The 57,671-nt window shown below is 70.6% G+C and carries 46 protein-coding genes and 1 pseudogene (1 of these 47 running past the window's edge); 27 read left to right on the top strand and 20 right to left on the bottom strand.

Annotated elements, in window-relative coordinates:
• A protein-coding gene (locus AB0N07_RS20920) for a hypothetical protein (protein ID WP_365837083.1) crosses the window boundary here: on the top strand, positions 1 to 61 show its end. Its footprint begins 1,235 nt before the window's first position; 61 of the gene's 1,296 nt are visible here — the last part of the coding sequence; the start codon falls outside the window, past its left edge; its stop codon occupies positions 59 to 61.
• An 81-nt stretch (positions 62 to 142) separates the two neighbouring features.
• Here AB0N07_RS20920 and AB0N07_RS20915 read toward each other — a convergent pair whose 3' ends face one another.
• Positions 143 to 1,648, bottom strand: a complete 1,506-nt coding sequence (locus AB0N07_RS20915) for an oligopeptide:H+ symporter (protein WP_365837081.1) — start codon at positions 1,646 to 1,648, stop codon at positions 143 to 145.
• A 301-nt stretch (positions 1,649 to 1,949) separates the two neighbouring features.
• Between AB0N07_RS20915 and AB0N07_RS20910 the strand changes: the two genes are divergently transcribed.
• Together AB0N07_RS20910 and AB0N07_RS20905 are read left to right on the top strand one after the other, a co-directional pair.
• Positions 1,950 to 2,627, top strand: coding sequence for a response regulator transcription factor (locus AB0N07_RS20910; protein ID WP_030941720.1), 678 nt, complete (start codon positions 1,950 to 1,952; stop codon positions 2,625 to 2,627).
• A gap of 118 nt (positions 2,628 to 2,745) precedes the next feature.
• Positions 2,746 to 4,020, top strand: a complete 1,275-nt coding sequence (locus tag AB0N07_RS20905) for an ATP-binding protein (RefSeq protein WP_365837078.1) — start codon at positions 2,746 to 2,748, stop codon at positions 4,018 to 4,020.
• Positions 4,021 to 4,410: 390 nt separating this feature from the next.
• Here the strand turns inward: AB0N07_RS20905 and AB0N07_RS20900 are convergent, their stop codons facing one another.
• A complete protein-coding gene (locus AB0N07_RS20900) occupies positions 4,411 to 4,923 on the bottom strand; it encodes a GtrA family protein (protein ID WP_365837076.1) in 513 nt (170 codons plus the stop codon).
• 196 nt (positions 4,924 to 5,119) lie between these two features.
• On the opposite strand from AB0N07_RS20900, the gene AB0N07_RS20895 reads away from it, so the two are divergent.
• The 4 genes from AB0N07_RS20895 (at position 5,120) to AB0N07_RS20880 (ending at position 9,607) form a co-directional block, all read left to right on the top strand.
• Entirely contained in the window at positions 5,120 to 6,259 is a 1,140-nt protein-coding gene (locus tag AB0N07_RS20895; protein WP_365837074.1) for a 5-(carboxyamino)imidazole ribonucleotide synthase, read from the top strand.
• On the top strand, positions 6,256 to 6,795 hold the full coding sequence (gene purE / locus AB0N07_RS20890; protein WP_365837073.1) for a 5-(carboxyamino)imidazole ribonucleotide mutase: 540 nt from the start codon (positions 6,256 to 6,258) through the stop codon (positions 6,793 to 6,795). Before AB0N07_RS20895 ends, purE begins: the two co-directional genes overlap by 4 nt.
• A 5-nt stretch (positions 6,796 to 6,800) precedes the next feature.
• Entirely contained in the window at positions 6,801 to 7,985 is a 1,185-nt protein-coding gene (locus AB0N07_RS20885) for a dipeptidase (protein WP_365837072.1), read from the top strand.
• Between the two features lie 491 nt (positions 7,986 to 8,476).
• Positions 8,477 to 9,607: a dipeptidase gene (locus AB0N07_RS20880; protein WP_365837071.1), complete on the top strand. Its 1,131-nt coding sequence runs from the start codon at positions 8,477 to 8,479 to the stop codon at positions 9,605 to 9,607.
• On the opposite strand, the gene AB0N07_RS20875 is transcribed toward AB0N07_RS20880, so the two are convergent.
• Together AB0N07_RS20875 and AB0N07_RS20870 are read right to left on the bottom strand one after the other, a co-directional pair.
• Positions 9,594 to 9,983 carry a VOC family protein gene (locus AB0N07_RS20875; RefSeq protein ID WP_365837069.1) on the bottom strand — a complete coding sequence of 130 codons (390 nt, stop codon included), beginning with the start codon at positions 9,981 to 9,983 and terminating at the stop codon, positions 9,594 to 9,596. The genes AB0N07_RS20880 and AB0N07_RS20875 overlap by 14 nt on opposite strands.
• Before the next feature lie 14 nt (positions 9,984 to 9,997).
• Positions 9,998 to 10,357 carry a VOC family protein gene (locus AB0N07_RS20870; RefSeq protein ID WP_365837067.1) on the bottom strand — a complete coding sequence of 120 codons (360 nt, stop codon included), beginning with the start codon at positions 10,355 to 10,357 and terminating at the stop codon, positions 9,998 to 10,000.
• Positions 10,358 to 10,439: 82 nt separating this feature from the next.
• On the opposite strand from AB0N07_RS20870, the gene AB0N07_RS20865 reads away from it, so the two are divergent.
• The gene (locus AB0N07_RS20865; protein WP_365837065.1) at positions 10,440 to 10,940 is read left to right on the top strand and encodes a CGNR zinc finger domain-containing protein; all 501 of its coding nucleotides are present in this window, start codon (positions 10,440 to 10,442) and stop codon (positions 10,938 to 10,940) included.
• Between the two features lie 110 nt (positions 10,941 to 11,050).
• Here the strand turns inward: AB0N07_RS20865 and AB0N07_RS20860 are convergent, their stop codons facing one another.
• The gene (locus AB0N07_RS20860; RefSeq protein ID WP_365837063.1) at positions 11,051 to 12,394 is read right to left on the bottom strand and encodes a UDP-glucose/GDP-mannose dehydrogenase family protein; all 1,344 of its coding nucleotides are present in this window, start codon (positions 12,392 to 12,394) and stop codon (positions 11,051 to 11,053) included.
• A 188-nt stretch (positions 12,395 to 12,582) separates the two neighbouring features.
• Between AB0N07_RS20860 and AB0N07_RS20855 the strand changes: the two genes are divergently transcribed.
• Complete coding sequence (locus tag AB0N07_RS20855) at positions 12,583 to 13,740, top strand: acyl-CoA dehydrogenase (protein ID WP_344402106.1); 1,158 nt, start codon at positions 12,583 to 12,585, stop codon at positions 13,738 to 13,740.
• Positions 13,741 to 13,785: 45 nt separating this feature from the next.
• Here the strand turns inward: AB0N07_RS20855 and AB0N07_RS20850 are convergent, their stop codons facing one another.
• Positions 13,786 to 14,352 (bottom strand): acyl-CoA thioesterase, encoded by a 567-nt coding sequence (locus AB0N07_RS20850; protein ID WP_365837061.1) that lies wholly within the window; start codon positions 14,350 to 14,352, stop codon positions 13,786 to 13,788.
• 119 nt (positions 14,353 to 14,471) lie between these two features.
• Between AB0N07_RS20850 and AB0N07_RS20845 the strand changes: the two genes are divergently transcribed.
• A complete protein-coding gene (locus AB0N07_RS20845) occupies positions 14,472 to 15,770 on the top strand; it encodes an LCP family protein (protein WP_365837059.1) in 1,299 nt (432 codons plus the stop codon).
• Complete coding sequence (locus AB0N07_RS20840; RefSeq protein WP_365837056.1) at positions 15,763 to 16,392, top strand: HAD-IA family hydrolase; 630 nt, start codon at positions 15,763 to 15,765, stop codon at positions 16,390 to 16,392. Before AB0N07_RS20845 ends, AB0N07_RS20840 begins: the two co-directional genes overlap by 8 nt.
• 216 nt (positions 16,393 to 16,608) lie before the next feature.
• Here the strand turns inward: AB0N07_RS20840 and AB0N07_RS20835 are convergent, their stop codons facing one another.
• Both AB0N07_RS20835 and AB0N07_RS20830 read right to left on the bottom strand, forming a co-directional pair.
• Entirely contained in the window at positions 16,609 to 16,971 is a 363-nt protein-coding gene (locus tag AB0N07_RS20835; RefSeq protein WP_365837054.1) for a four-helix bundle copper-binding protein, read from the bottom strand.
• A 169-nt stretch (positions 16,972 to 17,140) separates the two neighbouring features.
• Positions 17,141 to 18,502 (bottom strand): LCP family protein, encoded by a 1,362-nt coding sequence (locus tag AB0N07_RS20830; RefSeq protein WP_365837052.1) that lies wholly within the window; start codon positions 18,500 to 18,502, stop codon positions 17,141 to 17,143.
• 247 nt (positions 18,503 to 18,749) lie between these two features.
• Here AB0N07_RS20830 and AB0N07_RS20825 point away from each other — a divergent pair, with 247 nt between their 5' ends.
• A complete protein-coding gene (locus AB0N07_RS20825) occupies positions 18,750 to 19,778 on the top strand; it encodes a glycosyltransferase family 2 protein (RefSeq protein ID WP_365837050.1) in 1,029 nt (342 codons plus the stop codon).
• A gap of 30 nt (positions 19,779 to 19,808) precedes the next feature.
• Here the strand turns inward: AB0N07_RS20825 and AB0N07_RS20820 are convergent, their stop codons facing one another.
• The 5 genes from AB0N07_RS20820 to AB0N07_RS20800 all read right to left on the bottom strand — a co-directional run bounded on the left by AB0N07_RS20820 (position 19,809) and on the right by AB0N07_RS20800 (position 27,487).
• Positions 19,809 to 21,392 (bottom strand): LCP family protein, encoded by a 1,584-nt coding sequence (locus AB0N07_RS20820; protein ID WP_365837048.1) that lies wholly within the window; start codon positions 21,390 to 21,392, stop codon positions 19,809 to 19,811.
• A 209-nt stretch (positions 21,393 to 21,601) separates the two neighbouring features.
• Positions 21,602 to 23,230 carry an LCP family protein gene (locus AB0N07_RS20815; RefSeq protein WP_365837046.1) on the bottom strand — a complete coding sequence of 543 codons (1,629 nt, stop codon included), beginning with the start codon at positions 23,228 to 23,230 and terminating at the stop codon, positions 21,602 to 21,604.
• 81 nt (positions 23,231 to 23,311) lie between these two features.
• Positions 23,312 to 25,036, bottom strand: coding sequence for an LCP family protein (locus AB0N07_RS20810; protein ID WP_365837044.1), 1,725 nt, complete (start codon positions 25,034 to 25,036; stop codon positions 23,312 to 23,314).
• Positions 25,037 to 25,277: 241 nt separating this feature from the next.
• Positions 25,278 to 26,513, bottom strand: coding sequence for an LCP family protein (locus AB0N07_RS20805; protein ID WP_365837041.1), 1,236 nt, complete (start codon positions 26,511 to 26,513; stop codon positions 25,278 to 25,280).
• A 218-nt stretch (positions 26,514 to 26,731) separates the two neighbouring features.
• A complete protein-coding gene (locus tag AB0N07_RS20800; RefSeq protein ID WP_365837039.1) occupies positions 26,732 to 27,487 on the bottom strand; it encodes a TIGR03089 family protein in 756 nt (251 codons plus the stop codon).
• 129 nt (positions 27,488 to 27,616) lie between these two features.
• Here AB0N07_RS20800 and AB0N07_RS20795 point away from each other — a divergent pair, with 129 nt between their 5' ends.
• Together AB0N07_RS20795 and AB0N07_RS20790 are read left to right on the top strand one after the other, a co-directional pair.
• Complete coding sequence (locus AB0N07_RS20795; protein ID WP_365837037.1) at positions 27,617 to 29,089, top strand: peptidoglycan recognition protein; 1,473 nt, start codon at positions 27,617 to 27,619, stop codon at positions 29,087 to 29,089.
• A gap of 174 nt (positions 29,090 to 29,263) precedes the next feature.
• Positions 29,264 to 30,346 carry an NDP-sugar synthase gene (locus tag AB0N07_RS20790; RefSeq protein WP_365837035.1) on the top strand — a complete coding sequence of 361 codons (1,083 nt, stop codon included), beginning with the start codon at positions 29,264 to 29,266 and terminating at the stop codon, positions 30,344 to 30,346.
• Between the two features lie 579 nt (positions 30,347 to 30,925).
• Here AB0N07_RS20790 and AB0N07_RS20785 read toward each other — a convergent pair.
• From AB0N07_RS20785 to AB0N07_RS20770, 4 genes are all read right to left on the bottom strand, one after another.
• Positions 30,926 to 31,930: a DNA-3-methyladenine glycosylase 2 family protein gene (locus AB0N07_RS20785; RefSeq protein WP_365837033.1), complete on the bottom strand. Its 1,005-nt coding sequence runs from the start codon at positions 31,928 to 31,930 to the stop codon at positions 30,926 to 30,928.
• A gap of 146 nt (positions 31,931 to 32,076) precedes the next feature.
• Complete coding sequence (locus tag AB0N07_RS20780; RefSeq protein ID WP_365837031.1) at positions 32,077 to 33,414, bottom strand: coenzyme F420-0:L-glutamate ligase; 1,338 nt, start codon at positions 33,412 to 33,414, stop codon at positions 32,077 to 32,079.
• Positions 33,411 to 34,370, bottom strand: a complete 960-nt coding sequence (gene cofD, locus AB0N07_RS20775; RefSeq protein WP_365837029.1) for a 2-phospho-L-lactate transferase — start codon at positions 34,368 to 34,370, stop codon at positions 33,411 to 33,413. The genes AB0N07_RS20780 and cofD overlap by 4 nt, the downstream gene beginning before the upstream one ends.
• Before the next feature lie 33 nt (positions 34,371 to 34,403).
• Positions 34,404 to 34,919 (bottom strand): cysteine dioxygenase family protein, encoded by a 516-nt coding sequence (locus AB0N07_RS20770; protein WP_365837027.1) that lies wholly within the window; start codon positions 34,917 to 34,919, stop codon positions 34,404 to 34,406.
• A gap of 639 nt (positions 34,920 to 35,558) precedes the next feature.
• On the opposite strand from AB0N07_RS20770, the gene AB0N07_RS20765 reads away from it, so the two are divergent.
• From AB0N07_RS20765 to AB0N07_RS20755, 3 genes are all read left to right on the top strand, one after another.
• Entirely contained in the window at positions 35,559 to 35,822 is a 264-nt protein-coding gene (locus AB0N07_RS20765; protein ID WP_010986447.1) for a WhiB family transcriptional regulator, read from the top strand.
• Between the two features lie 185 nt (positions 35,823 to 36,007).
• A complete protein-coding gene (locus AB0N07_RS20760) occupies positions 36,008 to 39,685 on the top strand; it encodes a glycosyltransferase family 2 protein (protein ID WP_365837024.1) in 3,678 nt (1,225 codons plus the stop codon).
• Positions 39,682 to 41,226 (top strand): DUF5719 family protein, encoded by a 1,545-nt coding sequence (locus tag AB0N07_RS20755; RefSeq protein WP_365837022.1) that lies wholly within the window; start codon positions 39,682 to 39,684, stop codon positions 41,224 to 41,226. The genes AB0N07_RS20760 and AB0N07_RS20755 overlap by 4 nt, the downstream gene beginning before the upstream one ends.
• Positions 41,227 to 41,339: 113 nt before the next feature.
• On the opposite strand, the gene AB0N07_RS20750 is transcribed toward AB0N07_RS20755, so the two are convergent.
• A complete protein-coding gene (locus AB0N07_RS20750; RefSeq protein ID WP_365837143.1) occupies positions 41,340 to 41,789 on the bottom strand; it encodes a metallopeptidase family protein in 450 nt (149 codons plus the stop codon).
• 343 nt (positions 41,790 to 42,132) lie between these two features.
• Here AB0N07_RS20750 and AB0N07_RS20745 point away from each other — a divergent pair, with 343 nt between their 5' ends.
• From AB0N07_RS20745 to AB0N07_RS20715, 7 genes and pseudogenes are all read left to right on the top strand, one after another.
• Positions 42,133 to 42,507: a DUF3499 domain-containing protein gene (locus AB0N07_RS20745; protein ID WP_365837020.1), complete on the top strand. Its 375-nt coding sequence runs from the start codon at positions 42,133 to 42,135 to the stop codon at positions 42,505 to 42,507.
• A gap of 132 nt (positions 42,508 to 42,639) precedes the next feature.
• A pseudogene (locus AB0N07_RS20740) lies at positions 42,640 to 44,156 on the top strand (L-lactate permease).
• A gap of 150 nt (positions 44,157 to 44,306) precedes the next feature.
• A complete protein-coding gene (locus tag AB0N07_RS20735; protein WP_365837018.1) occupies positions 44,307 to 45,671 on the top strand; it encodes a phosphomannomutase/phosphoglucomutase in 1,365 nt (454 codons plus the stop codon).
• Positions 45,672 to 46,008: 337 nt separating this feature from the next.
• Positions 46,009 to 46,194 (top strand): Trm112 family protein, encoded by a 186-nt coding sequence (locus tag AB0N07_RS20730; RefSeq protein WP_365837016.1) that lies wholly within the window; start codon positions 46,009 to 46,011, stop codon positions 46,192 to 46,194.
• Positions 46,195 to 46,360: 166 nt separating this feature from the next.
• On the top strand, positions 46,361 to 47,491 hold the full coding sequence (locus tag AB0N07_RS20725) for an SIS domain-containing protein (RefSeq protein ID WP_365837012.1): 1,131 nt from the start codon (positions 46,361 to 46,363) through the stop codon (positions 47,489 to 47,491).
• A 75-nt stretch (positions 47,492 to 47,566) separates the two neighbouring features.
• Complete coding sequence (gene manA, locus AB0N07_RS20720) at positions 47,567 to 48,718, top strand: mannose-6-phosphate isomerase, class I (RefSeq protein ID WP_365837010.1); 1,152 nt, start codon at positions 47,567 to 47,569, stop codon at positions 48,716 to 48,718.
• 136 nt (positions 48,719 to 48,854) lie between these two features.
• A complete protein-coding gene (locus AB0N07_RS20715) occupies positions 48,855 to 49,835 on the top strand; it encodes a cation diffusion facilitator family transporter (RefSeq protein ID WP_365837008.1) in 981 nt (326 codons plus the stop codon).
• A 415-nt stretch (positions 49,836 to 50,250) separates the two neighbouring features.
• Here the strand turns inward: AB0N07_RS20715 and AB0N07_RS20710 are convergent, their stop codons facing one another.
• Complete coding sequence (locus AB0N07_RS20710) at positions 50,251 to 52,353, bottom strand: fructose-specific PTS transporter subunit EIIC (protein WP_365837006.1); 2,103 nt, start codon at positions 52,351 to 52,353, stop codon at positions 50,251 to 50,253.
• A gap of 470 nt (positions 52,354 to 52,823) precedes the next feature.
• Between AB0N07_RS20710 and ahcY the strand changes: the two genes are divergently transcribed.
• Positions 52,824 to 54,281 (top strand): adenosylhomocysteinase, encoded by a 1,458-nt coding sequence (ahcY, locus tag AB0N07_RS20705; RefSeq protein ID WP_365837004.1) that lies wholly within the window; start codon positions 52,824 to 52,826, stop codon positions 54,279 to 54,281.
• Between the two features lie 157 nt (positions 54,282 to 54,438).
• Positions 54,439 to 55,053 carry a hypothetical protein gene (locus tag AB0N07_RS20700; protein WP_365837002.1) on the top strand — a complete coding sequence of 205 codons (615 nt, stop codon included), beginning with the start codon at positions 54,439 to 54,441 and terminating at the stop codon, positions 55,051 to 55,053.
• Positions 55,054 to 55,137: 84 nt separating this feature from the next.
• On the opposite strand, the gene AB0N07_RS20695 is transcribed toward AB0N07_RS20700, so the two are convergent.
• Positions 55,138 to 56,166, bottom strand: coding sequence for an RDD family protein (locus AB0N07_RS20695; RefSeq protein ID WP_365837000.1), 1,029 nt, complete (start codon positions 56,164 to 56,166; stop codon positions 55,138 to 55,140).
• Between the two features lie 129 nt (positions 56,167 to 56,295).
• On the opposite strand from AB0N07_RS20695, the gene AB0N07_RS20690 reads away from it, so the two are divergent.
• Entirely contained in the window at positions 56,296 to 57,303 is a 1,008-nt protein-coding gene (locus tag AB0N07_RS20690) for a stage II sporulation protein M (RefSeq protein ID WP_365836998.1), read from the top strand.
• The last annotated feature ends 368 nt before the right edge of the window (positions 57,304 to 57,671 follow it).

The raw sequence follows: 57,671 nt of genomic DNA, 5'->3' as shown, positions 1-57,671 counted from the left end.
GACGGCGGTGTTGCTGGGCGCGGCAGTCTTCACGTTCCTGCCGGGCCGCCGGGTCCGGTAGCGGCTTCGAGGGGCGCGGGGCACGACGACACAGAGGGCCGCTGCACCGATGGGTGCAGCGGCCCTCTCGGTCAGGACCACGTCAGTGGACGTCGCCCATCAGCTTGTTGACCTTGTTGCGGAACATCCACACCGCGACACCCGCGATCACGGCGAGCACCGCCTCCAGGGCGACGAAGCCCGTCTTGTCGAGGTTGACCCCGCCGACGGCCGGGTTCGACAACAGGGCCGTGATCGAGTCGCCCGCGGTGACCGCGAGGAACCAGACGCCCATCATCTGGGAGGCGTACTTCTTCGGCGCCATCTTCGTCGTCACGGAAAGCCCCACCGGGGACAGCGTCAGCTCGCCGACGGTCTGCACGAAGTAGATCGCGACCAGCCACATCGCCGCGGCCTTGTGGCCGCCCTCGGCGATCGACAGCGGGGCGAGGAAGAGGAAGAAGGACGCACCGATCAGCACCAGGCCGGAGGAGAACTTCACGATCGTGCTCGGCTCCTTGCCGCGCCGGTTCAGCCAGAGCCACAGCCAGGCGAAGACCGGTGCCAGTGCCATGATCATGACCGGGTTGACCGACTGGTACCAGGAGACCGGGAACGTCCAGCCCGCGATCGAGTTCTTGGCCGAGCCGTCCGCGAAGAGCGACAGAGTCGAACCGCCCTGGTCGTAGATCATCCAGAAGGCAGCGGCGGCGACGAAGAACCAGACGTACGCCGACACCTTCGACTTCTCGCCCGCGTCCAGGTCCTTGTCCCGGCGGATGCGGGCGATGACCAGGATCGGCACGAGCAGACCGATGAGGGTGAGCGGGATCAGCGCCCAGTTCAGGGTGAAGTGGCCGGTGCCGCCGACGACGCCGTAGAAGACCGCGGCAATGGCGAGCCAGATGAGGCCCTTGCGCAGGGTGGCGGACTTCTCCGCGGGGGACAGCGGGGTCGGGACCTCGCTGCTCTTCGGGTTCAGGTGGCGGCTGCCCAGCAGGTACTGGGCGAGACCCAGCGCCATGCCGAGCGCGGCGAGGGCGAAGCCCAGGTGCCAGTTGACGTTCTCACCGACGGTGCCGATGACCAGCGGCGCGGCGAAGGCGCCCAGGTTGATGCCGATGTAGAAGAGGGTGAAGCCGCCGTCCCGGCGCGGGTCCTCCGGCCCCTTGTAGAGGTGGCCGACCATCGTCGAGATGTTGGCCTTGAGCAGGCCCGAACCGATGGCGACGAGACCCAGGCCGACGAAGAAGCTCGCGGCCGCGGGCAGTGCGAGGCACAGGTGGCCGAGCATGATGATCAGACCCGCGACGGCGACCGTCTTGCGGGGGCCGAGGAAGCGGTCCGCGACCCAGCCGCCGGGCAGGGCGAGCAGGTACACGAGCGACACGTACACCGAGTAGATCGCAGTCGCCGTGCCCGCGTTCAGGTGCAGGCCACCCGGGGCCACGAGGTAGAGCGGGAGCAGGGCCCTCATGCCGTAGTAGGAGAACCGCTCCCACATCTCGGTCATGAAGAGGGTGGCCAGACCGCGAGGGTGGCCGAAGAAGGTCTTCTCGGAGCCGGGGTTGTCCGGGCGGACCGAGTCCTTCGTCAGGCTGGACGCCATGGTCGTTCCTTGCTGTGCTGGTGGGGGTTTACCGCACACAAAAGAGACCTTCGGCGTCAAGTGGTAGCCAAAGGTCCCCGCAGTGCTACAGGCGTTGTTTCACCATACGGCAGGACAGTGCCGGATATGGAAGGACTTGAGACACGTATCACAGGTGAAGGTGGAACCATACACACCTTTTCCAAGGTCTCTTCGATGATCGCGCCACACAGACACAGGTTCGCTTCGGTGTGTCCAAAGGTAAGAATCACGGGTGCCGATCACACCACAGCACCTGTCAAGAGCGGACTACCATCACCTCATGACCCGTGTACTGCTCGCCGAGGACGACGCGTCCATCTCGGAGCCGCTGGCCCGCGCCCTGCGCCGGGAAGGTTACGAGGTCGAGGTGCGCGAGGACGGACCCACCGCGCTCGACGCCGGAAACGCCGGCGGCATCGACCTGGTCGTGCTGGACCTCGGTCTGCCCGGCATGGACGGCCTCGAGGTCGCCCGCCGGCTGCGCGCCGAGGGCCACACCGTGCCGATCCTCATCCTGACCGCGCGTGCCGACGAGGTGGACACCGTCGTCGGCCTCGACGCGGGCGCCGACGACTACGTCACCAAGCCGTTCCGCCTCGCCGAACTGCTCGCCCGTGTCCGGGCCCTGCTGCGGCGCGGTGCGGCCGAGCCGGCGCAGCCGCCCGCCACGCACGGCGTGCGGATCGACGTCGAGTCGCACCGGGCGTGGATGGGGGACGAGGAACTCCAGCTCACCGCCAAGGAGTTCGACCTGCTGCGGGTGCTGGTGCGGGACGCGGGCCGGGTCGTCACCCGGGACCAGCTGATGCGCGAGGTGTGGGACACCACCTGGTGGTCGTCCACGAAGACCCTCGACATGCACATCTCCTGGCTGCGCAAGAAGTTGGGCGACGACGCGGCGAACCCCCGGTACATCGCCACCGTGCGCGGTGTGGGTTTCCGGTTCGAGAAGAGCTAGTCCGAGAAGAACCCGCCGGAGTCGGCAGGAGCCGGTCGGAGTCGGCGAGGAGCCGGTCGGAGTCGGCAGGGCGCCCGAGGCACACTGGTCGTCGTAAAGCCACTGCCCGGAGGGCCTCGTGCGTCGTCGTCTCATTCAGTCCACGCTTGCCGTCGTGCTCGTGGTCATCGCCGTCTTCGGTGTGTCTCTCGTCATCGTCGAGACGCGGACCATCAGCAACAGCGCCCAGGAGCGGGTGAGCTCCGAGGCGCAGCGGCTGGCCAGCATCGTGGACAGCCGGCTCATCGGGGCGGGGCCCGTCAGCGCGGAGGTGCTGAAGGGGCAGGTCACGGGCGAGCGGTACGCCGTGATCCAGATCCCGGGGCAGTCGGACATCGCGCTCGGCAGCAAGCCGGCGGGTGACGTCATCCGCGGCCGGGCCACCGGCGAGGAGGGCGAGCGGGTCGTCGTCGAGGAGCCGCGTTCGACCGTGAGCCGGGAGGTCGGCCGCACACTGCTGATCATCGGGCTGGTCGCGCTGCTCGCCGTGGTGGCCGCCGTACTGCTGGCGATCCGGCAGGCCAACCGGCTCGCCTCCCCGCTCACCGACCTCGCGGAGACCGCCGAGCGGCTCGGCTCCGGCGATCCGCGGCCCCGCCACAAGCGGTACGGCGTTCCCGAGCTGGACCGGGTGGCGGACGTCCTGGACTCCTCCGCCGAACGCATCGGCCGCATGCTCACCGCCGAGCGGCGACTGGCCGCCGACGCATCCCACCAGCTGCGGACACCGCTGACCGCGCTGTCGATGCGGCTCGAGGAGATCACCCTCACCGACGACCCGGACACGGTGAAGGAGGAGGCCAATGTCGCCCTCACCCAGGTCGAGCGGCTGACGGACGTGGTGGAGCGGCTGCTGACCAACTCCCGCGACCCCCGTACCGGCAACGCCGTCTCCTTCGACCTCGACGAGGTCATCCAGCAGCAGCTCGCCGAATGGCGGCCCGCCTACCGCCAGGCCGGGCGGGCCATCGTCAGCTCCGGAAAACGGCATCTGCAGGCGGTCGGCACACCGGGCGCGGTCGCCCAGGTGCTGGCGGCGCTGATCGAGAACTCGCTGATGCACGGCGGGGGCACGGTGGCGCTGCGGACCCGCGTGACCGGCAACCAGGCGGTCGTGGAGGTCACCGACGAGGGACCGGGCGTGCCCGCCGACCTCGGTGCGCGGATCTTCGAACGCACGATCAGCGGACGGAACTCGACGGGCATCGGGCTGGCTGTGGCACGGGACCTGGCGGAGGCGGACGGCGGCCGCCTGGAGATGCTGCAGACCCAGCCGCCGGTGTTCGGCCTGTTCCTGTCGCGCACACCGCTGAAGCGGCCGCCGACGGAGGACGAGGAGCCGATGGTCCGGTGAGACCGGAAACCCCCGGGGGCGGGGGTTCGGTTCACGCGGGACGGTTGGTTCGGGGAGGGGGCGGCGCAGCTCGTGGGGCGCTCAACTGACGCGGGCCGTGGCCGTCTTGGGGCTTCCGGGGACGGTTCGGCGCCACACCGCTGAAGCGGCCGCCGGCGGAGGACGAGGAGCCGATGGTCCGGTGAGACCGGAAACCCCCGGCGGTGGCGGCCGGCGGGGGTGGCGGTTCAGCTCACGTCGCACAGGTCGCGTGGTGCGGGTGGTTCGGGTGGTTCGGGTGGTTCGGGGAGACCCTCTGCGCCTCGGCGTATCCCGGTGCACCGGGGCGGGGTCGCAGCCGGCTCACCGGCCGCGCGGCCGACCCCCAGGTCGGCACAGCCGGCGCAGCGCTCAGCTGACGCGGGCCTTGGGCTTGGGGCGGCGGGCCTCGGCCGTCTCGGCCTCTTCCAGGATCGATTCGGCGTCGGCGACGGCCTGCGCGGGCAGGGCCTTGAACACCCACGAGCGGTACGACCAGAACCGGAACAGCGTGCCGAGGCCGATGCCGACGACCTTGAAGATGTTGCGCTGCAGCGAGCTGTCCCAGCCGAAGCCGTAGATGGCCGCGTACAGGATGCCGTTCTCGATCACCAGGCCGACCGCGCTGAAGGCCAGGAAGAGGGAGAGCTCCTTCGTCCGGGCGCTCTTGTCGCGATCACGGTACGTGAAGTAGCGGAACCCCAGGTAGTTGACACCGATCGCGACCACGGTGGCGATCACGTTGGCACGTACGGCCTGCAGGCTCGTGAGGTGCCAGAGAAGATTGGAGACTCCGAAGTTCACGACGGTGCCCAGGGCACCCACCGCACCGAACTTCGCTACCTCGTGTGCGAGCCTTCGCAGCCCGGCGGAACCATGTCCCATGGCCGTGCAGGCCCCCATTCGGTCGGTTTCGTCAACTCAGCCATGCTAACCACCCCCCATCTCAAACGCCTGTCGATGCGTTCACAGACGGGATAGAGGTGGGGAAGAGGACTGGAAAAGCCCGGAAAGGCGGGAGTAAGAGGCGCCGGAAAAGGCCGGAAACCGGCCGACGTGGCGTGGCCGATACCCTAGGGGCGTGACGTTCCCGGTAGTCGGCATGGTCGGCGGAGGCCAGCTCGCTCGTATGACACACGAGGCAGGCATTCCGCTCGGCATCAGGTTCAAGCTCCTCAGTGACACCCCTCAGGACTCCGCGGCGCAGGTCGTCGGCGATGTCGTCGTCGGCGACTATCGCGACCTCGACACGCTGCGTGAGTTCGCGAGGGGCTGCGATGTGATCACTTTCGATCACGAACATGTACCCACCGAGCACCTCAGGGCGCTGGAGGCGGACGGCATCCCCGTGCGCCCGGGCCCCGACGCGCTCGTACACGCCCAGGACAAGGGCGTGATGCGTGCGCGGCTCGATGCGATCGGGGTGCCGTGCCCGCGGCACCGGATCGTGACCGATCCGGCGGACGTGGCCGCCTTCGCGGCCGAGGGCGACGGCTTCCCCGTCGTCCTCAAGACCGTCCGCGGCGGCTACGACGGCAAGGGCGTGTGGGTCGTCGACGACGTGACCGAGGCCGAGGACCCGTTCCGCGCGGGCGTTCCGGTCCTCGCGGAGGAGAAGGTCGACTACGTACGGGAACTGGCGGCGAACGTCGTGCGCTCCCCGCACGGCCAGGCGGTCGCCTACCCGGTCGTCGAGTCCCAGCAGGTGAACGGCGTGTGCGACACCGTGATCGCGCCCGCGCCCGGCCTGGAGGAGACCCTCGCCCTGCAGGCTGAGGAGATGGCGCTGCGCATCGCCAAGGAGCTGGACGTCGTCGGCCACCTCGCCGTCGAGCTGTTCCAGACCCGCGACGGCCGCATCCTCGTCAACGAGCTCGCGATGCGCCCGCACAACTCCGGCCACTGGACCCAGGACGGGGCCGTGACCTCGCAGTTCGCCAACCATGTCCGCGCGGTCCTCGACCTCCCGCTCGGCGACCCGCGACCGCGCGCCAAGTGGACCGTGATGGTCAACGTGCTGGGCGGCGACTACCCGGACATGTACTCCGCGTATCTGCACTGCATGGCCCGCGACCCCCAGCTGAAGATCCACATGTACGGCAAGGACGTGAAGCCCGGCCGCAAGGTGGGCCACGTCAACACCTACGGCGACGACCTGGACGACGTCCTCGAGCGCGCACGTCACGCAGCCGGTTACCTGAGAGGCACGATCACAGAATGAGTACTGCTGCCGGCCCGGTCGTGGGCATCGTCATGGGTTCCGACTCGGACTGGCCCGTCATGGAGGCCGCCGCCCAGGCCCTCGACGAGTTCGAGATCGACTACGAGGTCGACGTCGTCTCCGCGCACCGCATGCCGCGCGAGATGATCGCGTACGGCGAGCAGGCCGCCGAGCGGGGACTCAAGGTGATCATCGCGGGTGCCGGGGGCGCCGCCCACCTTCCCGGGATGCTCGCCTCCGTGACCCCGCTGCCGGTCATCGGCGTCCCGGTGCCGCTGAAGTACCTGGACGGCATGGACTCCCTCCTGTCGATCGTGCAGATGCCGGCCGGCGTGCCCGTCGCGACCGTGTCCGTCGCCGGCGCCCGCAACGCGGGCCTGCTCGCGGCCCGCATCCTGGCCACGCAGGACGAGGAACTGCTCGGCCGTATGCGGGAGTTCCAGCAGGAACTGAACGACCAGGCCACCGAGAAGGGCAAGCGCCTGCGTGCCAAGGTCGAGGGGTCGGGCGGCTTCGGCTTCGGCTCCGGGAAGTGACGGCGATGACCTCCGCCTCGCTGGAGGCGGCCCGGGAACTCCTCGCCGAGTTCCCGGTCGTCGACGGCCACAACGACCTGCCCTGGGCGCTGCGCAAGCAGGTCCGCTACGACCTGGACGCCCGCGACATCGCCGTACACCAGAACGCCCATCTGCACACCGACATCCCGCGCCTGCGCGAGGGCGGCGTCGGTGCGCAGTACTGGTCGGTGTACGTCCGCTCGGACCTGCCGGACGCGGTGCCCGCGACGCTCGAACAGATCGACTGCGTACGGCAGTTGCTGGCCCGCTACCCGGCGGACCTGGCGCCCGCGCTGACGGCCGCCGACATGGAGGCGGCACGCAGGGACGGCCGTATCGCCTCCCTCATGGGAGCGGAGGGCGGGCACTCCATCGCCTGCTCCCTCGGCACGCTGCGCGGTCTGTACGGGCTGGGCGTGCGCTACATGACGCTCACCCACAACGACAACAACCCGTGGGCGGACTCGGCGACGGACGAGCCGAACGTCGGCGGTCTCACGGCCTTCGGCCGCGAGGTGGTCCGGGAGATGAACCGCCTCGGCATGCTCGTCGACCTCTCGCACGTCGCGGCGACGACGATGCGTGACGCGCTGGACGCCACGTCCGCGCCGGTGATCTTCTCCCACTCCTCCTCCCGGGCCGTCTGCGACCATCCGCGCAACATCCCTGACGACGTGCTGGAGCGCCTGCCCGGGAACGGTGGCGTGGCGATGGTGACGTTCGTGCCGAAGTTCGTGCTGCAGGCGGCCGTGGACTGGACGGCAGCCGCGGACGAGAACCTGCGTTCGCACGGCTTCCACCACCTCGACACGACCCCCGAGGCGATGAAGGTGCACCGCGCCTTCGAGGAGCGCACCCCGCGCCCGGTCGCCACGGTCTCCACGGTCGCCGACCACCTGGACCACATGCGCGAGGTCGCCGGCATCGACCACCTCGGCATCGGCGGCGACTACGACGGCACGGCCTTCACCCCGGACGGCCTCAGCGACGTCTCGGGCTATCCGAACCTGATCGCCGAGCTCCTCGACCGAGGCTGGTCGAAGCCCGACCTGGCCAAGCTGACCTGGCAGAACTCGGTACGGGTACTGGGTGCGGCGGAGGATGTGGCCCGCGAGCTTCAGGCGACCCGCCCGCCGTCCAACGCGACGATCGAGTCCCTGGACGGCTGACCGTCCAGGGCGGGGTGGTCGGTGCAGCCGTCCGCCCCGCCCATGTACATCAGGTGGCGGTCCCGGGCCGGCGTGCACGAGGTGCAGACGGCCGAGCCTCAAGGCCCTTCGGACGGTCCAGCAGCGCCGGAGATCCGCACGCCCACCCGGCGGCGCCGACCGCGTCCGCGACCGCCTCGGTCACCTCCGCGGTGAACCGCACCCGCCGCCGCGAGTTGTCGGTCGCGGTCATCTCCCGCGGAACCACGGCAGGTCGGTGCCCCTGCGGAGTGAAGGCGCGACCGGCGTCAGACCCGGTGGTCGCCGGGTGACCGACCCGGCCTCCGTGCGGGGCGCTCCGCGCCGGCTGTCACGGAGGTCATCGAGGCGGCTCAGGAGCGCCGAGCCGGGCCCAGTACCCCCGAACGCCCCACTCATCAGGAAGCGTCCCGCGCCCCCGTGCGACGGTGACCGTACCCCTTGGGGACGATTCACGACGTACGGAGCCCGCCATGGCAGACCTCCAGGACGACGAACTGCACACCGTCGGGGAGCTTGACGGCATCGGCCTGCCGGAGCCCTTCCCGGCCGGGCCCTACCAGCCCGTCTCCGATCCGGGCGCCGACCCCGTGGAGCGCGCCCATGCCATCCTCGCCGTCCATCCTGTCGCCGACGGCTACAGCGGGCTGCCATGGGCCCTGAGGCATCTGTCCTGGTACGACCTGGAGCTCGGCGAGAGCGATGTCGAGACGGATGTGCCGCGGCTGCAGGAGGGGCACGTCGGCATGCTGTTCGGGTCGCTGCACCTGCCGGAGGGCATCGACGGCGACCGGATCGTCGCGGCCACCCTGGAACAGCTGGACCTCGTGAACATCGTGGCGCGCTCGCACCCCGAGGGGCTGCGCCTCGTCTGCACCGCCGGGCAGGCCACCGACGCCCACAACTGCGGCCGTATCGCCGTGCTGCTCGGCCCAGCCGAAGCCGCCGCGCTCGGCGACTCCCTCGGCATCCTGCGCGCCCTGCAGACCCTCGGCCTGCGCATCCTCACCCTGTCCGGGGTGTCCTGGGCGAGCGAGGACGGGCTCACCCGGTTCGGCGAGGAAGTCCTGCGGGAGATGAACCGGCTCGGTGTGCTCGCCGACCTCTCCGGTGCCTCCTCCGACACGGTCCGCCGCACCCTGGCGGTCTCCAGGGCGCCGGTCCTGTTCACCCGCTCCGCCTCCGCCACCCTGCGCCCCCACCCGGCCAACCTCTCCGACGACCAGCTCTCCCGGCTGGGGGCCGCCAAGGGCCTGTGCATGGTGCCGCTGACGGTGGACCAGACGGGCCCGTCCGTCCACGACGTCGCCGACCACCTCGACCATGTGCGCGAGGTGGCGGGCCCGGACTGCGTCGGCCTGTCCGGCACCTACGACGCGGGCACCGCCCACCCCCAGGACCTGGGCGACGCCTCCTGCTACCCGCACCTCATCGCCGAACTTCTGAACCGCGGCTGGTCCGAGCCCGATGTCGCCCTGCTGACCTGGGGAAACGTGCAGCGGGTGCTGCGCACGGCCGACTTCACGGCCCGCGCGCTCCAGGAGCGCCGGGAACCCTCGACGGCGACGATCACGGAAGCCGACGGCCGGTCTACGGCTCGCTGATCCGGCACAGGCAGAACGGATGCCCGGCCGGGTCGGCGTACACCTGGAAGTCCTTCTTCTCCCGGTCCTCCAGGTCCAGCGGCCGCGCCCCCAGCGCCAGCACCTTCTCGTGCGCCGCGTCGATCTCCTCCCAGGTCGACCCGGCGTCGAAGTCGAGGTGGAACTGCTGCGAGTTGCGGTCCGCGCGCGGCCACTCGGGCGGGGTGAGGCCCTGCGCCCGCTGGAAGGCGAGCCGGGGCCCGCCGGGGATGTGCAGTACGACCCAGTCGGGGTCCTCCTCCTCGGGCGTGCCGCCCGCGACGCCCGCGTAGAAGCGGGCGAGCGCGCGCGGGTCGGGGCAGTCGAGGACGACGGAGCGGAAGCGGGCCACTGGCATGGTGTCCTCCCGGTTCAGCAGGCGCACAGACAGAACGGGTGCCCGGCCGGATCCGCGTAAACCCGCCAGGTGCGCGAGCGGTCGTCGGCGTCCAGCGGCTTGGCGCCGAGCGCCAGCACACCCGCCTCGGCCGCGTCCAGGTCCTCCACGGTCAGGTCCAGGTGGAACTGCTGCGAGTGCTCGGGCGCGGGCCACTCGGGGGCGACGAAGCCGGGGGAGGCCTGGAAGGCCAGCGCCCGCCCGTCGGGGGTGGTGAGGTCCGCCCAGCCGTCCTCCGTCTCGACGGTGCCGCCCAGTACCTCGGCGTAGAACCCGGCCAGCGCGCTCGGGTCGGGACAGTCCAGGACGACGACGCCCAGTTCGGCGAGAGCCATGACTTCCTCCTGTGTTACCTGTAGATGCGGTCATGCAGTAACGGTTACTGCATGCTGCCTCATTGGAGGTAACGTCGCAAGCATGAGTGAGAGATCGGCCGCGCCGGGGAGCCTGGTTCTCGTCGAGTCCCTGGTGAACACGCTGGACATCGAGTCCGGCGCCGACGCGCTGGACACGGCGGACGGCCGGGCGCGGTTCGGTCTCCCGGAGGCAGAGGTGGCGGCTGCGCGTGAGCTGCGCGAGTCACTGCGCGCCGTGCTGCTCGCCCACGCCGGTCATCAGCCGCACGCCACGGTGACGCCCCTGGGCGAACTGCTCGCCTCGGCGCCCCTGCGCCTGACCGTCGACACCGCGGACGGCTCGGCGGCGCTGGCACCCGCCGACGAGGAACCCCTGCGCTCCCGTGTCGCCGCCGCCGTCGCGGAATCCCTCGTCGCCGGTACCTGGCTGCGCCTGAAGGCCTGCGAGTCGGTCACCTGCCACTGGGCGTACTACGACCGCAGTCCGGCCGGCCGCGGCCGCTGGTGCTCCATGCAGGTGTGCGGGGCGCGCGCGAAAATGCGCCGGTACCGGGCGAAGTAGTTCCCCGGCAGCGCGGCGGGCCGGTGGTGCAGAATGCAACAAGACGCCGGTTCGGCCGACTGAGCCTCGGCCGAACCGGCGTCGTTCATGTTCGTGAACCTCGACGGCTTCTACGCCGTGGGACGCCCCATCGCCCGGTACGTCCAGCCCGCCTTGCGCCACAGCTCCGGGTCGAGGGCGTTGCGCCCGTCCAGGATCACCCGGGCCGCCGCGACCTCGCCCAGCTGCGCCGGGTCCAGCTCGCGGAACTCCCGCCACTCGGTCAGATGCAGCACCACGTCGGCGCCCCGCACGGCCTCCGGCACCGTGTCGGCGTAGCCGAGCGTCGGGAAGACCTTGCGGGCGTTGTCCATGCCCTTCGGGTCGTACACGGTGACCTGGCCGCCCTGGAGGTGGATCTGGCCGGCGACGTTCAGCGCGGGGGAGTCGCGTACGTCGTCCGAGTCGGGCTTGAAGGTGGCGCCGAGCACCGCGACCCGCTTGCCCAGGAAGGGCCCGCCCCCGAGTGCCTGCCGCGCCAGCTCCACCATCTGCCCGCGCTGGCGCATGTTGATCGAGTCGATCTCGCGCAGGAAGGTCAGCGCCTGGTCGGCGCCGAGCTCACCGGCGCGCGCCATGAAGGCCCGGATGTCCTTGGGCAGACAGCCGCCGCCGAAGCCGATACCCGCCCGCAGGAACTTCTTGCCGATCCGGTCGTCGTACCCGATGGCCTCCGCCAGCTTGGTGACGTCGCCGCCGGAGGCCTCGCACATCTCCGCCATCGCGTTGATGAAGGAGATCTTGGTGGCGAGGAAGGAGTTCGCGGACGTCTTCACCAGCTCGGCGGTCGGGAAGTCCGTGACGACGAACGGCGTCCCCTCGGACACCGGCGTCGCGTACACCTCGCGCAGCAGCTTCTCCGCCCGCTCGCTGCGGACGCCGACCACGATCCGGTCGGGGTGCAGGGTGTCGTCGACGGCGAAGCCCTCGCGCAGGAACTCGGGGTTCCAGGCCAGCTCGGCGTCCTCGCCGGCCGGGGAGTTCTCGACGAGGAAGCGGGCCAGCCGGTCGGCGGACCCGACCGGCACGGTCGACTTGCCGACGACCAGGGCGGGCCCGGTCAGATGCGGGGCGAGCGAGGCGAAGGCGGAGTCGACGTACGACATGTCGCAGGCGTACTCGCCGTGCTTCTGCGGGGTGTTGATGCACAGGAAGTGGACGTCGCCGAAGGCCCCCACCTCGGCCCAGTCCATGGTGACGCGCAGCCGCCCGGTGGATCCCTCGATCCCGGCGACGTGCTTGCGCAGCAGTTCGTCGAGGCCCGGCTCGAACATCGGGGCCTCGCCCCGCGCCAGCTTCTCGATCTTCTCCGGTACGACGTCCAGGGCGAGCACCTCGAAGCCCAGCTCCGCCATCGCGGCGGCGTGTGTCGCGCCGAGATAGCCGGTGCCGATCACGGTGATCCTGAGGGCCATGGGTGCTCCAGAGAGGGACGTGGTGAGTGCCGAGGTGAGCATAGTCGGGCCGTTCCCCGGGCACTTTTCCCGCTGTCGCCAAGCTCACGTATCACTCCTGTGGGCGGCCCCCTAAAATTTGAGTTACTTAACGGTAATTAGCGCCGTCGCCACAGTGCGTCAGAAGCGTCCTTGGAGCGTGAGAAACCTTGGCCGGATCGGCTGACTTCGACCTGTACCGCCCGTCCGAGGAGCACGACATGCTCCGCGACGCGATCCGTTCACTGGCCGAGGCGAAGATCGCGCCCTACGCCGCCGTCGTGGACGAGGAGGCCCGCTTCCCGCAGGAGGCCCTGGAGGCCCTGGTCGCGAACGACCTGCACGCGGTGCACGTTCCCGAGGAGTACGGCGGTGCGGGCGCCGACGCGCTGGCGACGGTCATCGTGATCGAGGAGGTGGCGCGCGTGTGCGTCTCCTCGTCCCTGATCCCGGCCGTGAACAAGCTGGGCTCGCTCCCGGTGATCCTCTCCGGCTCCGAGGAGCTGAAGAAGAAGTACATGGGCCCGCTCGCCAAGGGCGACGCGATGTTCTCGTACTGCCTCTCCGAGCCGGACGCGGGCTCCGACGCGGCCGGCATGAAGACGAAGGCGGTCCGCGACGGCGACCACTGGGTGCTCAACGGCGTGAAGCGCTGGATCACCAACGCCGGCGTCTCCGAGTACTACACGGTGATGGCGGTGACGGACCCCTCGAAGCGCTCGAAGGGCATATCGGCCTTCGTCGTCGAGAAGTCGGACGAGGGTGTCTCCTTCGGCGCCCCGGAGAAGAAGCTCGGCATCAAGGGCTCCCCGACCCGCGAGGTCTACCTCGACAACGTCCGCATCCCCGCCGACCGCATGATCGGCGAGGAGGGCACCGGCTTCGCCACGGCGATGAAGACCCTCGACCACACCCGCATCACGATCGCCGCGCAGGCGCTGGGTGTCGCGCAGGGTGCCCTCGACTACGCCAAGGGCTATGTCCAGGAGCGCAAGCAGTTCGGCAAGCCGATCGCCGACTTCCAGGGCATCCAGTTCATGCTGGCCGACATGGCCATGAAGGTCTCCGCCGCCCGCGCCCTCACCTACCAGGCCGCGGCCGCCTCGGAGCGCGGCGACAAGGACCTGACCTTCCAGGGTGCCGCCGCCAAGTGCTTCGCGTCGGACGTGGCCATGGAGGTCACCACGGACGCGGTGCAGCTGCTCGGCGGATACGGCTACACCCGTGACTACCCGGTGGAGCGCATGATGCGCGACGCGAAGATCACCCAGATTTATGAGGGCACGAATCAGGTCCAGCGGATCGTGATGGCGCGGAACCTGCCGTAACGGTCGGTCTGCTGTGCGGTGAAGGGCGTCCCCGGTGGGCGCCCTTCAGTCGTCGAGCCCCTCCGCCGCCCGCTTCTCGCGCAGCTCCACGATCGCCCGCCGTCGCGCCAGCCGGTGGGTGCGGCGGATCTGGGCCTCCTGGTAGCGACGGCGGTCCTTCTCCGTCTCCGGCAGTACCGGCGGCACCCGGCGGGGCTTGCCGTCGGCGTCCACCGCGGCGAAGACCAGATAGGCGGAGCCGACCTGGGTGGGCGGGGTGGACTCGTTCCAGCGCTCGGCCAGGACCCGCACCCCGACCTCCATCGACGTCCGGCCGGTCCAGTTGACCTGTGCTTTGACGTGGACCAGGTCGCCCACGCGGACCGGCTCCAGGAACACCATCTCGTCCATCGACGCCGTGACGGCGGGGCCGCCGCTGTGCCGGCCGGCCACCGCGCCCGCCGCGTCGTCCACCAGCTTCATGATCACGCCGCCGTGCACCGTGCCCAGAAGGTTCGTGTCGTTGTGCGTCATGATGTGACTGAGCGTGGTCCGGGACGCCGAGGTGGGCTTGCCAGGCACCTCCGGTATATCCGAGGTGTCCGATTCCGTGGCGGGGGCCTGGTCTGTCATGGCCTCCACCTTATGCCGAGGCCACATCCGCGGACTTTGTGTTGGCTTCGCAACAGGCGTGCCCTGATTTTCCTACGACCCTTGTGAAGGGCATGGCTGCTCCCTGCACACTGGGCCCCATGAACGATTGGCCCGAGGCATGGTCCGACGACAACCGCAACCGGTACGGACGCGGCAGCGCGAGCGCGCACCCCGAGGGTGCCCGTGCGATGCGGCAGGTCCGCCGGCCTGCCTCGGGCGCGTACGGGGGCTCCGGCCCGTCCGCCCCGCCGTACGGCGGCGGGGTGCCCCAGCAGCCCTCGTACGTCAACGGCCAGGGGTACGGCGGCGACAACGCGAGCGACGGCTACGACAGCGACTACAACACCGGCCAGGTCTACGGCTCGCCCGGCGGCGGAGGGCCGGGCGGCCCCGGTGACCACGGCGGGTACCGGCCGCGGCCGAACTGGCGGCGCCGTATCAAGTGGACCGCGATAACCCTGGTCACGGCGCTGGCAGTGACGTCGGTCGCCACGTACTTCTGGGCCGACGGCAAGCTGCACCGGGACGTCGACCTGTCCAAGGTCATCGACCGACCGGCCTCGGGCGCCGGTACGAACTACCTGATCGTCGGCTCCGACAGCCGCGCCGGGCTCTCCTCCGACCAGAAGAAGAAGCTGCACACCGGTTCCGCGGAGGGCAAGCGGACCGACTCGATGATGATCCTGCACGTCGGCAGCAACGGGGACACGCTGGTCTCGCTGCCCCGCGACTCGAACGTGACGATCCCCTCGTACGTGGGGTCGACCTCCGGCAAGTCCTACCCGGCCACGGGCCGGCAGACGAAGCTCAACGCGGCCTACGCGGAGGACGGGCCGACGCTGCTGGTGCGCACGGTCGAGGCCAACATGGGCCTGCACATCGACCACTACGTGGAGATCGGCTTCGCCGGCTTCGCCAACATCGTGGACGCGGTCGGCGGTGTCACGCTCACCATCGACAAGGGCTTCAAGGACAAGTACTCGGGCGCCGACTTCCAGGCGGGCACGCAGACGCTGAACGGCGAGCAGGCCCTCGCCTTCGTCCGTACCCGGCACGCCTTCGCCACCTCCGACCTGCAGCGCACCAAGAACCAGCAGAAGTTCCTGTCCGCGCTGGCGCACCAGGTGGCGACCCCGTCGACCGTCATGAACCCCTTCAAGCTGTACCCCACGATGAGCGCGGGTCTGGACTCGCTCACCGTCGACAAGGACATGAGCCTGTGGGATCTGGGGTCCATGTTCTGGGCGATGAAGGGCGTCAACAGCGGTGACGGCACCTCGCTGAACATGCCGATCTCCGGCTCCGTCGGCGGCAACCTCGTCTGGGACAAGGCGAAGGTCAAGACGCTGGTGGACGAGCTGAACAACGACCAGGAGGTCACGGTCTCGGGTGGCTGAGCGGCCTGGCAGAGCACCGTTCGACGCGGTGCTCTGCGACGTGGACAACGTGATCCGGTCCTACGACCCCTCCGGGCTGCATGCCCTGGAGCGGGCCGCCGGGCTCGCCGAGGGCACCACCGCGAAGGTCGCCTTCGCGCCGGAGACAGGTCTGCCAGTGCTGCTGGGCCGGGTCGACCTGCAGGAGTGGGTGCAGGCGATCGCCGAGGGCCTTGCCGGGCTGGTCCCGGAAGCCACGGCCTGGGACCTGGGCACCGCCCTGCTGGAGTCGCCCTTCTCGGCCGACGAGACCGTGGTCTCGCTGTTGCGGCGGGCGCGCACCCGGTTGCCGCTCGTCCTCGTCAGCAACGCCACCGTCCGCCTCGAGGACGACCTCACCGCGCTCGGCCTCGCCGACCTCGCGGACGAGGTCGTCAACAGCGCCCGAGTAGGCCTCGCCAAGCCGGACCCCCGCATCTACCGCCTCGCAGCCGGCCTGGCGGGCGTACGCCCCGAACGCTGCCTGTTCGTGGACGACACCGAGGAAAACACCGAGGCGGCGGCAGCCCTGGGAATGCACCCGGTCCACTTCCGCACGGCAGCAGACCTGGAACGAGCCCTGGAGCCACTGTTCACGCCGTAGCCCTCGCGCCCTGCGGGCGCTCGTAGCCCCCGTAGCCTGCGGGCATACGTGCCGCTCAGGGCGGCTCCCGACCCAAAGAAAGGCGGCACCCCGCACCGCCGGGCCGCGCACCGCCCCCGGCCTGCACCGACGCCGGGCGCCGCGCAACGCCAACGCAACGCACATGACCAAGGGCACCCAGCGCGCAGGTGCCCTCGATCCACGCTCAGACGGACGTCACATCGTGGCGCTCGACATCGCACGGCACATCTCGGCGCACCGTCGACACGCCTCCGCGCACCGCATCATCTGCTTGTCGTCCGGCATGCTCATACACGCCTCCGCACACATGTCGCACGCCCTGGCGCACATCGCGCACATCTCGGCCGACATCGGCGAGCGGCGCATCATCATGTCCGCGCACATGCGGGTCGTCTCGGAGCAGTCCATGAGCGCACGCATGATCTGCATCTGGGCCTGCCCACCCATCTGCATGCAGGAGCTCATGGTCTCCTCGCAGATGCTGTGGCAAGACATGCACGCCTGGACGCAGTCCTGCATCTCCTTGCTCATGGCCGTCATGGTTCCGGGCTGGGTCATGGCTCCTCCTGAGAGGCAGAGGGGCCCGGGGGTGGGCCCCGTGCCCTTCTGTTCCTACGCCTGCCGGGCGCCGGGCGCCATCGGGCGGACGCCAATAATCCGCAACTTATGCCGCAGAGTGCACGACCCCCGACATTCCGTCAGGGGGCGCGGCACAGGTCCGTTCGGGTTATGAGCACATCTCCTGGCCCCCCGTCATCACCCCGGGCTCCCCCTGGTCCGCGGCCTCCGCCCGCACCCGCCGCACCTGCTTGAAGTCGGCCCCGGCGATCACCTTCAACGTCGGCCCGAGCCCCGGCACCTCCCGCAGCTCGCTGCCCGGCAGCGCGTTGGCCAGCGCTTTCGCGGAGCGGTCCCACCCGGGGTCGTAGACGATGACCGTGCGCTTCAGACCGTGGTCGTCCGCGTCCGCCGGCACCCGGGTGGTGCGAAAGCCCGTCGCCGCCAGGGCGGCGTCCACCCGCTTGCCGAGTCCCTCCGTGGCCGTGCCGTTCTCGACCTGGACGTGGATCTGCTGCGGGTCCACCTCGACCGGCACCGGCTGGGGGCGGGAGGGGCGCGCGGCCAGCGGCTTGTCGTCGCGCAGCGACTGGAAGAGACGGTCGGCCTTGGCGGTGTCCCATTTCAGCGTCTCGCCGATGCCCGGCACGACGTACCCCATCTGTCCGATGGGCACGGTCGTGAACTCGGAGGACGAGGGGGAGAAGTTGCGCATCGCGCGCCCGAGATCGAGCAGCTCGTCCGTGCCGAAACCCTTGTCCGCGCGCACCGACCCCAGCACGGCCCGGGTCACGTCCCGGAACTTCATCGGGTTCAGCAGGATCCCGGAGGACGTGGCCCGCTCGATGAGCGCCGCCAGGAACCGCTGCTGGCGCTTCATCCGGCCGAGGTCGGAGTCCGCGTCGACATGCCTGGCGCGCACGAACTGCAGGGCCTGTCCGCCGTTGAGGACGTGCGTCCCGGCGGGCAGATCGAGTCCGGTGTAGGTGTCCTTCAGGGGGAAGGCGGTGCAGACGGAGACTCCGCCGAGCACGTCCACCGTCTTCATGAAGCTGGTGAAGTCGACCTCCAGATAGTGGTCGATCTTCACATGGGTCATGTCCTCGACGGTCTGGACGGTGAGGTTCGGGCCGCCCTCCGCGTACGCCGCGTTGATCTTGATGGGGTGGCCGGGGATCCGTTTCCCGGTCTTCTGGTCGATGTGCGTGGGCGTCATGGCGTACGAGTCGCGCGGCAGGCTCACCACGGTCGCCCGCTCCTGGTCCGCCGAGATGTGCACGATCATCATCGTGTCGGTGCAGTGGCAGGGCTCGCCGCCCAGGTGGTAGCGGTGCCGCTCCTCGTCGCTGATCCGGTCGCGGCCGTCGGTGCCGACCAGCAGGACGTTCATGCCGTGACCGGCCTTGGGGCGGTTCTTCATGTCCTTGAACGGGTCGACGCGGGCGATGCCCGCATCCAGGCTGGTCACCACGGCATGCCCGATCCCGGCGGAGGCGAGGACGACCACGGAGAGGGTCGTCGCCGCCCGCATCACCCAGCGCGGCTTCCTCCGTGGCACGGGCGGCCGCGGCCCGCGCGGCGGTGGGGTGCGCGCGGGCTGGGGCCGGCGCTGCGGAGGGGCGGGCGCGGCGGACCGAGGCTGCGTGGGCAAGGCGGACACCTCCGGGCGACGGCCGTACGTGGGACCGTGAGCACCGTAGGCCGATACGATCTGTAGCCCGGGTCACCGCCACGGCGGGGCGCAAAGGTGTCCCCCGTTCGCGGTAACGTAACGGGCGATGAACGCCAACCCCGACGCGCCGCTCCCCGCCGTTTCTGTGATCATGCCCGTCCTCGACGAGGAGCGGCATCTGCGCGGAGCCGTCCAAGCGATCCTCGCGCAGGAGTACGCCGGCGAGATGGAGGTCGTCCTCGCCCTCGGCCCGTCCAAGGACCGCACGGACGAGATCGCCGCCGAGCTCGTGGCCGAAGACCCGCGCGTGCACACCGTCCCCAACCCGGCGGGGCGTACGCCCGCCGCCCTCAACGCCGCGATCAAGGCCTCCCGGCACCCGATCGTCGTCCGCGTCGACGGGCACGGCATGCTCTCGCCGAACTACATCGCGACGGCCGTACGGCTCCTGGAGGAGACCGGCGCGCAGAACGTCGGCGGCATCATGCACGCCGAGGGCGAGAACGACTGGGAGCACGCGGTCGCCGCCGCCATGACCTCGAAGATCGGCGTCGGCAACGCCGCCTTCCACACCGGTGGCGAGGCCCAGGCGGCCGAGACCGTCTACCTCGGGGTGTTCCGGCGCGAGGCGCTGGAGCAGCAGGGCGGGTACAACGAGGAGTTCATCCGCGCCCAGGACTGGGAGCTGAACTTCCGCATCCGGGAGGCCGGCGGGCTGATCTGGTTCTCGCCGGAGCTGAAGGTGTCGTACCGGCCGCGGCCGTCGGTGAAGGCCCTCGCCAAGCAGTACAAGGACTACGGCCGCTGGCGGCACGTCGTCGCCCGCTACCACGAGGGCTCCATCAACCTGCGCTATCTCGCGCCGCCGACGGCGGTCCTGGCGATCGCGGCCGGACTCGTGGTCGGCGCGTTCCTGACGCCCTGGGGCTTCGTGGTCCCCGGCGGCTACCTCGCGGCGATAGCCCTGGGGTCCGTCCCGGCGGGCAAGGGGCTGCCGCTGAAGGCGCGGCTGCAGATCCCGGTCGCTCTCGCCACCATGCACATGTCCTGGGGCTGGGGCTTCCTGACCAGCCCCAAGGCGCTGGCGAAGAAGGTCATCGCCTCCCGCCGCCCCGCGGTGCTCGCCTCCAACTGAGCACCGGGGGGCGCCCCTCTTGAACCCGGTTCACCAGGTGTAATCCGGGTTCACGTGCATGCACTGCTTCTTGTCCGAGCCGTTGATGACCTGCGCGGACGCCGGCGTGCTGTCGTCGTCCGCCGGGGCCGTGTACGTCGTTCCGGAGCGCCAGTCGGCGCCGACGACCAGTGTCACCCCGGAGACGGCGGTCGACTTCTGCACCGAACTCAGCGGAATCCCAAGGGACTTGGCGACGCGCTGGGCGTCGCCCTCCAGGTCCGCGCCGGGGTAGCGGAGCACCGTCTTCTGCTCGCTGAGGACCGTCGTGGCGTCCGCCACCGCCTCGGTGAACCCCTTGCCGACCAGCAGCTGGGCGATCGTACGCGCCCGTCCGGTGACCGCGGGCTGCGTGCCGGACCTGGTGCCGTTCCGCACCTGTACGGCGATCTTGTCGTCCGCCGCGGCCGGGTCCGAGGGCGCCTCCGTACCCGCGGACTTCTTCTTGCCCTTGCCGTCCAGCGCGATGTCCTCGCGGACGAGCCGGAACAGCTTCGCCGCGTCACCCGGCTTCGGCACGACCCGGCCGCTGTTCGTCGTGGAGTACTGCCAGGGCATCGTCGTCATGGTGATGCGCTTGGTCGGGACCTTCCTGAGCTCCTTGCTCAGGTCGTACAGCTTCGCCACCGTGCCGAGGCCGGTGTCGACGGTCAGCGCCTTGGTGGCCGTCTCGGCGAGCTTGCGGAGCTCGTTCGGGTTGCCGAGCGTGGCGTTCTCGCGCAACTGGCGGACCATCGCGTTCATGTACTGGTGCTGGGCCTTGGCCCGGGCGATGTCGGTGTTGTCCTCGAAGCCGTACCGCGTGCGCAGCCACTGCAGGGCCTGGATGCCCTTGACGTACGTGGTGCCCTCCTTCAGCCTCAGGCCCGAGCCGTGGCCGTCGGAGGACCTGGAGTAGACGTTGGCGTCCACACAGACCGGTACGCCGCCTATGGCGTCCGCCATGGACACCACGCCCGCGAAGTCGATCATCATGAAGTGGTCGATGTGGATGCCGGTCAGCTTCTCCCAGGTGGCCACCGTGCAGCCGGGGCCGCCACGGCCCAGGGAGTCATTGGTGATCGCCGAGGTGAGTGCCCCGTAGACCTTGCCGTTGCCGGGGTCCGTGCACTTGGGAATGTCCACGAGGGTGTCGCGCGGCATGCTGACGACCGACATGTTGGTGCGGTCCGCCGAGACGTGCAGCAGCATCTGCACGTCGGCGCGCGGCGCGGTGTTGAAGGTGTCCTTGGCGCCGCCGAGCTTCTGGTTCTCCTTGGAGTCCCGGGCGTCGGAGCCGATCAGCAGGATGTTCAGCGGCGTCTGACCGGCCGCGTTGGCCTTCGACTCGGCCGCCCTGTCCTTCGCGTCGCCGAGGTTGAGGGCGTCCTTCTTGATGTTGGCGTTGAGGTGCTGGTAGTAGAGACAACCGGCCCCCGCCGTGCCGAGTATCACCACCGCCAGGACGATCGCCGCCCAGCGCAGGACGCGCCGTCTGCGGCGCTTCCCGTCGCCGTCCGGGCCCTTCCTGCGTCTGCCTCCGCCGTGCCGGCCGTGCTCGGCCGTCGCCTCCCGGTCCCGCGGTGTCAGGGACATCGTGTCCTCGACCGCAGAAACCTTTCCGCGCACACTGCTCCGCGCCAACTCCTGGCCCTCCCACCCCTGGACATGCCGAACCCCTCCGCTGCCCGTCCCCCCGGATCAGGCGAATGAGAGGGCGCGCCGCCCCCCTGAAGTCCCTCGGACGTGAGCGCGCCTCATCATTGTGCAGTCACTTGGGAGTTCGCTGTGGGGATCGGTGAAGATCAGGCCCAGCGGTACGGTCCGTACACGTCCATGCACTGGCTCTTGTCCGAGCCGTTGATGGCGTCGGCATTGCCGGGCAGGTCGCCGGCCTTGGGCTTCGACTGCTTCGGATACGCCGTGCCGGTGCGCCAGTCGGCGCCGACGACGACGGTGACCCCGGAGACGTCCGTCGACCTCTGCACCGAACTCGGCGGAATCCCCAGCGACTTGGCGACGCGCTGGGCGTCGCCCTCCAGTTCCGCGCTCGGATAGCGCACGACGGTCCGGTCCGCGGAGAGCCCTGCCGTCGCGTCCTTGGACGCCTTGCTGAACCCCTGCTGCACGAGCTCCTGGGCGACCGTGCCCGCGCGTCCGACGACCGGGCCGAGGGTGGAGGTCCCGGTGGCGTTCTGCACCACGACGCCGATCTCGCCGTCCGGCGCCGAAGGGGCCTTCGTGGCCTCATCCTCGGCGGTCGTCTTCTTCGCGTCCGAAGCCTTGCCCTTGTTGTCGAGGGGGATGTCGTCGCGGAGCATCTCCCAGAGCTTTGCGGCGCCCGCGCCGTCCGGTATGACGTGGTCGGAGTTCTGCGGGTCCGTGACGTTCGGCATCGTCACCGAGGTGATGCGGTCCGTCGGCACCGACTTGAGCTGCATGCCCAGGTCGTAGAGCTTCTTGACGGTGCCGATCTCCTCGGAGACCTTCAGGGACTTCGTGGCCGCCTCGGCGAGGTCCGTCAGCCGCCCGGTGTCGGTGAAGACGTTCTGGTTCTTCAGCGTGCGGATCATCGAGTTGAGGTACATGTGCTGGGCTCTGGCCCGCATCAGGTCGCTGCCCCAGGCATGCCGGGTGCGCAGCCACTGCAGGGCCTGCGTGCCCTGGACCTTGTGGGTGCCGGCTGTCAGCTTCAGTCCTGAGCCGCCGGGCACGGCTGCCGTGGGGTGGTCCCACACGTTCTGCTTCACGCAGACGTCGACGCCACCGATGGCGTCGGCCATCCGCACCACACCCGAGAAGTCGATCGTCATCCAGTGGTCGATGTAGACCCCGGTGAGCTTCTCCCAGGTGGCCAGCGTGCAGCCGGCACCGCCACGGGCCAGCGTCTCGTTGATGATCTTGTTGGTCTCGGGATACGTCGTGCCGGTCCTGGGGTCCCGGCACTTGGGGATCTCGACCCGGGTGTCACGCGGAATGCTCACCATGGCGGCGCTCTTGCGGTCCGCGGAGAGGTGGATCAGCATCTGCACATCGCCCAGCGGCGGGGTGCCGCGGTCGTACCTGGCACCGCCGAGCCTCACGTTCTCGTCGGAGTTACGGCTGTCCGAGCCGATCAGCAGGATGTTCAGCGGGGTCTGCCCCGCCGCGTTCGGCGCCGTCTTCTGCGCCTTGGCGTCGCCGCTGCTGCGCTCGCCCTTCTGGATGTTGCCGTTGAGGTGCTGGTAGTACAGGTATCCGGCGCCGGCCGTGCCGAGTATCAGCACCGAGAGCGTGGTCGCCGACCATCTGAGCACCCGGCGTCCCCGCCGCGGCCCCGGACTGCCCGCTCTGACGCGCCGCCCGCCGCCCGGCCCACCGCCGTCCCGCTCGGGTTCACGAGTGTGCGGAACGCCCCGGAACGTCCCTTCCCCCTGCACGCTGCTCTGCGCCATCTCCCCGTCCTCCCCACCCCTGCGCCCATGCATCAGGCCTGTCGTACGTCCTGTTAGACGTACGACAGGCCTGTCAGGTCACTACTTGGCGCACTCAACCTTGTCGGCCGTGGTCTTGTCCACGTCCGGCGCCTTGCTCGCCGCGGTGAACGATTCCCCGGCCCCCGGGAAGTCCTTGCCGAGGGTCAGTGTGATGGCCGGCAGGCCCTGGGAGTTGATCACGCTCTTGCCCGGCTTCAGCGCCGAGCCGGACAGGCCCAGGATGGCGGCCAGCCGGCGCGCCTGGTCGGCCTGGTCCGGGGCGTACTCCAGAGTCGTTCTGCCGAGCTGCACGCCCGCGTTGCCGGCGTTCTCGGACTTCAGCACGCCCGCCTGGTTCTGCAGGTACTCGAGCTCCGCCTGCGCACTGCCGGGTTCGGCGCCGCCGTTCAGGATCCGCACCCGGACCGCGGACGCGGCCGACTTGGTGCCCTTGAGACGGGCGGCCACCGCGGCCGCCTCCTGCTTCTTCTTCTCCTTCACCGCGGTGAAGGAGACGTCGTTCCTGATGGCGTCGAAGACCGGCTGGGCCGCGCCCGGCTTGAGGACGACCGTCGCATGCACCTTCTCGGCCGGGTTGTCGATCACCGGCACCGTGGTGAAGGTCAGGTTCTTCGGGTTGAGCTTGCCCAGCTCCAGGCCCAGGTCCTTCAGCTTGCCGATGCTGTCGAGATTGGCGTCGACGGTCAGCGCCTTGGTGCCGGCCTCGGCGATTTTGATCATCTTCGTCGGGTCGGTGAGCGTGTCGTTCGACTTCAGCTTGCGCATCAGCGCGCTGAGGAACTGCTGCTGCAGGGTGATCCGGCTCAGGTCACCGCCGAAGCCCACCGCGTGCCGGGTGCGCACGAAGGCGAGTGCGGTCTCGCCCTCGATGTGCCGCATGCCCTTCTTCAGGTTCAGGTGCGACTTGGGGTCGTTGATGTCCTTGCCGAGGCAGACGTCGACGCCGCCCACCGCGCTGGTCAGCGTCTTGACCGCGTTGAAGTCGGCCACCATGAAGTTGTCCGGCTTGATGCCGGTCAGCTCCGTGACGGTGCGTGCGACACAGCTGGGCGTGCGCTCGTCCTGGCCGAGGCTGGTGTTGAAGCGGACGTTGCTGGTGCCCGCGATGACCTTCTGGGAGCCGTCGGCCTGCGTGGTCGGGCAGTCCGGGATGTCGGTGATCAGGTCGCGCGGGATGCTCAGCGCCGTCGCGTTCGAGCGGTCCTTGGAGACATGCAGCAGGATCGTGGTGTCGGCGTGACCGACGCTGTTCTTGTCGCCGTACTCGTCGTTGCCCTTGCCGGTGCGCTTGTCGGTGCCGATCAGCAGGATGTTGATCGCCTTGCCCTTGCTGAAGCCACCGGTGCTCGCGCCGTCGTCGGAGACGGACGTGATGTTGTCGTTGAGGTGCTTGATGTAGAGGTACCCGGCGCCGGCCGTGGCGACCAGCACGAACGCCATGGTGCCGCCGGTCCACAGCAGGACCTTCTTGGCCTTCGACTTCTTCTGCACCGGCCGGCGGCCGCGCCGCCCCGGCGGCGGCTCCTCGGGCGCGCCACGGCGGCGCCTTTGCGGTGGCACCCCGCGGCCCGGGGCCTGCGGGCTCGCCGTACGGCCGCGTGCCGCGCCGTCCGCGCCACGGGGGGCGGATCTGCGCGGCCTGGGCACCGCCGATTGCGGTGCGGAAGGAGCCAGTCGCAGTTCGTATTCGCCGGTGTTCGGATTGAGCACCCACTGGTCTGCGGGGTCGATGTTCTCCGCCCGCCCACGGCTTTGCGCGTCCACGGTTTCCGAATCCTCCGTTTGGGCCACGCGGCGCCTTCCCCCTCAAAGACGCTCGGGTCTCGGTCACACAGTGCGCGACCCCAGGAAGGACCTGGCGGACCGGTGCACCGGATCGCTCACACTATCCGGCCAGTTCAGCGTGGAGCGACGTCGGTGACAAATTCCACGCCCCTACAACTGGGCAATCCGCCCATTTCCTTGGGTTTTCTTGGGACGGCTGTTCGTCGCGTTGTTGCTCGCCCTACCCGCAGCTGTCCTCGTCGGCGGTGTTCCCGCGGAACGTCGGTGCGGGCGAACTGCCCTCCGAAGCTGCGCCGTACCGCTTTCCGTCCGACTTCGCGTCACCGCGCCCGTACACGCCGTAGTCGTGCGACTGCTCATACGAATCCCCGCCCGAATGCCCGTACGAGTTTCCCGCGCCATCCCTGGTCGAATTACGGCTCTTTGCGTCGGAATCCCGCGGAACTTCCGCCGCGACCGCCAACGGCGCGTCCCTGCGCACCCGTTCGAACAACTTCTCCGCCTCCGGCTCCACGAGCTGGTCGCGATTGGAGTCGTAGACGTACGACTCCCGCGGAACCGTGAGGAATTGCACCGCTTTCGTGGGGATGTCGCGCAGCCCGCGCACGAGTTGATACAGCCCGTGCAGGCTGGCCAGCCCCGGGTCGGTGGTGAGCGACGAGGTGGCGGCGTCCAGCACGGGATAGAGCTTCACCGGGTTCAGCAGTACGTCGTTGCTCTGGACCTTGTTGACGAGCGCCCCGAGGAACCGCTGCTGACGGTCCATCCGGTCGGTGTCGCTGCCGTCGCCGAGGGACTTGCGGGCGCGCACGTAGCCGAGGGCCTGCTCGCCGTCGAGCGTGACCCGTCCGGCGGGCAGCTTCAGCTTGGCCGCCTTGTCGTCGATCGGCTTCTTCAGGCACACCTGGACGCCGTCGACCGCGTCGACCATCTCCTTGAAGCCGTGGAAGTCGAGGACGATGTGGTGGTCGATGCGGATCTCCGTCAGCTTCTCCACGGTCCGGATGGTGCACGCCGAGCCACCCGTCTCGAAGGCCGAGTTGAACATCGCGAACATCGGCTCGGAGCGGCTCCCGTCGGACCGCAGACAGGCCGGGATGCCCACCATCAGGTCACGGGGCAGCGAGATCGCGGTGGCGGCGTGCCGCCCCGCGGAGAGATGCAGCAGGATCGTCGTGTCGGACCGCTCGGTCCCCGAGTCCCGCCCGTACCGGGCGTTCCCGTCCCCGGCCCGCGTGTCCGACCCGATCAGCAGGATGTTCTGCGCGCCCTTGACGAGCGAGGTCGGCCGCTCCTTCTCGTACCGGGCGAGCTCCCGGGCGGCCGCATCATCGGCCCTGATGTTCCCGTCGAGCTTCGCGTACACCACCACCCCGCCGGCGGCGGCCCCCGCCACCACGACCCCGACCGCAAGCCCCCCGGACCGCACCCACCGCCGCCGAACTCCCAAGGCCATGCTCCACCCCCTCGCGGCGTACGAACGTGCGGTGACAACCTGCACTTCTTACGACCATGGCCCGGCGAGGCGGCGAAGGCGTCCGTTACTGATCCGTCCGGGTGACTGCAGCGGCTTCGGCCTCAGGGGCGCGGGGATGTGGCGATATGCGGCTCCGCCGCGTGGGCGCGATCAGCCCCCGCGAACCCGCACATGCCAGGCAACCGTTGTCGCCGCCCTCAGCGGCGCACCACACTCACCCGCTCACTCTCGACCCGCGAGGCCAGCGCCTCTTCCCCCAACTGCTCCAGATGCCGGCACAGCACCACGGACCCCCCGCCGGCAAGCGGCCCGTACAACCCGGCACTCAGCCCCTCCCAGGTGTCGTACGACAGCCCGGACAGGATCCGCGCCCCCGGCCCGGTGAAGCCCAGCCCTGCCGCCTCCGCCCGAGCCCGCTCGACCACCTCCGCGCCGCTGAACTCCCGCCCGGCCACGATCAGCCCGGCCTCGTCCGGATCCACCGCGGCGAATGGCACGAACCGATCCCCCTGGCCCGGCACCTCCACGGCGTAATCGGTGAAGCCGTCCGGCACCTGCGGAAAGCGACCACCCAGCGGCCGCAGGGCGAGCGCAATCCGCTCCCCCCGGCAGGCCCGCGCGGCGGACAGCGTGTCCGGCCCGCTCACCACCACATCGGCCGCCGCCGGATCCCCGCCGACCTCGGCGACCGCCCCCACGGACGCACACGCAAGCAGCCACACCGCGGTCTGCCAGTGCGCGGGCAGCAGCAGCGCGACCCGGTCGCCGGGGGCCGCGGAGAGGTCGCCCTGGAGGAGATTGGCGGTCTTGGCCACCCAATTGGCGAAGGTGGCCACAGAGAGTTCGACACGTTCGCCCGTGGCGTCGTCGTAGAAGGTCACCAGGGGGCGTCCGGGGTCCGCGGCGAGCGCGGAACGCAGCAGGTCGGCAGGGGTGCGGTCGGTGGCGTTCACCCGCGCAAGGGTACGCGGACGACCGCTCGCGCACCCCCTGGTGGGGCCACCGGTTCGGAGGAACGAAATCCGACGGTTCGTCAATTCCGGTATGGACAGATATGTATGACTATGTTCAAGATCAGGAGCATGCGTGGATTCCTTGCCTCCTCGATCGCCTCCTCGATCGGCGTCGCCTGCGCGGCCGCCCTCGCCCTTCCGCTGACTCTGCCCGTCCCCGTGGCGACGGCGAGGGCCGCGCTCGTCGGCGCAGGATCCGCGCCGGCAGCCGCGCGGCCCGACGTTCACGGCAGCACCCAGTCGCTGCCTCTCGCCCCGCTGACTCCCTTCACCCGCGCCCTCGGCTCCACGGCCTCCACGGCCCTCGTGGAGCAAGGTGTGACCCGCCGGGAGGTGCCCCACTTCTCGATGGTCGGCGTCATCTGGGACAGCCCGAACGCCGAACTGCACGGCCAGGTCCAGGTCCGCACCCGCGCGGCCGGCAACGGCGTCTGGTCCGGCTGGCGCAGCCTCGAGACGCACAACGACGACGCGGCCGACCCCGGCACCGCCGAGGGCACCTCGGGCCGGGTCCGCGGCTCCACGGCACCGCTGTGGGTGGGCGACTCGGACGGGGTGGAGGTCCGGGTCCGGGCCGACGGCGGACCCGGTACCGAGGACCACGCCCGCAGCACCCGCGCCGTCCCGGCACCGGCCGCCCTCCCGTCGGGCCTGCGTCTGCAACTCGTGGACCCCGGCGGCCCGGGCGACGGCGGCGACGAGGTTCCGATGCGCAGTACGGCACCGCTCGTGCCGCACGGCAGCCAGGCCGGACCGCCCGGTACCGGGACCGGCAACTCCGAGTCGGCCGAGGCTCAGGCCTCGTCCACCGCCAACGCCGATCTCGTCCCGCTCGGCGCCACCGTGATCCCCGCGCTGAGCAAGTCGGCGACCGTGCGGGAGATGCGGACGCTGCGCGGGCACGAGTTGACGGACGGTCAGCGCAAGAAGCCGCACATCGGCCCCCGCCCCCGCATCGTCACCCGCCGTGGCTGGGGTGCGGACGAGGATCTGCGCGAGAGGGGGTTCGCCTACACGAAGAAGGTCAAGGCGGCGTTCGTGCACCACACGTCGTCCGGCAACACCTACCGCTGTTCGCAGGCCGCCTCCGTCATCCGTGCCATCTACCGCTACCACGTTGTGAGCATGGGCTGGCGCGACATCGGCTACAACTTCCTCGTCGACAAGTGCGGAACCATCTACGAGGGCCGCGCCGGGGGAGTGGCGAAGGCGGTCAGGGGCGCCCACACCCTCGGTTTCAACAACAACAGCATGGGCATCGCCGTCATCGGCAACTTCAGCAAGAGCAAGCCGCCCGCGGGCGTCCTGAAGGCCATCGCCCGGCTCACGGCCTGGAAACTGGGCCTCTACGGCGCCAATCCGCGCGGAAAGACATATCTGAAGTCGAGCGGTGGCAATCTCTACCGAAAGGGTAAGAACGTCCGGATGAATGTGATCTCCGGCCACCGTGACGGCTACCCCACGGCGTGCCCGGGCTGGCAGCTCTACCGAAAGCTCGGCACGATCCGTTCCACCTCGGCGCACTACCAGGGCCGCCGCTGAGCGAGCCGGATCTCGCAAAGGAGTCGGGCACGGAAGCGTTATCTACGTCATAGCTGGGCATCGGGCGGAACGCGGAACACCGCAACGGCCATCCAACTCACCGCACGACGGTCTGCACAAACTGGCTGGTCGAAGGAGAGTTCGACTGGTCCCGGCAGGAAGCAGAGACGACAGGTGACAGAAGCGATCCTCCTGGTCGGCGGCAAGGGCACGCGGCTGCGCCCGCTCACGGTCCACACGCCGAAGCCCATGGTCCGTGCGGCCGGTGTCCCGTTCCTCACCCACCAGCTGGCGAGAGCCAGGGCGGCGGGTGTCGACCACATCGTCCTGGCCACGTCCTATCTGGCCGAGGTCTTCGAGCCGTACTTCGGCGACGGCTCGTCCCTCGGCCTGCACATCGAGTACGTGACCGAGGAGGAGCCCCTCGGCACGGGCGGCGCCATCCGCAACGTCGCGTCCCGCCTCCACTCGGGCCCCGACGATCCGGTCCTCGTCTTCAACGGCGACATCCTCACCGGCCTGAACATCCGCGCCCTGGTCGACACCCACCAGAAGACGGGCGCAGACGTCTCCCTGCACCTCACCAAGGTCACCGACCCACGCGCCTACGGCCTGGTCCCCACGGACGACACCGGCCGTGTCCTGGCCTTCCTGGAGAAGCCGCAGACCCCCGAGGAGATCGTCACCGACCAGATCAACGCGGGGGCGTACGTCTTCCGCCGCTCGGTCATCGACACGATCCCCGCCGGCCGCCCGGTCTCGGTCGAACGCGAGACCTTCCCCGATCTCCTGGCGGCCGGAGCCCATCTCCAGGGCATGGTCGACTCGACGTACTGGCTGGACCTCGGCACCCCGGCGGCCTTCGTCCGCGGCTCCGCCGACCTCGTCCTGGGCCGCGCCCCGTCCCCGGCGGTCCCCGGCCGCTGCGGCGACCGCCTGATCCTGCCGACGGCGAGGGTCGCCCCCGACGCCAAGCTGACGGGCGGCACGGTGGTGGGCGAGGGCGCGTTCGTGGCGGAGGGCGCGAGGGTCTTCGGCTCGACCATCCTCCCCGGCGCCGTCATCGAACCGGGCGCCGTCATCACCGACTCCCTCATCGGCACCCGCGCCCGCGTCGGCGAACGCTCCGTCCTCACCGGCACAGTCATCGGCGACGGCGCCGTCATCGGCGCCGACAACGAACTACGCGCCGGCGTACGAGTGTGGTGCGACGCCCAGATCCCAGCGGGGTCGGTGCGCTTCTCTTCGGACCAGTAGGCGGCGGGGGCGCCCGCACTGCCGCCTGTGCGGCCCCTGCCTCCAGGCGGGGGCGCGCCGCGCGACACCTTGCGAGCGCCCCCGCCTGCGGGCGCGCTGTGCTCCAGTCCGCTCAGCCTCCGGTGGGCAGGGGTCGGGCTGTGTTGCGGGCCATCCAGTCCTGGACAGTCTGCGGGCAGGGTGCGCCGTGGCCCACATGCCCCCGGTAGCCCGCGGGCGGGCTGTGCCGGGTCTGTGTAGCGCCCAGTGGCCTGCGGGGCGTTGTGCCGGCTGAGGCCGACATGGCCGCCGGTGGCCTGCGGGCGCGCTCGTGGGTTGCGTGGATGCCGCCGTAGCTGCGGGCAGCCGTGCCGCCGGGGGCGGCTCCCGACCCGAAGAAAGGCGGCACCCGCGCAGCTCGGGGGCAAGCCCTGCGGCCTGTGAGCCCCGGCAGCCCGCGAGCGGGCTTGTGCTGTGGGCCACGTAACCCCTCGTGGCCTGCGGGCATACGTGCTGCCTGGGGCGGCTCCCGAGCCAAAGAAAGGCGGCACCTCGCAAGCCCGGGTATGCGCACCCCGGCGGAGCCTCAGCCCCGGGCCCCTACAGCCGCCCGATGTCGGTCTTCGGCATCTTCGGCATCCGCCGGGCCGGTGTACGCCCGCTCAGCAGAATGAACCGCGCAGCCCGATGCCGCTGCCCCGCATACGGCTCCAACAACTCCAACATCGCGGCATCATCCGCATCCCGGTCCCCGGCAAGCGCCCACCCGACAATGCCCGGCAGATGCAGATCCCCGACGGTCACCGCATCCGGCGCCCCGTGACTGCGCTGCACGGTCTCCGCCGACGTCCACGGCCCGATCCCCGGCACGACCTCCAGCCGCGCCTGCGCGGCCGCCGGCTCCATGCCGACCGCCTCCTCCAGCCGCGCAGCGACCTTCACGGCCCGCAGGATCGTCGACGCCCGCTTGTTGTCGACCCCGGCCCGGTGCCACTCCCACGACGGAATCAACGCCCAGGTCCGCGGCCCCGGCATCACCCACAGCCGCCCGCCCGCAGCGGGCCCCGGCGCCGGCTCCCCGTACTTGCGCACAAGCAGCCGCCACGCCCGGTACGCCTCCCCGGTCGTGACCTTCTGCTCCAGAACCGACGGGATCAGCGACTCCAGCACCAGCCCGGTCCGCGTCAGCCGCAGCCCCGGCCGCCGATGCGCGGTGTGCGCCACCAACCGGTGCCGCGGCACGAACGCACCGGGCTCGTCCGCGCCCCCCAGCAGCTCGGGCAACTGCTCCAGCAACCACTCGGCGCCGGGCCCCCAAGCCTCCCCACGGACCTCACCCCCGCACACGGAGACCCGCAGCGTCCCGGGCCCCCCGGGAGTCAGACTGGCCCGCCAAACGGACCCGTCGGGCATGGCCCGAAACGTCGGATCCCCGCCACCCCGCCGAAGCGGCCCCAACACAAGCCCGAGATCAAGCGGCCCGTCCGGTACGACGGTCCGCACCCGCCCGGGCGCACTGGCCTGTCGCGGCACACCCCCGGGCACCACGACATGCCCACCGCGCACGGTCGTACGCGTGGGCCGGGGAGCGAACCGTCCTGCCACAGCTGAGTTCCTGGGGTCTCGGGGATGCCTACGAGACTAGGCGGTACATAGGACCGCCGGTGCGCACAACGCTGTTCGGGGGCGGTGCTGTACGAATATGCGGCTCCGCCGCGTAACCGCAGGCACCCGGCGCGCCCAGCGGAACGTCACCGCACCGCAATGAACGCCGCAGCGTCCCGCTCAGGCCGAGCTCGCGGCTCCTCCGCCGCATGCCCCACAGCCACCGCCCCCATCGGATCCCAGTCCTCCGGCAGCCCCAGAACCTCCCGCACCACATCCCGGCAGAACATCGTCGAAGAAACCCACGCGGACCCCAACCGCTCCCCGGCCAGCGCAACCAAGAAGTTCTGCACCCCGGCCCCCGCGGCGACGACGAACATCTCCCGCTCCGCCCCGTCCCGCCGAGCGTCCCCGTACGTGTGCGACCCGTCCGTCACCAGACACGGCACCACCAGATACGGTGCATTGCGCAGCACATCCCCCCGCCGCACCCGCTTGGCGATGGACTCCTCGCTCTTGCCGTCCCGCCGCAGATCGGCGATCCAGGCGTCGCGCATGGCGTCCAGCAACCCGGTCCGCGCGTCCTGCGACTCCAGCAGCACGAACCGCCACGGCGTCGTGTGATGCGGCGCGGGCGCGGTCACGGCCGCGGCGACCGCCCGCCGTACGGCACCGGGGTCGACGGGCTCGTCCGTGAAGGCCCGCACGGTACGCCGCTGGGTCACCGCCGTCCGGATCGCCTCGGACGTCCCCAGCCGGAACATGTCGTCGCGCCCGCCGCGCACCATGGCCCGCGCCCCCTCCCCGTCGCCCTCGGCCACCACGTGCGGCAGCCCGCGCACGACGGCGAGGGGCAGCCCGGCGGCCTTGCCCTTGACCAGATCACCGGCGGCGGCCAACTCGTCCGCCGTCGCCACGACCGTCGCGCTGAGCGCATTGCCGTACGCGTCCGTGCCCCCGCGCAGATCGTCCAGTACGTGCACCCCGGCGGCGCCGATCGCGACGTCCGTGAGCCCCGAGCGCCAGGGCCGCCCGAAAGTGTCGGTGACGACGACCCCGACGTTGACGCCGAGGGCGTCCCGCAGCCCCTCCCGGATCGCCCGGGCGGACGCGTCGGGATCCTCGGGCAGCAACAGCACCGTGCCGGACGTGGTGTTGGAGGCGTCGACCCCTGCCGCGGCCATCACCAGCCCCTGCCGGTTCTCGACGATCCGCAGGGGTCCGCGCCGCGCCACGACCCGCACGGTCTCGGCATCGATCGCGGCCTCCCGGTCGGCCGCCTCGACGACCCGCCCCTCCGCCTTGGACACGATCTTCGAGGTGACGAGCAACACGTCCCCGTCGACCAGCCCGGGTTCGGCGGCGGCGATCAACTTGGCGACGTCGTCCCCCGGCACGACCTCAGGAATCCCGTCCACGGCCCAGACCCGATACCCGCAGTCCCGGTCGCCGCACGCGCTCCCGCCTTCGGAAATGCCGCTCAAGGCACCCGCACCTCCTCCGCCAGTGCCAGTGCCTCACGGGCCATCCGGGCGGTCGCCTCGATGTCGGTCATCATCAGCGGTACGGCCCGGCACCGGATCCCGGCGGCCTCGACCCGGTCCACGACGTCCGCGTCCACGGTGTCGACGAGCCAGCCGTCGAGCAGACCCGAGCCGTAGTGCTCGGCCACCGCCGCGGCCGTGGACTCCACGCCGACCGCCGCGAGCACCTTGTCGGCCATGCCCCGCACGGGCGCGTCCCCGACGATGGGGGAGAGGCCGACGACGGGCACCCCGGCATCGGCGATCGCCTCCCGGATGCCGGGCACGGCGAGGATCGTGCCGACGGAGACAACCGGGTTGGAGGGCGGGAACAGCACCACGTCCGCCTCCGCGATCGCCTCCAGCACACCCGGCGCCGGCTTCGCCTGTTCCGCCCCGACGGGCACGACCGCCTCGGCCGGCACCGAGGCCCGCAGCCGCACCCAGTACTCCTGGAAGTGCACAGCCTTGCGCTCACCGTCGACCTCGACGGCCACATGGGTCTCGACCCGGTCGTCCGTCATGGGAATCAGCCGCACGCCCGGCTTCCACCGGTCGCACAACGCCTCCGTCACCGCGCTCAGCGGGTACCCGGCGCCGATCATCTGCGTCCGCACGATGTGCGTGGCGAAGTCCCGGTCGCCGAGCCCGAACCACTCCGGCCCCACGCCGTAGGCCGTGAGCTCCTCCTTGAGGTGGAAGGTCTCCTCGGCCCGCCCCCAGCCCTGCTCCTCGTTGATACCGCCGCCGAGCGTGTACATCACCGTGTCGAGGTCCGGGCAGACCTTCAGCCCGAAGAGGTGGATGTCGTCCCCGGTGTTGCCGATGACGGTGATGTCCGCGTCCGGCACGGCCTGCTTCAGACCGCGTAGGAACCGGGCACCACCGATGCCGCCTGCCAGAACCACAATGCGCATGGGCCAAGTCTTACAGGCGGGTACGACAACACGTCAGGCGGTTACGGCGTCCACCTCGTCGTAGGCGGCGGGCGCCGCTGTGCATGCAGAGTGCATGGGCATCTCCGTCAGGCCGGGGTAGTAGACGTGCAGGCTGACCGCCGGCTCCAGCGCGTCGTTGACCACCTCGTGCACGTACCCCGGAGCGAACACCCGCTGCGCGCCCATGCCCAGCGCGCGCGTGCCCCGCTCGGTCCGCTCGGTCAGCGTGCCCTCCAGGACGGTCAGCACACCGGAGGAGCGGCCGTGGTCGTGCAGCCCGCTGCCCTGACCGGGCACCCAGGACAGCAGCCACACCTCGTAGCCCGGCCCCGTGCGCAGCCGGTGGTACCAGCGCGTCGTCGCGTCGTACTCCACGAGGTGCTCCCACTGGGAGCGGTCGGCGGCGATGGACCGGGCCAGGCCCACGAACTCGGCGACGGTGGCCGGGTGCTCGCGCGGGGGCTGCAGCAGGTGCTGCACTTCGAGGATGTCGCCGGCGATCTGGAGGTCGTTGTCGCTGCTGTTCATAGGGGTGCGTGGTTCCTCAGTGAAAGAAGGTCAGAGGGAACGGGAGTCCCGTCGCGGACGACAGGGCCTACAGCCGGAGCAGGTGTGGCTCAACAGCCGGCACAGCAACAACAGCTACAGCGAGCGCGGGCAGCACCGTGGGACCCGGCGGTGCGGGTCGAGGTGAGCGCCAAGTTCGCGAGCATGCCCACAAGGACAGCGGTTCACACCTTCACTGTCAACTCGACGCCCGGCATGTGGGACATGGTTCACCTCATCCGGTTCATGTCGGAGGTGAAAGGTTTGTGCATGCGTCTCCCGGGACACATGGCGCTCAAACCTCGTTGCGGTCCTGTGATCCGACTGTGATCCGGTTTGCTTCGAGGTGCGCGTGGAACGAGATCGGATCTGCGGGCGTCCTTCCCCGTACAGGCTCTGCGCGGGGACGAAGGCCCTTCCGGGCTTCGTCTGCATGTCAAGGTTTATGCCGATTTGAACACTTTCCGCATGGCCTTGGTTCCGCAGAGTGAATAAGGGGCTCAATAGCAGATCTCGGCTTGACTCGCCCGGAGCAGCACACTTGTAATTTCACTCGTGTCGTTCAGCCGGAATCGGTAACGGCTACATCACGGGGACGCGAAAGACAGACGAGGGGCGCACATGACCGAGCTGGTGCAGCAACTGCTGGTCGACGACGCGGACGAGGAACTCGGCTGGCAGGAGCGCGCGCTGTGCGCCCAGACCGACCCCGAGTCCTTCTTCCCCGAGAAGGGCGGCTCCACCCGTGAGGCCAAGAAGGTCTGCCTGGCCTGTGAAGTCCGCTCCGAGTGCCTCGAATACGCCCTCGCCAACGACGAGCGCTTCGGCATCTGGGGCGGACTGTCCGAGCGGGAACGACGCCGTCTGAAGAAGGCCGCGATCTGACCGGACGGCCGACGCCCTCACGCAATCGAAACACATTCGAACGGCCCGTCGCAGGTGGGGTTGTCCACAGGCGGCGGGCCGCTCTGATGCCCAGCCGATAGTGTGGTCGCTCGTCCGAGACGCCTCGCTGCCCCCAGGGAGCACAGGCGTCCACCGCAGTCCATCGAACCGGGGCCCGTACCTCGATGTCCGTGCACAGCCACACGGCAGCCCACCAAGACCTCGCTGCCACAGCCGCGTTTGACCCGACCCGCCCACCCGAGTTCCCACGTCACGTGGTGACGGCGGTCGTCGTCTCCCACGACGGCGCCCGCTGGCTGCCCGACGCGCTCGCCGGGCTGCTCGGCCAGGAGCGCCCCGTTCAGTACGTCGTGGCCGCCGACACCGGCAGCGCGGACGACTCCGCCCAGCTGGTCACCGACGCCCTCGGCGCCGACCGCGTGCTGCACCTCGCCCGGCGCACCGGCTTCGGCCAGGCCGTCGAGGAGGCGGAACGCAGCGCGCCCGTCCTGACCCCCGACGAGCTGCCCTATCTGAAGCGGCCCAGCGGCTGGGACCCGGTCACCCGCAGCTGGCGCGACGACGCGTACGACATGCCGGAACTCCCGCACGGCGAGCCGGTCCAGTGGCTGTGGCTGCTGCACGACGACTGCGCCCCCGAACCCGACGCCCTGGCCCAGCTGCTGCGCGTCGTGGAGAGCGAACTCGAGCTCGGCCGTGACGACGTGGCCGTCGTGGGCCCCAAGCTCCGCGGCTGGTACGACCGCCGCCAGCTCCTGGAGGTCGGCGTCACCATCGCCAACTCCGGCCGCCGCTGGACAGGTCTGGACCGCCGCGAACAGGACCAGGGTCAGCACGACCACGTCCGGGCCGTGCTGTCCGTGTCCACCGCAGGCATGCTGATCAGGCGCGACGTCTTCGAGCAGCTCGGCGGCTTCGACAACCGGCTGCCGCTGATGCGTGACGACGTCGACCTGTGCTGGCGCGCCACCGCCGCCGGCCACCGCGTCCTGGTCGCCCCCGAGGCGGTCGTACGACACGCCGAGGCGGCCTCCCGCGAGCGCCGCACCGTCGACTGCGCGGGCCGCACCGTCGCCTCCCCGCACAAGGTCGACAAGGCCGGCGCCGTCTACACCCTCCTGGTCAACACGCGTACGGCCGCGCTGCCCTGGGTGCTGGTGCGCCTCGTACTCGGCACGCTCCTGCGGACCGTCGCCTACCTCGTCGGCAAGGTCCCGGGGCAGGCCGTCGACGAGATCCGCGGCCTGCTGGGCACCCTGCTGCGGCCGGAGCGCATCATCGCCGGACGGCGCAGGCGCGGCCGGCCACAGATCGACAAGGGCGAACTGCGCGCGCTGTTCCCGCCGCCCGGCGCGACCATACGGGCCACCGTCGAACAGGCCGCGGGCGACCTCGTCGGCCGCTCCGACCCCGAGGTGACCTCCGGCGCCGGACGGCACGGCGGCGCGGTCGAGTCCGGGCCCGGCGGCGACGACGCCGACTTCCTGGAGATCGAGCAGTTCGCCCGCCTCAAGCGCATCGGCCGCAAGCCCGGCCCGATGCTCTTCCTGGTGCTGCTGTTGGTCTCGCTGGTCGCCTGCCGCGCTCTGCTCGGCAGCGGCGCGCTCGCGGGCGGCGCCCTGCTGCCCGCCCCGGCCGACTCCGGCGAGCTCTGGTCGCGCTACCTGGACTCCTGGCACGCCGTGGGCGCCGGCGGCACCCCGGCCGCACCGCCGTACCTCGCGATCGTGGCGATGCTCGCCTCCGTGCTGTTCGGCTCGACCGGACTCGCGGTCACGGTCCTGCTCGTCTGCGCGGTGCCGCTGGCCGGCGTCACCGCGTACTTCGCCTCCCGTCCGCTCGTCGAGTCGCGTCTGCTGCGCGCCTGGGCCGCCGTCGTCTACGCCTTCCTGCCGGCCGCCACGGGCGCGCTCGCGGGCGGCCGCATCGGCACCGCCGTACTGGCCGTGCTGCTGCCGCTCATCGCGCGCGCGGGCATCGCCGCCGGCGGCCTGGCGAACGAGTCGGGCACACCCGGCAGCTGGCGCGCCACCTGGGCGTACACGCTGCTGCTGACGATCACCACGGCGTTCACGCCGATCGTGTGGCCCGTCGCGCTGGTCCTCGGCCTCGCGCCGCTCGCCGTGCGGCGCACCGGCATCACCGCCCACGGCCTGCGCTTCCTGGCCCAGCTCGGCACGCCCCTGCTGGTCCTCGCGCCCTGGTCGCTGTCGCTGCTCCCGTTCGGCTTCTTCAAGGAGGCCGGGCTCGACTACGGCCCCTCGGCCGCCTCCGCCCTCGACCTGCTCGGCATGAGTCCGGGCGGCCCGGGCACGGTCAGCGGGCTGATGCTCATCGGCATCGTCCTGGCCGCGCTGGCCGCCCTGCTGCGCTCGGAGCGTCAGTTCGGAATCTGGACGGCCTGGGCGGTCGCCCTGGTGGGCCTCGTCTTCGCGGTCCTGTCCAACCGCTCGACCTGGGCGGGCCCGGCAACCCTCGTCTACGGCCTCGCCCTCCTGACCGCCGCCGTCATCGGCGCCGACGGTGCACGCACGCGTGTGGCCGAGCAGAGTTTCGGCTGGCGCCAGCCGATGGCCGCACTCATAGCCTTCGCCGCGCTCGCGGGCCCGCTGGTCATCGCCTTCGGCTGGATGATCCGCGGCGCCGACGGACCGGTCGAGCGGCAGGACCCCGTGCAGGTCCCCGCGTTCGTCGCCGAGGAGAGCGGCACCCAGGACCAGGCACGCACGCTCGTGCTCGACAGCGACTCCACGGCCCGCGTCGGCTACACCCTGGTGCGCGGCTCGGGCGCCCGGCTCGGCGACGCCGAGAGCGCCGCGGCCGACGGTGAGAACGCCAGGCTCGACAAGGTCGTCGCCAACCTCGTCGCCGGCTCCGGTGCCGACCAGGCCGACCAGCTCGGCAGGTTCGCCGTCCGTTACGTCCTCGTCCGCAAGGGCGCGCCCCGCGAGGTCACCCGCGTCCTGGACGCCACTCCCGGCCTCTCCCGGCTGAGCCAGCAGGGCGGCGGCGCCCTGTGGGGGGTCGACCAGGAGGTCGCGCGCGCCACCCTCGTCCCCGCCTCCGGCTCGGGTACGGCGCAGCCCGTCGCCGCCGGACCCGTCGAGATCCACACCACGGTCCCGTCCGGCTCCGGCGCCCGCGTACTGCGCCTCGCCGACACCGCCTCCGAGGGCTGGACGGCCACCCTGGACGGCCGGCCGCTCACCCGAACCACGCTCGACGGCTGGGCCCAGGGCTTCCAACTCCCCGCCTCCGGCGGCAAGTTGGACGTCACCTTCGACGACCCGATCACGCACACCGCCTGGCTCTGGGCGCAGGGCTTCCTGGCCGTCGTCCTCGTCGTCCTGGCCCTGCCCGGCCGGCGCCGCGACGTCGACGACGACCTGCCCGAGGAGCCGGCCGTACCCGCCGAGGCCGTCGCCGGCGAGGGCCGCCGCGCCCGCCGCCTGCGTGCCCAGGCGGAGGCCGAGGCCGAAGAGGCGGGCCAGAGCGAGGAGTTCCCGTCTCCTCCTGCGGAGGAGCCACCGGTGGCGGTCCCGCACCAGCAGCCCTACGGCGACTGGGACGCGGCGGGCTACCAGGGCGCCGACTACGGCAGCTACGGCAACGAGCAGTACCAGGGCACCCAGCAGTACCCGGCGGGCACCTACGACCAGACGTACCAGGCGGACCCGTACCAGGGCGGCCAGTACGACCCGTACGCCTACGGCGGCTCCTCCCAGGGGTCGTACGACCAGACCGCGTACGACCCGTCGTACCAGCAGGGTTACGACCCGACGTACGACCCGGCGCAGCCGCAGCCGCACGCCCCTGAGCGCCCCGACGGGAGTCAGCAGTGAACCGCACCACCATCTCCCTGATCGCCGGCACGGCCGCGCTCGCCGCCGTCACGGGCTTCGCCTCGCTCACCGCGCCGGGCGCTTCCGGCGCGGACACCGCCAAGGCGGCCGCCGAACTGCCCGTGGAACGCACCACGTTGCTGTGCCCGCAGCCCAGCACCTCCGACCTCGCCGACACGTCGTACACGTCCTTCACGCCCGTCACGAAGGGCACGGGAAGCGACGGGACGGCCCAACTCCAGTCCGCCACCGAGCAGTCGGCCGACGCAGCGGGCGCCGGCGGCAAGACGAACGGCAAGACTGACGGCAAGAAGAGCGGCAAGAAGAAGGCCGACAAGCCGAAGACCGACAAGCCGGTCCTCACGCCCAAGGAGCCCGGCAAACCCGTCACGGGCGACACCTCCGGTGCCGACACACCCGCCCTCGTCGGCACCGCCGAGGGAAGGTTCGCGCCCGGCTGGGCGCTGCAGGAGACCACCCAGGTCGCCGCGGGCACCGGACGCGGCCTCCAGGGCGTCAACTGCACCGCCCCGGACACCGAGTTCTGGTTCCCGGGCGCCAGCACGGACGCCGCCCGCACCGACTACGTCCACCTCACCAACCCGGACGACTCCGCCGCCGTCGTCGACATCGAGCTCTACGGCAAGGACGGCGCCCTCAAGTCGACCGTGGGGGAGGGCATCACCGTCGCACCGCACTCCAGCGACCCGGTCCTGCTGTCCACGCTCACCGACGAGAAGCAGACCGACGTCACCGTGCACGTGAACGTCCGCAGCGGACGCGTGGGCGCCGCCGTGCAGGCGCTCGACGACAAGGCCGGCGGCGACTGGCTGGCTGCGTCCACGGACCCGGCGGGCAGCCTCGTCCTGCCCGGTATCCCCAAGGACGCCACGTCCGTGCGTCTGATCGCCTTCACGCCCGGTGACGCGGACGCCGACCTGAAGGTGCGGCTCGCCTCCCCGTCCGGGCAGATCACGCCTGCCGGGAACGAGACGCTGCATGTGAAGGCCGGTATGACCTCGGCCGTCGACCTCGGCCCCGTCACCCGCGGCGAGGCCGGCTCCCTGGTCCTCACGCCCACCGACAAGTCCGTACCGGTGGTCGCCGCGCTGCGCGTCGTACGGGGCAAGGGCGACAAGCAGGAGACGGCGTTCATCCCGGCCACCAGCCCGGTGGGCACGCGCGCGACGTCCGCCGACAACAGCGGAAAGGGCACCACGCTGTCCCTCGCAGCACCCACCCGCACCGCCCAGGTGAAGGTCACCGCATCCGCGGGCAGCGACGGCGGCACCGCGGTCTCGAAGACGTACACGATCAAGGCCGGCACCACCCAGGACATCGCCGCCCCCGTCCCGAGCGGCCTCCAGGGCAGCTACGCCCTGACGGTCGAGCCCCTGTCCGGCGGCCCGGTCTACGCGGCACGCACGCTGACGGCGACGCAGGAGGGAGTTCCCGGCTTCACGGTCCAGACCCTGCCGGACGACCGCGGGACCGTGGCGGTACCGGAGGCGGACCAGGACCTGTCGGTACTGCAGCGGTAGTTGTTCTCGGCCCGTCCGGCGTTCGAGGACGAGGCCGTTCAGGCCGAAGCGCGGGTCCGGGGGCGCAGCCCCCGGACGGCACCCTTACCGCCGGGTGCCATGGGGACCGTGGCTCAGTCCTCCCCGTACCGCGGATCCACCGTCTCCGGAGTAAGCCCCAGCAACTCGGCGACCTGCTCGACGACGACCTCGTGCACCAGAGCGGCCCGCTCGTCGCGCCCCTTCGTGCGGATCTCCACCGGCCGCCGGTACACGACCACCCGTGCCGGTCGCCCCTCCCCGGAGGGAATCGTGCCGCCCAGCGGCACCGCCTCGTCGCTCCAGGCCTCGGCCGGCCCGTCCAGACGCGGCACCTCGAGGACCAGGAAGTCGATCTCGGCGAGCTGCGGCCACCGCCGCTCCAGCCGCTCCACGGAGTCCTGCACCAGATCCGCGAACGCCTCGGCACGGCTCGCGGCGAGCGGTACCTGGGGCGGCGCGATCGGACCGCGCATGCCCCGGCCGTGGCGATCACGACGACGGGGCCCGGGGCGGGCGGCACGGGGCGGTACGGGGTTGTCCATCACTGGTGAAGCGTAGTCCCCGCCGGGACCGCGCGCCGTGCCCCACGCGGCCGGCCGGAGCACCTCGGACACCCCTGCCCGGCCTGTCGCAGGATGACCATTCCAGCCAAGGTTGGGCTCGTTTCCGTATCTCTACGAGACCGGCGATCGTGGGGCAATTGACGGTGTTTGTACGGTGTGTTGATCGGGCGAAGAGGCGCGCAAGGTCGGGTGAATGCGCGTCCGTGCAGGTCAGCCGGGTGTTCCGAGGGAGGGGTGTGGGGTGTTTCACAGTACGACACGGTGGAGTGACCTGGGGGAGAGTCGTCGCGGCCCGCTCAAGAGTGCGGTACCGTCCAACGTCGTGAGCCCTGTACGTCGCTGTTCGCGCACCGCTTGCGGCCGTCCCGCCGTCGCGACGCTGACGTACGTCTACGCCGACTCGACCGCGGTCCTCGGCCCGCTCGCCACCTACGCCGAACCCCACTGCTACGACCTGTGCGCCGAGCACTCCGAGCGCCTCACCGCCCCTCGCGGCTGGGAGGTCGTCCGACTGCTCGACGGTTCCGCTCCGGCCCGCCCCAGCGGCGACGACCTGGAAGCGCTTGCCAATGCGGTGCGCGAGGCGGCCCGCCCCCAGGAGCGGGCGGCAGGCGGCGGTGGCGGGGCGCGCACGGCGGACCCCATGGAGGTCGCGCGGCGCGGGCATCTGCGGGTACTGCGCTCTCCGGACAACTGAGCCCCTCTTCGCGTCCCCCGTTCCGCCCAGTGGTGCATACCCATTGATGTGCCCTCGGCGCGGACGCGATCATTCCGAGGATGCATCCGGCGGGAAATCGCTTTCCGCATGCCGGAGTCCGGGGAGGCGTCCGTGTACGTCCAGGACCCGGAATCCGTCGCCGACTCGCTCGGCCTGTCCGCCCTCGTCGCGGCCCTGCCCCTGCTGATCGTCCTGATCCTGCTCGGCGCGGTGCGCATGAAGGCGCACCTGGCGGGCCTGACAGGGCTTCTGGCGGCCGTTCTGGTCGCCTGGCGCGCGTACGGGCATGCCGCTCGACCAGACGCTCTCCAGCGCCGCCCAGGGGGCCGCCTCCGGGCTCTTCCCCATCCTCGCTCCGCACCCGGCACTTCGACATCCTGCGCCGCTCCTTCGGGCGGCTGTCGGACGACCCGCGCATCCAGGCGCTCGTGGTCGCGTTCTGCTTCGGCGCGCTCCTGGAGGCCCTCGCCGGCTTCGGTGCGCCGGTCGCGATCTGTTCCGTGACGCTCGTCGCCCTCGGCTTCGACCCCGTGCGCGCCTCGGTGGTCGCGCTGTCGCCAACACGGCGCCGGTCGCCTTCGGGGCGATGGGCACACCGGTCGTGACGCTCGCCCGGGTGGCGGCGCTGCCGCTGGACTTCGTGGCCTCCGTGGTGGGGCGTCAAACCCCGCTGCCGGCACTGGTGGTGCCGCTCGTCCCGGTGCGGCTGGTGGACAGGCGGCGCGGCCTGCGCGAGACCCGGACGCCCGCCCTGGTGTGCGGAGTGGCCTTCGCCGTCGCCCAGTTCGCCGCCTCCAACTACGTCTCCGCACAACTCGCCGACATCGGTGCCTCCTTGGTGGGCGCGGGCGCCCTGGTCGCCGTACCGCACGCGCGCGTGCCCGCCACCGAGTCGGTACGCACGTCCGTGCTGACCGGCGGGCGCAGCGAGGAACCGGACGAGGAGGACACGCGGCACGAGGTCCTGAGCGCGTTGGCCCCGTACGCGCTCATCGTCGCGATCTTCTCCCTCGCGCAGATCCCGGCGGTCAAGGACTGGCCGTGAGCGACACACACGTACGACTGGCCGATCGTGTCGACCCGCGGCATGCTCGTCCTGCTCGCCGGCATCTTCATGGCGGCCGTGCTCGGTGTGCACGCGCGCGTGGCGGCCAAGGAGTGGCTGGCGACCGTGCGCGAGCTGAGCTTCGCGATCCTGACCGTGACGTCCGTGCCGGCGCTCGCGTACGTCATGAACCTCTCCGGGCAGGCGGGTACGATCGGCCACTTCGTGGCGGCGGCGGGAGCCGGACTGGCCTTCCTGTCACCCGTCCTGGGCTGGTTCGGGGCGGCGGTCTCCGGCTCGGACACCTCGGCCAATGCGCTCTTCGGAGCCCTGCAGGTGACCGCGGCCCGCGAGTCCGGCCTGTCGCCCGAGCTCCTGGTCGCCGCCAACGGTTCGGGCGGCGTCCTCGGCAAGATGATCTCGCCGCAGAACCTCACCATCGCCTGCGCGGCCGTGGGCCTCGCGGGCCGCGAGGGGGATCTGCTGCGCAAGGTGCTGCCCCTGGAGCGCCGGCCTGCTGCTCGTGATGTGCCTGATCGTGGTAGGCCGGAGCTCACCGGTCCCTGGCTGGATGCTGCCCTGACTCTTCCCGGATCCTGCCGTGGTTCTTCCCGGTTTCTCACTCCGCTCTGACCTGAGGCGACGGATGGCAGTCCACTCTGAGACCGCACGTCGCACGGCCAACCGGTACGGGTAGTTTGAGGCGACCGATAGGACTTCAGGAGGGTTGGCCGTGGTTGCTGATCTGTCGCAGATCGTGAAGGCGTACGACGTACGCGGGGTGGTCCCGGACCAGTGGGACGAGTCGCTGGCCGAGCTCTTCGGCACGGCCTTCGTCCAGGTGACCGGGGCGGACGCGATCGTGATCGGCCACGACATGCGGCCGTCTTCCCCGGGCCTGTCGCGTGCCTTCGCGCGCGGCGCGGCCGCACAGGGCGTCGACGTGACCGAGATCGGCCTGTGCTCGACCGACCAGCTGTACTACGCCTCGGGCGCCCTGAACCTGCCGGGCGCGATGTTCACGGCCTCGCACAACCCGGCGCAGTACAACGGCATCAAGCTGTGCCGCGCGGGCGCGGCGCCGGTGGGCCAGGACACGGGCCTGTCCCGGATCCGTGAACTGGCCGAGCAGTGGAGCGAGTCGGGCGCCCCCGAGCCGGTCGCCGAGCCGGGAACCGTCACCTCGCGCGACACGTTGTCGGACTACGCGGCCCACCTGCGCTCCCTCGTGGACCTGACCTCCATCCGCCCGCTGAAGGTCGTCGTCGACGCGGGCAACGGCATGGGCGGCCACACCGTCCCCACGGTCTTCGCCGGCCTGCCCCTGACCGTCGTACCCATGTACTTCGAACTCGACGGCACGTTCCCGAACCACGAGGCGAACCCGCTGGACCCGGCGAACCTCGTCGACCTGCAGCAGCGCGTACGCGAGGAGTCCGCCGACCTGGGCATCGCCTTCGACGGCGACGCGGACCGCTGCTTCGTCGTCGACGAGCACGGCGACCCGGTCTCGCCGTCCGCCATCACGGCCCTGGTGGCCGCGCGCGAGCTGGCCAGGAACGGCGGCAAGGGCGTGATCATCCACAACCTGATCACGTCCTGGTCGGTCCCCGAGGTGGTGCGCGAACACGGCGGCACCCCGGCGCGCACCCGAGTCGGCCACTCCTTCATCAAGGCCGAGATGGCGAACACCGGCGCGATCTTCGGCGGCGAACACTCGGCGCACTACTACTTCAAGGACTTCTGGAACGCCGACACGGGCATGCTGGCCGCCCTCCACGTCCTCGCCGCCCTCGGCGGCCAGGAGGGCCCGCTCTCCACCCTGACCGCCGAGTACGACCGCTACGTCGGCTCCGGCGAGATCAACTCCACGGTCGTCGACCAGGCCGACCGCCTGGCGGCCATCAAGGTGGCATACGGCGCCCGCGAGGACATCACCCTCGACGAGCTCGACGGCCTGACGGTCACCTCCACCGACTGGTGGTTCAACGTCCGCCCCTCCAACACGGAACCCCTGCTCCGCCTGAACGCGGAGGCAAGGGACGAGGCCACCATGACCAAGATCCGGGACGAGGCCCTCGCCATCATCCGCGCCTGACCACACCGGGCAGGTGCGACCCGCCACCTTGGGCCGGCACGCTTTTTGACGCCGCCCACGAGGGCCGCACCTCTTTGGTGCCGGTCGGCATTTTCAGCCCGTCCGGCGTTTGAGGACGAGGCCGTTCAGGCCGATGGGCGTCCACGGGGCGCAGCCCCCTGGAGGGGTCGACGGGGCAGCGCCCCTGGGGACGGGAAGGGGTGGGGGCGACGGGGGCGACGCCCTCCCACAGCCACCCGATCCGACCCCGGCCCAACCCCGGCGCCCCGCCCCCCACGGCGGTACGCTGACCAGGCACATCCGCACACGCACACGCGCGCCCCGAAGGGACACACCCATGCCGCTCGAAGCCGGCCTCCTGGAGATCCTCGCCTGCCCGGCCTGCCACGCCCCGCTCAAGGAGCAGGAAGCCAACGAGCAGGAAACCGAGCTGATCTGCACGGGCAAGGACTGCGGCCTGGCCTACCCCGTCCGCGACGGCATCCCCGTCCTGCTCGTCGACGAGGCCCGCCGCCCCGCGTAACGCCGAGCCCGGCCACCCGCGCAAGAAGGCACCCGCACAAGCCACCGCGCAAAGAGGCACCCGCGCAAAGAGGCACCCCGCGCAGAGTGGAACCCGCGCAACAAGCCCCGCCGCGCGTACAACCCGGCGCACACAAAGAACCGCCGGCGATCGGAGGCTGCCGCCCATGCTCGACGAATCGCTGCTCGACACCCCCGAGGCCCTCTCGGAGGCCGACCGCCGCGGCCTGCTCCGCGGCGCCGCCGAGGCAGGCGCCCGCGTCCGCACAGCCGCCCGGCACGCCGCAGAGGCCGGCGTGAACGACCTCAAGCCCGACGGCCGCCCCCGGGCGGTCCTCATCGCGGGCCCCGGCGCCGCAGCGATCTGCGCCGCCGACCTCCTCGGCACGCTCGCCGGTCCCGGCAGCCCCGTCATCCGCCTCGCCCCCACCGGCGTCGCCCCCGCCGCGGGCGCCCTGCGCTGGGAACTCCCGGGCTGGGCAGGGAGCGTCGACCTGCTCCTGATCACCACCCCCGACGGCACCGAACCAGGCCTGTCCCTGCTCGCCGACGCGGCCTACCGCCGCGGCTGCACGGTCGTCGCCGTCGCCCCCGCCCGCACCCCGCTCACCGAGGCGGTGGAAGGCGCCCACGGCCTCTTCGTACCGATGGCGACAGCCCCGTACGAGCAGGACGAACAGGAGATCGCCGCCTCCGCCCCCGGCGTCCTGTGGGCGCTGCTCACCCCCCTCCTCGCCCTCCTCGACCGCACCGGCCTGGTCACCGCCCCGCCGGAGGCCGTCGAGAAGATCGCCGACCGTCTCGACCACATCGCCGAACGCTGCGGCCCCGCCATCGCGACCTACAGCAACCCCGCCAAGACGCTCGCCGCCGAACTCGCCGACGCGTTGCCCGTCGTATGGACCGAGGGCGTCTCGGCAGGCCCCGCGGGACGGCGTTTCGCGGCCGCCCTCGCCGAACTCTCCGGCCGTCCGGCGGTCGTCGCCGAACTCCCCGAGGCGCTCGCCGCACACAGTGCCCTGCTGGCCGGTCCGCTCGCCGCCAGCGCCGACCCGGACGACTTCTTCCGCGACCGCGTGGAGGAAGCGCCCGCCCTGCACGCGCGCGTGGTGCTGCTCCGCGACCGCCCGATCGAAGGCCTCACCGCCGCACCGGCCGCCCGTGACCTGGCTCTCAGCCACGACACGCCGATCAGCGAACTCGAACCGGAACCCGGCGGCGAACTGGAGACCCTCGCCGAGCTGATCGCCATCACGGATTTCGCCGCCGTTTACCTGGCGCTCGCCTCGGGGGCCTGACGTTGACCCGCGCAACCCGCGCTTACTGACCAGCGCCCGCCGAGCGCGGCGTACGTACGGAGACGAAGACACAGCATGGACCGCCTCGACAACACCACCCGCCCCTACGCCTGGGGTTCGACCACCGCGATCCCGCACCTGCTCGGTGTCGAACCGACCGGTGAACCGCAGGCGGAGATGTGGATGGGCGCCCACCCCGGCGCCCCCTCGCGCACCGAACGCGGCACGCTCGTCGAGGTCCTCGACGCGGACCCGGAGAAGGAACTCGGCCCGGCGGCCGTCGCCAGGTTCGGCCCCCGCCTGCCCTTCCTCCTCAAGATCCTCGCCGCCGGTGCCCCGCTCTCCCTCCAGGTGCACCCCAACCTGGCGCAGGCGAAGGAGGGTTACGAGGACGAGGAGCGCCGGAACATCCCGGTCGACGCCCCGCACCGCAACTACAAGGACGCCAACCACAAGCCCGAACTGATCTGCGCGCTCACCGAGTTCGACGGCCTGTGCGGCTTCCGCGACCCGCTCCGGGCGGCCGCCCTCCTCGACGGCCTCGGGGTCGACTCCCTCAAGCCGTACGTCGACCTGCTGCACGCCCACCCCGAGGACGCCGCCCTGCGCGAGGTCCTCACGGCGATCCTCACCGCCGACCCCGAGGAGATGCACCACACGGTCGCCGAAGCCGCGGCCGCCTGCACCCGCCTCGGCGGCGACTACGCGCCCTACGCCGACATCGCGCACCACTACCCGGGCGACCCGGGCGTCATCGCCGCGATGCTCCTCAACCACGTACGTCTGCAGCCCGGCGAGGCCCTGTTCCTCGGCGCGGGCATCCCGCACGCGTACCTCAACGGTCTAGGCGTCGAGATCATGGCCAACTCGGACAACGTCCTGCGTTGCGGCCTGACCCCCAAACACGTCGACGTCCCCGAACTCCTGCGCATCGTCCGCTTCGAGGCGAGCGACCCGGGCGTACTGCGCCCCGAGGCGTCCCCGGACGGCGAGGAGGTCTACGAGACCCCGATCGACGAGTTCCGGCTCTCGCGCCACGTCCTCCCCGAGGGCGGCGCCGCCCACGACCTCACCCGCGCCACCCCCCAGATCCTGCTCTGCACGGCCGGATTCGTGCAGGCGGGTGACCACGAACTGCGCCCCGGCCAGTCGGTCTTCGTCCCGGCAGGCGAGAAGGCCGAAGTGTCGGGAGCGGGTACGGTCTTCCGGGCCACTGTGATCGTATGACCGGGGTTGTGGATACCTGACGCGCCGTCGTCGGGCAGGGCTGCAAGAATGGCCCACCGGCAAAGGACGGGCAAAGCCGCGACGAGGCGGGGCCCCGGGCGGCGTACGTACGAAGGCGAAGGGACAACGCGGACACATGAGCGCGTCAGGCGGCACCAGGGCGATCGTGGCGGCACTCGGCGCCAACCTCGCGATCGCGGCATCGAAGTTCGTGGCGTTCGCGTTCAGCGGTTCCTCGTCGATGCTCGCCGAGGGCGTCCACTCGCTCGCCGACTCGGGCAACCAGTTCCTGCTGCTGATCGGCGGCAAGAAGGCCCAGCGCGAGGCGACCCCGCAACACCCCTTCGGCTACGGCCGCGAGCGGTACATCTACGCCTTCCTCGTCTCCATCGTCCTCTTCTCGGTCGGCGGCATGTTCGCCATCTACGAGGGCTACGAGAAGATCCGCCACCCGCACGAGGTGGAGCACTGGTACTGGCCGGTGGGCGTCCTCGTCTTCGCGATCATCGCCGAGGGCTACTCCTTCAAGACGGCCATCAAGGAGTCCAACGAACTGCGCGGCAAGCTGTCCTGGTCGCAGTTCATCCGCCGCGCCAAAGCACCCGAGCTGCCCGTCGTCCTCCTGGAGGACTTCGGCGCGCTCATCGGTCTCGTCCTCGCACTCGGCGGTGTCGGCCTCGCACTGCTCACCGGCGACGGCGTCTGGGACGGCATCGGCACGGTCTGCATCGGCATCCTGCTCGTCCTGATCGCCCTCGTCCTCGCCGCCGAGACCAAGTCCCTGCTCCTCGGCGAGGCCGCCGGCGTCGACGAGGTCAAGCAGATCGAGGCGGCCATCGTCGACGGCGACACGGTCACCGGCATCATCCACATGCGCACGCTCCACCTCGGCCCCGAGGAACTGCTGATCGCCGCCAAGATCGCCGTCCAGCACGACGACACGGCCGCGGAGGTCGCCTCCGCCATCAACGCCGCCGAGGCCCGCATCCGCGCCGCCGTCCCCATCGCCCGCGTCATCTACCTCGAACCGGACATCTACAGCGAGGCCGAGGCCACCAGGGGCCCCGACCGCGAGGCCACGCCCGGCGGACCGGCGCCGCACCCCGCCGGCCACTGACACCACTTCGCCGCACGACCAAGGGGGCCGCCGAACGCTCGGCGGGCCCCCTCGCCATACGTGCACGCCCACGGCGGAGGCGGGGGCACCGACACGCTTCCGTACGGCCGTCGCCGCGATCCCCAGCCCGAGCCCGGAGCGCCATCAGGCCACCCACCGGCGCGGCCACCACGACAGGGCCGCCCCGATGTAGTCGTCCGTCACGCGGCCCTGGACCGCGCCCACCGGGACCGTGCGCCACAACCACCAGCACGACACCCAACGGCCCCAGCGTCCCCGTCCAGATCGCGAGCTTCCGCGTCCTGCTCATCGCCACTCCCTCCCCACACGGAACTTCGCGCCGCGCAGGGGGTAGCCGCCCGCTGTGAACCGGCTGTGCGGGCCCCTGCCCCGACGGACGCGGGCCCTGAACCGGCTAACGGATCTCGCTCAGCACACCGAGGACCGCCCGCTCGTCCCCGGCCGCCGTCAGCCGTTCCCGGAACCCGGCGTCCATCAACTTCCGCGACAGCAACGTCAGAATCCGCAGATGCTCATCACCCGCGGCCGCCTCCGGTACGGCGATCATGAACACCAGCCGCGCCTTCGTACCGTCCATGGAGCCCCACTCGACGCCCTCGTCGGAGCGGGCGAAACCGACCACCGGGGCCGTCACCGCGTCCGTCTTGGCATGCGGAATCGCGATCTCCTCGCCGAGCCCGGTGGTGCCCTGCTCCTCACGCCGCAGCGCCGTCCGCACGAGCTCGTCGAGGTCCGCCACCTCACCGCTCCGGGCCAGCAGACCCGCCATCTCCCGGATGGCGGCCGCCTTCTCGCGTGCGTCGAGGCGTACCTTCACGGTCCGCTCGGTGAGGTAGCCGGACAGGACGTCGCCACCGGCGCCGGCAGGGTCCACCTCCGCCGAGCAGCCCGCACCGCCCGAGCCGGAGCTGAACGGCGCCGATCCACGCTCGACCCGCGCCGCAGCGAGGCCATGCTCACCCGACCCTGACGACACACCAGCGCCGACCGGAATCAGCACCGGCTCGGCATCCTCCACCCCCACACCGACCACCGGCGCACCTCTCCGCCTGCGCTCAGCGATGTCGATCAGCGTCACCGTGGTCAGCGCCGTGACCACCGTGCCGATCACCGCCGCCACGAAGAACATCGGTACGCCGCTCACCGCGCCCAGCACCGCCACGATCGGCCCACCGTGCGGCACCGCGTCCTTCACTCCCGCGATCCCGGCGACTGCACCGGCCACCGCGCCGCCGAGCATGTTGGCCGGAATGACCTGCGCGGGCCGCGCCGCCGCGAACGGGATCGCACCCTCCGAGATACCGAAACAGCCCATGAACAGGGACGCGAGCCCGGTCTCCCGCTCCTGCTCGGTGTAGAGCCGCTTCCGTATCAGCGTCGCCACCCCCTGCCCGAGCGGCATGACCGGGATCGCGGCCGCGCACATCCCCATGACCGTCTGGTTGCCGGTCGCGATGAGCCCGGCGCCGAACAGGAACGCCGTCTTGTTCACCGGCCCACCCATGTCGAACGCGATCATGAGCCCCAGAATCGCGCCGAGCAGCACCGCACTCGCGCCCGTCATCCCACTGAGCCAGCTGGTCAGATGCTCGAACACCCACGAGATCGGCTTCCCGATGACGTAGATGAAGAACGTCCCGAGCACCGTCGTCGCCACAATCGGGATCACGATGATCGGCATGATCGGCTGCACGAACTTCGGCACCCGGACCTTCTTGATCCACAGCACCAGATACCCGGCGAGAAACCCGGTCACGATCGCCCCGATGAACCCCGCACCCGCCTTGGAGTCGTACAACGACCCGGTGTTGGCGATCCAGCCACCGATCATCCCTGGCACGAGCGCGGGCCGATCGGCGATGGCGTAGGCGATGTACCCGGACAGGATCGGCACCATCAGGGTGAAGCCGATGACCCCGATGTTGTTCAGGTCCATCCAGAAGGAGCCCTTCGGAATGACCAGACCACCGGAGGGGTCCGTGTGCCCACCGAGCGAGAGCGAGACGGCGATCAGCAACCCGCCGACCACCACGAACGGAATCATGTAACTGACCCCGTTCATCAGCGCCTTGTACGTGACGCTCCGCTCCCTGCCTCCGGCGGCCGTGGGGGACACCGCCTCGCTCGCGGCCTCATGTACCGGTGCCGACCGCACCTGCTCGATCAGCCGCTCGGGGTGGTGAATCCCCTCGGCCACCCCGACCTTGAGAACTCGCTTGCCCGCGAAACGACTCAGATCCACATCCTTGTCCGCGGCGACGATGATGCCGTCCGCGGTTCTGACATCGTTGTCGCTCAGGACGTTTTCAGCCCCGATGGACCCCTGCGTCTCCACCTTCATGTCGATGCCACGGCGCTCGGCAGCCTGCGCGAGCTTCTCCGCAGCCATATACGTGTGTGCGATGCCGGTCGGGCATGCGGTCACCGCGAGCAGCTTCAGCCGCCTCTGCTCGCCGTTGCCGCCGCCCGTGGGGGGAGGGCCGGCCGGATTGGCCACATCGATCTCCTAACGCCTTTGTCGCACGAAACGCCGTCCCGGACGCCCCGCAAGACCGATCAGCGGTTCCCGATCTCCTGGCATCCTGCAACATCCGCAGCCCTGCTCAAAGGTGCGAAAGTCCCTGCTCGACCTGGTCTGCTGCCTCCTGCTCTCCCATTCGTAGGTGTCCTGTCATCGCCCTCTCAACCCTGGCGGCCGACACCCTGCGCACGTCCCGATCGGCGCGATGTGTTCGAAGGCGGACTGGGGCCGCCCGGGCGGCCGGTGTAGCTTGGACCGAGCCAGACGTCGCTGCTGATGGCGGTCGGGCGGTCCCACCGCGGACCGACCGAGGGAGAGAGGGCCTCCGACGGACTGCGCTGCGCGTACGCGGGCATGCCTGTGCCCTCTTCGGGCACCCCTGTGTCCCGCCGCCGCGCAGACCAGCCGTACCCAACCCTCGTCCCTACCCCGAGGAGCAGCTCGCAATGACGACTGTCGACAACCGACAGGACTTCAAGGTCGCCGACCTCTCCCTGGCCACCTTCGGCCGTAAGGAGATCACCCTCGCCGAGCACGAGATGCCCGGCCTGATGGCGATCCGCAAGGAGTACGCCGAGACTCAGCCGCTGGCCGGCGCCCGTGTCACCGGCTCCCTGCACATGACCGTGCAGACCGCCGTGCTCATCGAGACCCTGGTCGCCCTGGGCGCGCAGGTCCGCTGGGCCTCGTGCAACATCTTCTCCACCCAGGACCACGCGGCCGCCGCCATTGCCGTCGGCCCGAACGGCACGCCCGAGAACCCGCAGGGCGTCCCGGTCTTCGCCTGGAAGGGCGAGACCCTGGAGGAGTACTGGTGGTGCACGGAGCAGGCGCTGACCTGGCCGGACAGCCCCACCGGCGGCCCCAACATGATCCTCGACGACGGCGGTGACGCCACCCTCCTCGTCCACAAGGGCGTCGAGTACGAGAAGGACGGCAAGGTCCCCTCCGTCGACACCGCCGAGTCCGACGAGCACCGCGTCATCCTCGAACTCCTGCACCGCACCATCACCAACGGCTCGCAGAAGTGGACCCAGCTCGCCTCGGAGATCCGCGGCGTGACCGAGGAGACCACCACCGGCGTCCACCGCCTGTACGAGATGCAGCGCGACGGCGTCCTCCTGTTCCCGGCGATCAACGTCAACGACGCCGTCACCAAGTCGAAGTTCGACAACAAGTACGGCTGCCGCCACTCCCTGATCGACGGCATCAACCGCGCCACCGACGTCCTCATCGGCGGCAAGACCGCGGTCGTCTGCGGCTACGGCGACGTGGGCAAGGGCTGCGCGGAGTCCCTGCGCGGACAGGGCGCCCGCGTCATCGTCACCGAGATCGACCCGATCTGCGCCCTCCAGGCGGCGATGGACGGCTACCAGGTCACGACCCTCGACGAGGTCATCGACAAGGCCGACATCTTCGTCACGACGACCGGTAACAAGGACATCATCATGGCCTCGGACATGGCCAAGATGAAGCACCAGGCGATCGTCGGCAACATCGGTCACTTCGACAACGAGATCGACATGGCCGGCCTCGCCAAGATCCCGGGCATCGTCAAGGACGAGGTCAAGCCGCAGGTCCACACCTGGACCTTCCCCGACGGCAAGGTGATCATCGTCCTGTCCGAGGGCCGTCTGCTGAACCTGGGCAACGCCACCGGCCACCCGTCGTTCGTGATGTCCAACTCCTTCGCGGACCAGACCCTGGCCCAGATCGAGCTGTTCACCAAGCCCGACGAGTACCCGACCGGCGTGTACACGCTGCCCAAGCACCTCGACGAGAAGGTCGCCCGTCTCCACCTGGACTCGCTCGGCGTGAAGCTGACCACGCTCCGCCCCGAGCAGGCCGCGTACATCGGCGTCCAGGTCGAGGGCCCGTACAAGTCGGACCACTACCGCTACTGAGCGGCTCGGCGCAGCCGATGGTGAGCGCGTCGGTGCGCTGACGCGCTCACCAGCAACAGTTCCTCCGAGGCAGGCCCCCGCACCCCCGTGTCGGGGGCCTGCCCCTTTGGCTCTGCGGCCCGTCGGCCGGATCAGCCCGTCAAGACCCAGGACCCCCATGCCCCGCGGCCGTTATTCGCTCCACGATCCGCACGATCACACCCCCCTCGCAGAAGAGCACTTCCACTGCGCCCCCGGACCTTCCGGCTGGCGCTACGTCTCACAACTCACCACCCCCGCGGGCGATCACCGGGGCTCTGTCGACCTCGCCCTCGACGACTTGGGCCGCCCCATCCGCCTTGAGCTGCATGCCGCGGGCTGGCAGGTCCGCGGTGCCGCCCTCGACGGTGTCACCTGGGTCAGGACGGACCCCACCGGAGCCCATGCCACCGAAGGCAACGTCCGCGCCCACGCCTTCACCGGCACATCCCCCGCGTTCCTCATCGCCACCACCCGTCTCCTGCGCCTCACCCCCTCCGCCACAGCAACTCGCGTACGCCTCGTAGCCTTCACCGACCCCGTCCTCGCCCCGCGCACCGTGGACCAGTCCTGGGCCTTGGTGAACAGAGAAACACACGCCACTGACAACGCCCCTCTGACCGTGGACGAATACCAGGTCACAGCCCTGGACACGGGCGAGCAGCACGCCGTACACATCGCCGGCGACGTCGTGCTCGCCGCGCCCGGCATCGAGCTCGAAGACCTCGAATCGCCGCCGTCCCCAATCACCTGAGCGAGACGTTCGCCGAAGCGGTGTGAGGGAACGCACGGACGTAGCTGCCTGGGCCAGGTAGCCCGTACGGCGGCTGCGAAGGGCCTACGCCGGCGGTACGAATCCGGTGGACTCGGTGGTTCCGCCCGCTGGCCGGTCGCTCGACGTTGCATCCTGTTGGGCGGTCTGCACGGTCTCCTGCGCCGGGGCCTCCTGCGTCGGCGCCTCAGCTTGCCGTCCGGGCGCAGCCGTCTGCGCCCCAAGGGCAGCCGACGGAGCCACCACCCAAGGGAATCCGGCAGGGGGTTCGTAGGAGCCCGGCGCACCAGCCGGGTGCACGGCACCCACAGGCCGCCCACTCGCAGCCGGGCCCCCGGCCGCAGAACCGTTCGCAAAGGCCCGTCGCGCCTCCCGGGCCTGCCGCTCCTGCATCACAGCCGCCAGATACGCCGTCGGCGGAACACCCTGGGGAACCGGCGTGCCCGTACGCGCAGAGAGGTCCGAGGCGAGCCGCTCCGCCATCGCCCAGCCGACCCGCGGATCCAGCTGCTGCATCCGCGACAGATACTGACGGACGGCGAGCCACAACCCGTCGGGAACCGCAGACAGATCAAGTCCCGAGAACCTCCCGGCCAGCCAGGGCGGTGGCGGAGGCAGGAAACCCGTCCGCATCACAGGCACCCTTTCCCGAACGACGAGAGTCCCGGCGAATACGTCGCCGAGCCGTCGCCCCCGAGCCGACACAAGGGATGCGATGCAGGCGACGACCCCGAACGTCATCAGGATCTCGACCACACCGATCCCGCCCCGAACCAGCGCATGCCGGAACCGGATCGGCCCCCCGTCGTCCCGCACCACCCGCAGCCCGCACGCCAACTTTCCGAGCGACCGCCCACGGCTGAGCGTCTCCACCGCGATCGGCCCGCCCACCAGCAGCAGAACAGAGGTCGCGATCGACACCGCGATCTGCGCCGCGTCATCCAGCGAAGCCGTGGCAGCGATCAGAGCGATGGTCACGACCACATAGACGAGCATGGCCACGGTCAGATCGAGCAGCACTGCAAGCGCCCTGCTGGGCAACCTCGCGGGGCGCAACTCCAGCGCCACCGCCTCGCCCGTCACAAGCTCACTCACGCCCGTAGTCCTTCCCCTGGCCTGCCCCGTGAACGGCCAGTCTGCCAAGCTGAGGGCGCATCGCGCCGCAGTACGAAAAGCTGACCCCACGACGAGCCGCCGACGAACAGCCGAGGAGCAGGCAAACCGATGGACCTCGACGTCTTCGTCACCGCCCACCGAGCCGAATGGGATCGCCTCGACGCCCTCCTCAGGCGTCAACGCCGTCTCACCGGCGCCGAGGCCGACGAACTCGTCGTGCTCTACCAGCGCACGGCCACGCACCTCTCTCTGATCCAGTCCAGCGCCCCTGACCCCCAGCTGACCGGACGCCTCAGCCAGCTCGTGGCACGCGCGCGTAGCGCAGTCACAGGCACCCGCCGCGCCTCCTGGCGAGACGTCACCCGCTTCCTGACGCAGGGGTTCCCTGCTGCGGTCTACAGATCGCGCCGTTGGTGGGTCCCCACGGCGCTTCTGTCCACCGTCGTCGCCATCCTCCTGGGCTGGTGGATAGGCACCCACCCCGAGGTGCAGGCCACGATTGCGGCCCCCAGCGAGCTGCGTGAACTCACCCGCCCAGGGGGGCAGTACGAGACGTACTACTCGAGCCACCCTGCGGCGTCCTTCGCCGCCCAGGTCTGGACGAACAACGCCTGGGCCGCCGCCCAGTGCCTGATCCTGGGCATCTTCCTCGGCTTGCCCGTCCTCTGGATTCTCCTCCAGAACATGATCAACCTCGGGGTCGGCTTCGGGCTGATGTCCTCGGCCGGCCGACTCGACACCTTCCTCGGTCTGGTCCTCCCACACGGCCTGCTCGAACTGACCGCTGTCTTCGTGGCCGCCGGAACCGGCCTCCGGCTCGGTTGGACTCTCATAGACCCGGGCCCCCGCTCCCGCCGCACGGCCCTCGCAGAGGAGGGCCGTGCCGCCGTGGGCATGGCGATCGGTCTCGAGCTCGTCCTCTTCGTCTCAGGCGCCATCGAAGGCTTCGTCACCCCCTCCGGCCTGCCCACGTGGGCTCGAATAGGCATCGGGGTCGCTGTAGAACTTGCCTTCCTCGTCTACGTCTTCGTCCTGGGCGGCCGAGCGGCCCGTGCCGGGGAGACGGGTGACGTCGAGACAGCGGAGCGCAGCGCCACGGTGCCGACGGCCGCCTGATGTGCGGCCGCGCCTCCCAACCTGTTAGTCTCTCCTTCGCCCCACAGGAGCCGTTGACACGGACCAAGTGGGGAGGTAGATTCGAACAGTTGCCTGGAACTGGATCTAGTCCGGTCGGCAGCGGTGAGTATCTGTCTGCTTCTCGGAAACATCGATTTCGAAGAAGCCACTCCCGATGAATCGGAAATGAGCGGCCGGTCAGTCCGGCTCGAAACTTCTGATAAAGTCGGAACCGCCGGAAAGGGAAACGCGAAAGCGGGAACCTGGAAAGCACCGAGGAAATCGGATCGGGAAACGGTCTGATAGAGTCGGAAACGCAAGACCGAAGGGAAGCGCCCGGAGGAAAGCCCGAGAGGGTGAGTACAAAG

This window comes from Streptomyces sp. NPDC051172 (assembly GCF_040682555.1).
Classification (GTDB): Bacteria; Actinomycetota; Actinomycetes; order Streptomycetales; family Streptomycetaceae; genus Streptomyces.
The sequence above is the reverse complement of the archived record's forward strand: the minus strand, read 5'-3'. Positions and strand labels throughout refer to the sequence as shown.

Excerpts from the sequence above, each read along its gene's own strand:
- AB0N07_RS20915 (WP_365837081.1), bottom strand. The coding sequence starts at position 1,648 with ATGGCGTCCAGCCTGACGAAGGACTCGGTCCGCCCGGACAACCCCGGC.
- AB0N07_RS20910 (WP_030941720.1), top strand. The coding sequence starts at position 1,950 with ATGACCCGTGTACTGCTCGCCGAGGACGACGCGTCCATCTCGGAGCCG.
- AB0N07_RS20900 (WP_365837076.1), bottom strand. The coding sequence starts at position 4,923 with ATGGGACATGGTTCCGCCGGGCTGCGAAGGCTCGCACACGAGGTAGCG.
- purE (WP_365837073.1), top strand. The coding sequence starts at position 6,256 with ATGAGTACTGCTGCCGGCCCGGTCGTGGGCATCGTCATGGGTTCCGAC.
- AB0N07_RS20885 (WP_365837072.1), top strand. The coding sequence starts at position 6,801 with ATGACCTCCGCCTCGCTGGAGGCGGCCCGGGAACTCCTCGCCGAGTTC.
- AB0N07_RS20880 (WP_365837071.1), top strand. The coding sequence starts at position 8,477 with ATGGCAGACCTCCAGGACGACGAACTGCACACCGTCGGGGAGCTTGAC.
- AB0N07_RS20875 (WP_365837069.1), bottom strand. The coding sequence starts at position 9,983 with ATGCCAGTGGCCCGCTTCCGCTCCGTCGTCCTCGACTGCCCCGACCCG.
- AB0N07_RS20870 (WP_365837067.1), bottom strand. The coding sequence starts at position 10,357 with ATGGCTCTCGCCGAACTGGGCGTCGTCGTCCTGGACTGTCCCGACCCG.
- AB0N07_RS20865 (WP_365837065.1), top strand. The coding sequence starts at position 10,440 with ATGAGTGAGAGATCGGCCGCGCCGGGGAGCCTGGTTCTCGTCGAGTCC.
- AB0N07_RS20860 (WP_365837063.1), bottom strand. The coding sequence starts at position 12,394 with ATGGCCCTCAGGATCACCGTGATCGGCACCGGCTATCTCGGCGCGACA.
- AB0N07_RS20850 (WP_365837061.1), bottom strand. The coding sequence starts at position 14,352 with ATGACAGACCAGGCCCCCGCCACGGAATCGGACACCTCGGATATACCG.
- AB0N07_RS20845 (WP_365837059.1), top strand. The coding sequence starts at position 14,472 with ATGAACGATTGGCCCGAGGCATGGTCCGACGACAACCGCAACCGGTAC.
- AB0N07_RS20835 (WP_365837054.1), bottom strand. The coding sequence starts at position 16,971 with ATGACCCAGCCCGGAACCATGACGGCCATGAGCAAGGAGATGCAGGAC.
- AB0N07_RS20830 (WP_365837052.1), bottom strand. The coding sequence starts at position 18,502 with ATGCGGGCGGCGACGACCCTCTCCGTGGTCGTCCTCGCCTCCGCCGGG.
- AB0N07_RS20825 (WP_365837050.1), top strand. The coding sequence starts at position 18,750 with ATGAACGCCAACCCCGACGCGCCGCTCCCCGCCGTTTCTGTGATCATG.
- AB0N07_RS20820 (WP_365837048.1), bottom strand. The coding sequence starts at position 21,392 with ATGTCCCTGACACCGCGGGACCGGGAGGCGACGGCCGAGCACGGCCGG.
- AB0N07_RS20815 (WP_365837046.1), bottom strand. The coding sequence starts at position 23,230 with ATGGCGCAGAGCAGCGTGCAGGGGGAAGGGACGTTCCGGGGCGTTCCG.
- AB0N07_RS20805 (WP_365837041.1), bottom strand. The coding sequence starts at position 26,513 with ATGGCCTTGGGAGTTCGGCGGCGGTGGGTGCGGTCCGGGGGGCTTGCG.
- AB0N07_RS20795 (WP_365837037.1), top strand. The coding sequence starts at position 27,617 with ATGCGTGGATTCCTTGCCTCCTCGATCGCCTCCTCGATCGGCGTCGCC.
- cofD (WP_365837029.1), bottom strand. The coding sequence starts at position 34,370 with ATGCGCATTGTGGTTCTGGCAGGCGGCATCGGTGGTGCCCGGTTCCTA.
- AB0N07_RS20770 (WP_365837027.1), bottom strand. The coding sequence starts at position 34,919 with ATGAACAGCAGCGACAACGACCTCCAGATCGCCGGCGACATCCTCGAA.
- AB0N07_RS20765 (WP_010986447.1), top strand. The coding sequence starts at position 35,559 with ATGACCGAGCTGGTGCAGCAACTGCTGGTCGACGACGCGGACGAGGAA.
- AB0N07_RS20760 (WP_365837024.1), top strand. The coding sequence starts at position 36,008 with ATGTCCGTGCACAGCCACACGGCAGCCCACCAAGACCTCGCTGCCACA.
- AB0N07_RS20750 (WP_365837143.1), bottom strand. The coding sequence starts at position 41,789 with ATGGACAACCCCGTACCGCCCCGTGCCGCCCGCCCCGGGCCCCGTCGT.
- AB0N07_RS20730 (WP_365837016.1), top strand. The coding sequence starts at position 46,009 with ATGCCGCTCGAAGCCGGCCTCCTGGAGATCCTCGCCTGCCCGGCCTGC.
- AB0N07_RS20725 (WP_365837012.1), top strand. The coding sequence starts at position 46,361 with ATGCTCGACGAATCGCTGCTCGACACCCCCGAGGCCCTCTCGGAGGCC.
- manA (WP_365837010.1), top strand. The coding sequence starts at position 47,567 with ATGGACCGCCTCGACAACACCACCCGCCCCTACGCCTGGGGTTCGACC.
- AB0N07_RS20715 (WP_365837008.1), top strand. The coding sequence starts at position 48,855 with ATGAGCGCGTCAGGCGGCACCAGGGCGATCGTGGCGGCACTCGGCGCC.
- ahcY (WP_365837004.1), top strand. The coding sequence starts at position 52,824 with ATGACGACTGTCGACAACCGACAGGACTTCAAGGTCGCCGACCTCTCC.
- AB0N07_RS20700 (WP_365837002.1), top strand. The coding sequence starts at position 54,439 with ATGCCCCGCGGCCGTTATTCGCTCCACGATCCGCACGATCACACCCCC.
- AB0N07_RS20690 (WP_365836998.1), top strand. The coding sequence starts at position 56,296 with ATGGACCTCGACGTCTTCGTCACCGCCCACCGAGCCGAATGGGATCGC.